Source organism: Vibrio sp. YT-17 (assembly GCF_033337375.1).
Taxonomy (GTDB): domain Bacteria; phylum Pseudomonadota; class Gammaproteobacteria; order Enterobacterales; family Vibrionaceae; genus Vibrio; species Vibrio alginolyticus.
Map to the genome: position 1 here is coordinate 1 of NZ_JAWOQP010000027.1, position 54857 is coordinate 54857.

A 54857-nucleotide genomic window follows, 5' to 3' on the forward strand; every position below is an offset into this window, starting at 1 on the left:
TGTTTTACCGTGGTCAACGTGGCCGATAGTACCAACGTTAACGTGCGGTTTCGTACGTTCAAATTTTTCTTTAGACACGATCGTGTTCCTTCCTAGTTATGATTCGTCGTGATCATTATTGATCGACGACGCGCCAGAAATTGTTATTTTATGCGCCAACGCCCGTTAGCGCAATATTTGGACGCCCTGATCTCGCAAAAAGTCGTAAACTTTTTGCAGTTCAATCGTCAATTAGTAACCACGCTCTGCAATAATTTTATCTGCGAAGTTTTTCGGCACTTCAGCGTACTCGTGAAACTCCATAGAGTAAGACGCACGGCCTTGAGTTGCAGAACGTAGATCAGTTGCGTAACCGAACATTTCGGATAGTGGTACTTGAGCACGGATGATCTTAAGACCAGCCACACCTTCGTCCATGCCTTCAATGATACCGCGACGACGGTTTAGGTCACCAACAACGTCACCCATCCAGTCTTCCGGAGTGGTTACTTCGACATTCATCATAGGTTCTAGAATCACAGGTTGTGCTTCTAGTGCACCTTTCTTGAATGCCATCGAGCCAGCGATCTTAAACGCCATCTCGCTTGAGTCTACATCGTGGTAAGAACCATCAAATAGTGTAGCTTTAATATCTAGTACAGGGTAACCCGCTAGAACACCACTATTCATTTGCTCTTCGATACCTTTCGATACCGAACTGATGTATTCCTTAGGAATCACACCGCCCACGATTTCGTCTACGAATACGAAACCTTCACCAGGCTCAGAAGGCTCAAGTTTGACCCAAACATGACCGTATTGACCACGACCACCTGATTGACGAACAAACTTGCCTTCAACTTCCGCTTTACCACGAATGGTTTCACGGTAAGCAACCTGAGGTTTACCAACGTTACAATCAACGCTGAATTCACGCTTCATACGATCAACGATAATGTCTAGGTGAAGTTCACCCATACCTGAGATCAGAGTCTGACCTGATTCGTCGTCCGTTTCCACGCGGAATGATGGATCTTCCGCTGCTAGTTTACCTAGCGCGATAGCCATTTTCTCTTGGTCTGCCTTAGAACGAGGCTCTACAGCAATCTGAATAACTGGTTCAGGGAACTCCATGCGCTCTAGAATCACTTTGTGGTTCTGATCACACAGTGTGTCACCTGTTGTTACGTCTTTCAGACCGATAGCAGCTGCAATATCACCAGCGCGAACTTCTTTCACTTCTTCACGCTTATTCGCATGCATCTGAACGATACGACCGAAACGCTCTTTCTTCTCTTTTACTGAGTTGTAAACAGCGTCACCCGAGTTTACAACACCGGAGTAAACACGCATGAAAGTTAGCGTGCCCACGAATGGGTCAGTCGCAATCTTAAACGCTAGCGCTGAGAAAGGTTCGTTGTCGTCAGCATGACGCTCAACTTCATTTTCTCTTTCGTCGACACCTTTAATTGCAGGTACGTCAACAGGCGATGGCAAGAACTCAACTACTGCATCCAGTACCGCTTGAACACCTTTGTTCTTAAACGCACTACCACAAGTAGCCAGTACGATTTCGTTATTTAGTGTGCGAGTACGTAGAGCTTGTTTGAGCTCAGCTTCAGTCAATTCACCTTCTTCAAGGTACTTGTCCATCAGCTCTTCGCTAGCTTCAGCAGCGGATTCAACCATGTGGTTGCGCCACTCTTCAGCAAGTTCAATCATGTCAGCTGGGATGTCTTCGTAAGTAAACGAAGTGCCTTGATCGGCATCATTCCAGTTGATCATTTTCATCTTGATAAGGTCGATGACACCTCTGAACTCATCTTCCGCACCAACGTTCAGCTGGATTGGAACAGGAGTCGCACCAAGACGATTCTTAATTTGGTTCACAACGCGTAGGAAGTCTGCGCCCGCACGGTCCATCTTGTTTACAAATACCAAACGTGGAACGTGGTATTTGTCTGCTTGACGCCATACAGTTTCAGACTGAGGTTCAACACCAGATGAGCCACAGAACACAACCACAGCACCATCAAGTACACGAAGAGAACGCTCTACTTCGATAGTAAAGTCAACGTGTCCAGGGGTATCAATGATGTTTACGCGATGCTCAGGGAACTGTGCTTCCATACCACGCCAGAATGTAGTAGTCGCAGCGGATGTGATAGTGATACCACGCTCCTGCTCCTGCTCCATCCAGTCCATGGTTGCTGCACCATCGTGAACTTCGCCGATTTTGTGAGAAAGGCCAGTGTAGAACAGAATACGCTCAGTTGTGGTTGTTTTTCCTGCATCTACGTGAGCACAGATACCGATATTACGGTATAGCTCAATAGGAGTTTTACGAGCCACGATTGTATCCTCTTACTAAGGTGTACCTTAGAGTATAGAAAAGTGCTGCGAGAGAACCTCGCAGCACAGAAGGTATTACCAACGGTAATGAGCGAACGCTTTGTTTGCGTCAGCCATGCGGTGAACGTCTTCACGTTTCTTAACCGCAGTACCTTTGTTCTCAGACGCGTCTAGCATTTCAGCAGCTAGGCGTTGAGCCATAGATTTTTCACCACGCTTGCGCGCAGCTTCAACCAACCAACGCATAGCAAGTGCGTTACGGCGAACCGGACGTACTTCTACAGGTACTTGGTAAGTTGAACCACCAACACGGCGAGATTTAACCTCTACCGCTGGGCGAACGTTTTCAAGAGCTTCTTCAAAAATAGCTAAGTGGTCTTTACCAGACTTTTCAGCCATAGCATCTAGTGCAGTGTAAACGATTTTCTCTGCAGTAGATTTTTTACCGTCAACCATTAGGATGTTAACGAATTTTGCCAGCAATTCAGATTTGAATTTTGGATCTGGAAGGATCTTACGCTGACCAATGACGCGACGACGTGGCATGGATTTATCTCCGTTGTCTTCTTCAGGTTTTATCCAAAACTTTTCAGTTTTTTCAAAAAATTAAAAATAATTTAGTGTTTGGCCTTACTTAACGGAATCCATTAAGACTTAGGACGCTTCACACCGTACTTAGAACGACCTTGTTTACGGTCATTTACGCCAGCACAGTCTAGTGCGCCGCGAACAGTGTGGTAACGCACACCTGGAAGGTCTTTAACACGACCACCACGGATTAGAACAACTGAGTGCTCTTGAAGGTTGTGACCTTCACCGCCGATGTACGATGTAACTTCGAAGCCGTTTGTCAGACGTACACGACAAACTTTACGAAGTGCTGAGTTAGGTTTTTTAGGTGTAGTAGTGTAAACACGAGTACATACACCACGTTTTTGTGGGCACGCTTCTAGTGCAGGCACGTTGCTTTTAACAACTTGCTTTGCACGTGGCTTACGTACCAACTGGTTAATAGTTGCCATTAACTAGCTCCTGATTTACTTGAAAGTAAGCTTTGTGAAAAATCTATCCCCAACTGCCAATGCAGTTAGGGACGCAAAATTCTATGCAGCAGTGAGAGGTGTGTCAAGAAATATACGGATCTTTTTTGTTCAATTAGAACAATTCATCCGTAAAGCTTTGTCGACAGCAAATCTTGTTCAATCCCAAGTTAGGGATTTATCCTGTTTTGCTGTTAGTTCAACGAAGCCTGAGTAATTCACAATCGTCAGCGATGGACTGATACGATTTGCAATACCGCGAGCTTGCGCATCGCTCTCTAACACAAATACGCTGAGGTTTTTTAGATGGGAAAATGCTTTATGTTGCGAGTTAGCAGCGTACACTGCATCTTCTATAAGTAAGATGTCATCCTGTTCACTGCATAAGGGCATGGCGTCTTCTAGAGCAGAGACTGTTTTTATGATGTGTAACATACCTTCCTCAAAAAGACAGTAGCTTGCCAGCGTGTTGTAACTTATCTTTGAGCTGTTCTGAGCTTAACGCTTGGGCTTCAATGACTAAATCCGCTTGCGCCAAACCTCGCTGGGTTAACGACTCTGAACACACAAAGACTTGTTCGATGTCGTATAAATCGAAAAGCTTTAACATCGGCGCGTAATCTTTACTCAAAATATTGTTGGGGTTTTGTCCGAGTAGAAGCTGGTATACCCCGTCACCCATGAAAATGACGCTGATATCTTCACAGTAAGCCGACGCGGCTAACAGTGCATCCACACCTTCACGACCAGCTGCACTGCCATGTGGCGCACTACGAAATAGATAAGTTAACTGACTCAAAACTGTACCACTCTGTCTTGGGTTAACATCGCTTCAGCTAGGCTACCTAAGCCTGCTTGTTCAAAACCATCGGCTAGATTGTTCTGAACCAAACCATGTTGATTCGCTTCTTCTTCACTTACAATCCCGCGACGCAAAGCGGCCGCGACACAAGTTTCTAGGCGAACACCATGCTCTTTAGCCAAAGACTGCCACGCCTTATTGAGATCAAATTCATCGTTAGCTGGCACACTCAAAGCAGTACCATTAGTCACACCATCTTGATAAAAGAAGACGCTCACTAGCTGATGGCCTTGCTCTATCACCGCTTTGGCGAACTGATAAGCACTGCGCGCTGACTGGCTGCCATAAACGGGACCATTCACCACTAACGTGTAAGTCAGTTTGCTCACCTTTCATCATCCTCGGTTTTACGTTGACGAATGTACAAGTAAACGGTGTGTTTTGAAATATTAAGGCGATCCGCGACACGGTTGATGGCATCTTTAATATCGAAGATACCTTTGTCGTACAACTCCATCACGATCTGGCGATTTTTGGTGTTGTTAGACACGGATTTATCCGCATTGATCTCTTCGATGGTGCGTTCAACAGTTTGGTCCACCAGCTCTTCTACGTCACTAGCAAAGTTGACCGAGGAAGCCGCTTCTTTCGCTTCTTGCGTCGGCATGAAAGACTGAAGGACTTGCGAGAAAGGCGCATCCAAGTTGACGTTGATACACAACAAACCAATCACGCGATTTTCGCCATTACGAATGGCGACAGTAATCGACTTCATCAACACGCCACCTTTTGCACGGGTAAAGTACGAACGTGAGAAGTTGCGCTCCGAGCCTTCGATGTCTTTTAGCATCTTAAGCGCTAAATCAGTGATTGGTGAGCCGACTTGGCGCCCCGTGTTTTCACCGTTAGCGATTTTAATTGCAGAGGTATTTAAGTCTTCTAGAGAGTGAAGAACGATTTCACAAAATGGACCTATCAGGCTAGCGATACCATCCACGACCGCCTCATAAGATCTTAAAATGATTTTGTCGTGCTCGGTAAACGGCATCACGTTAACGGATTCCATTTCGAGCAACATCTCCGCGTTTATTGTTTCTGTAGTTGTCATAAGCCTTCGAGCGAAAAATCAACAAATTGGTGTAAGTTTATCAGAAAATTTGAAAAGCAACCTAGCAAACTCACCAACTAGTGACCTAGAACAAAAAAGGCCCGTTAAACGGACCTTTTTCAATAACTTATCGCAGCTTATTGTTATTGCTCTGCGTTGTCGTTCTCAACTTTTAGCAGCTCAACTTCAAATACTAGCGTTGAGTTAGCAGGAATGCTTGGTGTGTCTTGGTCACCGTATGCTAGCTCTGGCGGGATAACGAATTTGAATTTAGAACCCACAGGCATTAGCTGAACACCCTCTGTCCAACCTGGGATTACACGGTTAAGTGGGAACGTTGCAGGTTCACCACGATCGTATGAGCTGTCGAACTGAGTACCGTCGATCAGAGTACCTTTGTAGTGTACTTGAACCGTATCAGTGTCTTTTGGCTTCTCACCTTCAGCTGGTGTCATTACTTGGTATAGAAGACCTGTATCTGTCTTCACTACGCCTTCTTGCTTCTCAAACTCAGCACGGAAGTCATCGCCAGCTTTTTTCGCTTCAGCTGCTTTCTCAGCCGCTTGTGCTTGCATCTTTTCTGCAACACGCTTGTCTAGAGATTCTAGTGCTGCACGTGTTTCTTCTTCATTCAATTCAGCATTGCCTTTGAAGACGTCTTCGATACCTTTTAGTACCAAATCTTTGTTAAGATTAATGCCGATTTCGCTTGGCTTGTCGATGCTTGTGCTTAGGTAGTTAGCAAATGAAACACCGATTGCGTATGCCGCTTTGTCGTCGTCGGTTTTAAAGTGAACCGCTTTGCCGGTTTCTGCTTGAACTTGTTCTGCTTGAGGTGCGGTTTCTGTTTTAGTTTCTTCTTTCTGACAACCTACCGCTAGCATAACTGTTGCAGCAAGTAGCGACACTTTTAAAACTGATTTCATTAAATTCTCCCAATAATGGCTCTGCCATTGGTTGTTGTGCACAAATCTTCTATGAGACTAGTGAAGACAATCGTTATACCAATATACTAGCTATATGTCTTAAGACACAAACCGGATTATTAGATGTGATGCAAAGAATTTTTCATTTATTCCTATATTTAATTGTCATCACCACGTTAAATGGTTGCTTTTTCGCCGAGCGTGAAGTGCAGCGTTGGCCGATAGAACCTCAAGGTGCGACGAGCTTCGCACTTAGCAGAGATGGACGGTTTGCTCTGCTCTATTCTCAACAACGTCATTTGATGTTGTGGGACCTAGAGCAAAATGAACAACTAGCCAATCTGGGTGAACTCGATGCCGATGCCAATGTGGTTTCCCATATCCGCATATCTGACAATGGTCGCTACGCAATTACAGCAAGCCAAATGAACTTCGCAGTTTGGGACCTAGGCTGGACGCAATCCGAAGGCCTTTGGTCTATCTCTGATGCGCTCATTCGCGACGTTGATATCACCAGTAATGGTGAACAAGTTCTGCTTGGGTTATCCAACGGTAAAGCAATTTATGTCAACTTAGTCACCGGGCGTCGCATGGAGTTCCTTGCGCATCGTGAAAAAGTCAATTCCGTGGCCATTTCTCCTAATGGGCGCTTCGCCCTAACCGGAGGTAATGACTATAAAGCGTATCTGTGGGATACCGAAACCGGACAAGTACTACGAACCTTCGAACATGAACAACGAATTGTTCGCGTGGCCCTGCAAAGAGATGGAAAATTAGCAATGACATCTGATGGCGGAAACCAAGCGATTGTTTGGAATTTAAAAACTGGACAAGAAGTCACACAGTTGAGCAGTTGGTCACGCCAATTAATTTTCTCTACCGCACGATTTTCTGACGACGGGACTCAACTAGTCACAGGAAGCCCTTCTGGCCGTGTGTCGATATGGGATACTCAAACCGGAAAACGAATGAGTGGATTTGAAGTGGAGCCCAAAAAAGACACTCGCCCTCCCCGTGCGGTCGTGTATGATGCAGCCTTTGATTCAAAACAACGCGTAATTACTGCTACTTCAGCAGGTATTGCCCAAGCTTGGCAGTTAGAGAACGGATCATGACAGAAAAAATCATTCAGCAATTGGAAGCACGCATTAATGACTTAGAATGTCAGCTTGCGTTCCAAGAACAGACTATTGAAGATCTGAACGGCGCTTTATCGCAGCAACAACTGCAAATTACCAAGATGCTCGATCAGATGAAATATGTGGTAGGTAAAGTAAAAAATATGGACTCGTCGAATTTAGCCGATCCGTCAGAAGAAACCCCACCACCGCATTATTAAAATGCAGGCTCAAATAGCATAAAGCCCAGAACATGTTCTGGGCTTTGTTGTATTAATTACTTAAGAAGGTACTCAAGAAGAAGCTATTCGTCGGCGTAGATTTTAACGCTCAGCTCGCCTTGCGTATTAATGCCTGCTCGGTACATGCCAGAACTGTTCATCGCAAAGTGCATCTCACCTTTAGCATCAATGGCAATCAAACCGCCCTCTCCGCCCATCTGTTTGAGAGCACCTTGGATAATGTGTTCACAAGCCGTATGAATATCTTCTTGTAAGTAACGCATACGTGCTGCAACGTCTTCCGCAACACGTTTACGAATAAAGAACTCACCGACACCCGTAGTGGAAACTGCCACAACGCCATTTTCGGCCACCGTACCACAACCAATCAGAGCCGAATCTCCGACTCGGTTGTATTTCTTATTCGTCACGCCACCCGTACTGGTGGCAGCGGCTAAGTTGCCTTGTTGATCTAACGCTACCGCACCAACCGTACCGTGCTTACGGTCATCTGGGTAACGAGATTCCGACAAAGCAAACAGTCCTTTCTCACGCATAGACAGCAACTGCTCATAACGGCGATCAGTAAAGAAGTAATCTTGCTCGGTATACTCATGGCCTTGCTCAAAAGCAAACTTCTCTGCGCCCTCACCCACCAACAACACATGATTGCTGTTTCGCATCACGTCACGAGCGAGCTCAATTGGGTTTCTAATATGACGAACACCTGCGACCGCACCTGCTGCAAGGTTTCGCCCATCCATCACAGAAGCGTCCATTTCAACCATTTCGTTGTTGGTCAGCACTGAGCCTTTACCCGCATTAAAGTTAGGAGAGTCTTCCAATACTTTCACTGCCGCTACGACGGCATCTAAGGCTTCACCGCCCGTTTCTAGAATTTGATGTCCCGCTTTTACCGCAGCTTCTAAATCCGCCAAGATGGATTGTTGCAGCTCATCGCTCATCTGTTCACGCAAGATGGTGCCCGCACCACCATGAATGGCAATCGAGAAAGGTTTCGTCATCACTTTGTCCAACTGTTATTCCTTGTATGGTTGGCACTACACCTTAGATAAACAAAAAGCGCAAGTTGAAAACTCAACTTGCGCTTTTCAAAGCTTTGCTAGATAAGATTATCTAGTGAAGGAGCTTATGATTAGTGAGAACCACAGCTACCGCCGCCACAGCAGCCGCCTTCTTCTTCGTGATCGTGGTCATGATCGTGACCACCACAACAGCCACCACCTTGGTGGATGTGACCGTGTTCGATCTCTTCTGCTGTTGCTTCACGTGTAGACATAACCTCTACTTCGAAAGTTAGTGTTTGACCAGCTAACATATGGTTACCGTCAACAACCACTTCGTTGCCGTCAACTTCTGTTACTTCAACAGGGATTGGACCTTGGTCAGTGTCAGCTAGGAAGCGCATGCCCACTTCGATTTGCTCAACGCCTTGGAATACGTCCGCAGGAACGCGCTGTACTAGCGCATCGTTGTGCTCACCGTAAGCTTCTTCAGGAGCTACCGTTACTGAGAACTTGTCGCCAGCCACTTTACCTTCAAGTTCTTTTTCAAGACCTGTGATTAGGTTGTTGTGACCGTGAAGGTAATCTAGGGGTGCTTCTGCTGTTGATTGATCAACAACGACACCGTCTTCCATCATTACTTTGTATGCAAGGCTTGCAACAACGTTCTTTTCAATTTTCATACTAACTCCAGGGAGATTAATTGACTTAACCTGAATGGGGTTAAGTACTGAGATATCTGGGTGTATTATGGGGATCAATTATCGAAGTTCAATTATTCCGGCTTAAAAATTCCGATCATTTCCTGATCTGAGTGTTTATTTTTCTCTACAGATTGTGGTTTGCGCTGCTCTGTAAACTCACACTCGACACACTCAACTAACTCGATGTTATTTTCAATCCACCAGCGCAGGGTATCTTGCTGGCTGCAATTTGGGCAGCTAGCGCCTGCAATAAAACGTTTCTTGATTTTCACGCTATTTCCTTAGCTTGAGTCTTGGCTCAAGTACTACTTCCAATGATTAGGTGACTGATGGTCGCTCTCCATTTCACGACCAAATATTTCTTCTAGCTCTTTGCGTGCCTCTTTCGCCCTTTGAGCTAATTTCTTATCTTCATTGTGTTGAGGCAATAAGTCCTTAAGCATAGCATTATCCAACTTGCGAAAATGTGCTTCTGCCCGCTTTGCTTGATAAGGATGCATACCCAGTTCTACGAGCGCTTGGCGACCGAGATCTAGCGCCCCTAAAAATGTTTCACGAGAGTAATTCTCTACACCATGACTCATTAACTGGTAAGCCTCGACACGGCTTCTTGCTCGGGCTAACAACTTAAGTTTCGGGAAGTGCACGCGACAAATGTCCACGATGGCCATCACCTCATCAGGTGAATCAGTACAAATAATCAATGCTTCCGCTTTATCAGCGCCAGCAGCCCTCAATAGGTCAATTTGTGTAGCATCGCCATAAAACACTTTGTAACCATACTTACGTAATAGGTGGATTTGGCTGGCATCACTTTCTAATACTGTCACTTTGATTTTATTGGCATACATTAAACGTCCGACGATCTGACCGAAACGTCCAAAGCCTGCAATGATAACGCGTGGTCGGCGATCCACGACTTTCGTGGTCATGCCCTCTTCTTCTTGATTCAGGGTATGAGCAAACCACTTCTTTTGTCCCATCAGCAAAAGAGGAGTCGTCACCATGGATAGACTGACCACCACCAACAGAAACGCCACTTGCTCTTTGGACAAAATGCCCTCTTGGCTCGCCGCGGTAAATATGACAAAGGCAAACTCACCGCCTTGGCTCAAAATTGCAGCCATACGGCTTCTCGCTTTGGCTCCGACACGGGCAGCTCTCGCCAATGCATACAAAACCAAACCCTTAACCACGACCAAAGCCACCACCGCACCGAGAATCTCTAAAGGATGTAATGCCAATAACCCCAAGTTTACCGCCATGCCCACCGCAATAAAGAATAACCCCAACAACAGACCTTTAAATGGCTCGATAGCGATTTCCAACTCATGGCGATACTCACTCTCTGCCAGCAAAACGCCTGCTAAAAAAGTCCCCAATGCCATCGAAAGGCCGAGCTTTTGCATCACGACCGAAATGCCAAGCACGACTAAAAGTGCAGCAACGGTAAAGAGTTCACGAACGCCGCTCATCACGACAAAACGAAATAGCGGACGTAGTAAAAAGTGACCACCAATCAACAGTGCTACCACACTGCCTAAAATAGTGAAGACATCCAACCAACTTCCACCACTATGCCCGCCTGCTAGCAAGGGCAACATCGCCAGCATCGGGATCACTGCAATATCTTGAAAGAGCAGCACCGCAAAACCAGATTGCCCCGTTTCGGTACCATTAAGCCCTTGCTCTTCAATGACTTTAAGCGCAATCGCCGTCGAGGATAGCGCCAACCCCATCCCGATCACTAAACTCACTTGCATGCTTACGCCAAACATACTGACGACACTACCAATCACGGCGGTCGTGACCACAACCTGCGCACCGCCTAAACCTAAAATCGGCCCTCGCATCTGCCACAATTTTTTAGGGTTTAATTCCAGCCCTATCAAAAACAGTAACAACACAACCCCAAGCTCGGCAAAATGCAAAATGGCATCAACGTCGCTAATTAAGCCAAGCCCCCATGGGCCAATCAACACACCAGCGAGTAAATAACCTAAAACCGAGCCAAGCCCAAGGCGCTGAGCAATCGGCACCGCAATAACCGCAGCCGAAAGAAAGACCACACTGCTTTGAAGAAACTCACTGGTGATCGCCATACTGACCTCCTCGCTCTGCCGCTTGCCAGTTTTCAAGTGGGTTACTCAGCCATCCACGGTATAACTCGGCATGTTCGTAGCGTTCAATATCTGAAACATTTCTTGACCAATACAACACCAGTGGTTCAATCCAGTGCATTTGACATAGGGCTGCCGTCAGTTCAAACGGTTGCAAGATTTGCTCAAGTGGGTATTTGTTGTACCCCTTCGCGCTGAAGGCTTCTTCTTTACCACCTGTTGTAATGACACTGCGCCAGTATTTTCCTTCTAGCGCCGCACCTCCGCCAAACGCAAAGCCTTTACCTAACACTCGGTCTAGCCACTCTTTTAATAGGGCTGGACATGAATACATATAAAGTGGGTGGTGAAATACAATCACATCGTGAGCGAGCAACAACTCATGTTCGTAATTCACATCAATAAAGAAATCGGGGTAAACACCGTAAAGATCGTGCACAGTGACGTGATCAAGCGACTGAGCTTTTTTTATCATCACTTGATTGGCAATCGAGTTATGTGGCTCTGGATGAGCATAAATGACCAGAACTTTTGGGAGAATAGACGGTGCAACAGCCAAATGGTCGTCCTTGTGGTTATTTTTATCCGTTATCAAATTGTTATACTTTTTTGTACAGCATAATGCAATTAAAGCGAATCAATCGACTTTTCCGGCCAATACCCCTACTATTCACCGCTAGATATATACCCAAGTGGCTTTAAAAACGATTGAAACCACTTCGCTATGTAACCAAGCAACGCGCACTGCGCAAAGTGAATGAAAACTTTATGATTACCTTCTCTGATATTCAGTTACTGCGTGGCGGTAAACCTCTTTTAGACCAAGCTTCTGCGACTATTCACCCTGGCGATAAAGTCGGTCTTGTGGGCAAAAACGGCTGCGGTAAATCAACGCTGTTTGCCCTACTGAAAGATGAACTGTCAATTGATGCTGGCTCATTTAGCCAACCTCAACACTGGGAGTTGGCCTGGGTCGCACAGGAAACGCCTGCGCTAGAGCGCACTGCACTGGAATACGTCATTGATGGTGATCGCGAGTACCGCTCTCTCGAAAAGCAGTTAGCTGAAGCAGAAACACAAGACAACGGAACCCTAGTTGCCGAGATACACGGTAAAATTGAAACCATTGGTGGTTACAGCATTCGCGCTCGCGCGGCAGAACTGCTCGATGGTTTAGGGTTCAGCCAAGAGCAAATGAGTTGGAGTTTGACCCAATTCTCGGGTGGTTGGCGTATGCGTCTTAACTTGGCTCAAGCGCTATTGTGTCGTTCTGATCTACTGCTACTCGACGAACCAACCAACCACTTGGATTTGGACGCGGTAATGTGGTTAGAGCGTTGGCTACAAAACTACCCTGGCACGCTGATTCTGATCTCGCACGACCGTGACTTCTTGGATCCGATCGTTGGTCGCATCATTCACATCGAGAATCAGCAGCTGAACGAATACACGGGTAACTACTCGTCATTCGAAAACCAACGCGCACAAAAGATGGTGTTACAACAAGCGATGTTTGAAAAGCAACAGAAGCAGATGTCTCACATGCAAAGCTACATCGACCGCTTCCGTTACAAAGCCTCTAAAGCACGCCAGGCTCAAAGCCGTATTAAAGCTTTGGAGCGCATGGAGAAAGTGTTACCAGCTCAATTCGATAACCCATTTAGCTTCCAATTCCGTGAGCCAGCTGCGCTGCCAAACCCAATCATGATGATGGATGAAGTATCTGCAGGTTACGGTGACAACCTCATCTTAGAGAAGATCCGCTTGAACTTGGTTCCTGGCAGTCGTATTGGTCTACTCGGCCGTAATGGTGCGGGTAAATCGACATTAATCAAGCTGCTCTCTGGTGAACTTAACGCGCAAGGTGGTGACCTAACTTACTCACAAGGCGTGAAAATTGGTTACTTCGCTCAGCACCAGTTAGAAACGCTTCACCCTGAAGAAACGCCGCTGCAACACATGATGCAAATCGCACCCGATCAAACCGAACAGCAGCTACGTGATTACCTAGGTAGCTTTGGCTTCCAAGGTGACAAAGCACTAGAAAAAGTTGCGCCGTTTTCTGGTGGCGAAAAAGCCCGTTTGGTATTGGCTTTAATTGTGTGGCAAAAGCCAAACCTGTTGCTACTTGATGAACCGACCAACCACTTAGACTTGGACATGCGCCAAGCACTTACGATGGCACTGCAAACATTCGAAGGTGCGATGGTGATTGTTTCGCACGACCGCTATTTACTGCGCGCTACGACCGATGACTTGTATTTAGTGCATGATCGACAAGTTGCTCCGTTCGACGGTGATTTAAATGACTATTATAAATGGTTAACCGAACAACAAAGAGCGGAACGCAAAGAAGCGCAGGCTGCGCAGCCAAGCAAAGATACGGCCAACAGCGCAGCTGCGAAGAAAGAGCAAAAACGTCGCGATGCAGAGTTTCGAAAACAGACAGCGCCAATTCGCAAAACGCTGACACAACTAGAAAATAAAATGGATAAGTTAGGTGCTGCACTGGCCGAAGCTGAAGAACAATTGGCGGACAACTCACTGTATGCGGCCGAAAATAAAGCTAAACTTAACCAAGTGCTGGCACTTCAAGCTTCCAGTAAAGCTGAGCTCGAAGAAATTGAAATGGAATGGATGTCTGCTCAAGAAACGTTGGAGCAGATGGAGCTAGAGTTTAATCAATGAGTAATCAACACGCTGAATACACACTCACCCTAGAACACCTTTGGCAGTTTAGTCTGCAATTTTATGGTGTGCGAGAAGTGAAAGAGGCGTGTTTATCATTACAGAACAACTACCACGGTAACGTGAACCTACTCCTGCTGCTCAGATGGCTCGATGAGCAGCAACTCATTTTCCAAGAAAAAGACTGGCCCTTGGTGCAAGACTGTCTAGGTAGGAGCGAAACTTTACTTCACTCCTTTCGCGACCTTCGTCGCCACCTTAAGTCTCAAGTCAATGACGCTTTGTATCGTGAGACCTTGCAGTTTGAGCTGCAACTAGAAAAGCAGCAACAAGCGGATTTGGTGGACTGCATTAACTCACTTGCACTACTCAAAAATGATGGTGACCCACTGACGTTGAGATACTGTCGTCAACTCGGTGGGGAGCATTTGCAGCAAGCCTTTGCTATGCCGGTGCCAAACATTCAACCACCAAAACGCCCATAAATCTGTAGAATACCTATAATCTTTATAAAGGATTATATTAATAAGTTCTTCAACGGACACCGAAGGACCGCATAAGAGCAGTTAGGTATGACACAATTTTTCGCAGCCGCCGGGATCAAAAACCCGCATCTCCAAACGCTTTTGCCGCGTTTTATTCGCAAAAAAGCGTTATTTACGCCGATTTGGCAAACCCTCGATACATCCGATGGCGACTTTCTCGATCTCGCGTGGAGCGAGGACCCAACCCAAGAGCCTGCACAAAAAAAGCCGATTTTTGTTTTATTTCATGGGTTAGAGGGGTGCTTCTATAGCCCTTATGCCAATGGGTTAATGAATGCATTTGCTCAATCTGGATGGCTGTCGGTGATGATGCATTTTCGTGGCTGCAGCGGTAAACCAAACAAAAAAGCACGAGCTTACCATTCGGGTGAAGTGACGGATGCTCGTTACTTCCTAGAGCACCTTGAACAACGTTTTCCTGATCACCCCAAAGTTGCGGTTGGTATTTCTCTTGGCGGTAACATGTTGGCGAATTATTTAGCCCAATATAAAGACCACCCTATTTTGAATGCAGCGACTATTATCTCAGCGCCTTTAGACCTAGCAGCGTGTGCAAACCGTATTGAACAAGGCTTTTCGAAAGTGTATCGCCGTTACCTACTCTCTTCACTCAAACGCAACGCGTTGCAAAAACATCACTTGTTGCATGGCGAGCTCGCTTTGTCTTACAACTCAATAAAACGTGTCACACGATTGTATGAATTCGATGATTTGATCACGGCACCACTGCACGGCTTTAAAGACGCACAAGATTATTACGACCAATGCTCTGGCTTAAGTAAACTACAACAAATCACGCTACCGACACTGATCATCCATGCCAAAGACGATCCGTTCATGACCGACGATGTGATCCCGAAGTTTGTTCTGCCAGATAACATTGATTACCGTCTCTTTGAGCACGGCGGCCATGTTGGCTTCCTGACAGGAACGGCGTTAAAACCTAAGTTTTGGTTGGAGGAAGCGCTGCCTGCGTATTACGAAAGTATCGCCGCAGATTACCTTTCTGCTGTATCCAAGCAACGAACGCAGTAAACTAGCCGCTCATCATAAAAGTTAGAGGTATTTATGATCATTCCATGGCAAGACATTGCGCCGGAAACATTGGAAAACTTAATTCGTGAATTCGTCTTACGCGAAGGAACGGATTACGGAACCGTCGAGGTTTCTTTGCAAGACAAAATTGATCAAGTTAAAGCTCAATTGGAAAAAGGTGAAGCGGTTATCGTGTTCTCTGAGCTACACGAAACCGTCGATATTCAGCATAAAACAAAATTTTAGACCCTTCACATTTTACCGTATCCCACTCGATGACAAGGTATTGTTACGTGCTATAGTGGGATATCGACCGTGCAGTAGTAACTCTACTGCACATTACAGGTAAGTAATTTTCGACAAGGTTTGTCATGTCAGCTAAACACCCAATTATTGCGGTTACTGGTTCGTCCGGTGCCGGCACGACCACTACATCTGAAGCCTTCCGTAAAATGTTCAATATGATGAACGTTAAACCCGCATGGGTTGAAGGCGATAGCTTCCATCGCTTTACTCGCCCAGAAATGGACATCGAAATTCGCAAAGCCCGCGAGCAAGGTCGACACATTAGCTACTTTGGCCCACAAGCTAATGACTTCCCGGGATTAGAAGAGTTTTTCCGTAAGTTCGGGCATGACGGCACTGGCAGCGTGCGCCGTTATCTGCACACGTTTGACGAAGCGGTTCCCTACAATCAAATGCCAGGCACGTTTACACCGTGGCAAGACTTACCCGAAAACAGCGACGTGCTGTTTTATGAAGGGTTACATGGTGGCGTGGTCGATGGCGATGTTAATGTTGCTCAACATGTGGATTTCTTAATTGGCATGGTGCCGATTGTGAACTTAGAGTGGATCCAAAAATTCGTACGTGACACTCGCGATCGCGGCCATTCGCGTGAAGCGGTAATGGACTCAATCGTGCGATCCATGGACGATTACCTCAACTATATCACTCCGCAGTTTTCTCGTACTCACATCAACTTCCAGCGCGTACCGACCGTTGATACTTCCAACCCACTTAATGCAAAAGGCATCCCTAGTTTGGATGAGAGTTTTGTGGTGATTCGCCTACGCGGTATCAAGAATGTCGACTTCCCATATCTGCTGGCCATGATTGATGGCTCATTCATGTCACGCCACAACACGATTGTCGTACCCGGCGGTAAGATGAGCTTTGCAATGGAGCTCATAGTTCGGCCTATCCTACAACAGCTCATCGAAACAGGGAAAATTGGCTAAAAACCTGCCTGCGAAGATGTTTACTTTTCATACCGTGATCATGTGCACAGTTTTGCTTACAAAATCTCAATCATGGCACGATTAAAATCAAGAAATCGTTTTCGAAAAAGGATACTATTTCTTACCGAAACACAAGAGAGCTTGCAGCATATAAAAAGTGCTCTTATTCTAGTAGGCCTAATTCAGGCTTAGCTAAAATATGGATAGCGCAAGCGTACCCTGCAGAGGAAGTGAGATATTATGGTTCTAGGTAAACCTCAAACCGACCCAACATTAGAGTGGTTTCTTTCACACTGTCATATTCATAAGTACCCTTCAAAGAGCACGCTAATTCACGCGGGCGAAAAGGCAGAAACTTTGTACTACATCGTTAAAGGTTCTGTTGCGGTTCTTATCAAAGACGAAGAAGGTAAGGAGATGATCCTTTCTTACCTAAACCAAGGAGACTTTATTGGTGAACTTGGTCTATTCGAGGAAGACCAAGAGCGCACAGCTTGGGTTCGTGCTAAATCTCCTTGTGAAGTTGCTGAAATTTCTTTCAAGAAGTTCCGTCAGCTTATCCAAGTAAACCCAGACATCCTAATGCGTCTTTCTGCGCAGATGGCTCGTCGTCTTCAAGTAACTAGCCAAAAAGTGGGTGACCTGGCGTTCCTAGACGTAACTGGTCGTATCGCTCAGACGCTTCTGAACCTTGCAAAACAACCAGACGCAATGACTCACCCAGACGGCATGCAAATCAAGATCACTCGTCAAGAAATCGGTCAAATTGTTGGCTGTTCTCGTGAGACAGTAGGTCGTATCTTGAAGATGCTAGAAGAGCAGAACCTAATCTCTGCTCACGGTAAAACCATCGTGGTTTACGGTACTCGTTAATCTCGAACTAGAGTGACACGAACAAAATTATAAAAGCCACCAATGGCAACATTGGTGGCTTTTTATTTACTCATGACCAAATGAGATAGGGTGCAGCGAACACTAATGAGTAAGCTTAACAGGTTAACCCTAAAACTTAGCCATTCGTACTTTCAAAGATTTTGTCCGCTGAAGCGGCCACGAAACCTGGGTACAAATCACCATTTTCCATCGGATAGCGCTTAGCAAATTCATAAAACCCGCCAGGGATAATTTCAGTGCCTTCGCTAAAACGAACCGCTACTTTATCTGCCATGGTCGATGACTGCTCTAGCAACACCTCAGGAGTGCCCTTCACTTCACCACCATTTTCATTAATGGTAAACCCAGCGGTACGCAGATGATCGTTTACCTGCTTCACTTCTTCATATTCATTGAGTTGGTTAACGCTCACCGTGAAGTGGTTTGCTCCGTAACCATGCGCCGCAAGCCAAGATGCGTACTCACTTTCTTTAGCCAACGTTTGGTAATCAGCAAAGCTTAAATCCCACAAGCGTCCACCATGTAAGAATGCGCTATCGTTCAGCTTGTCAGCATCGACTTGTGCCACCAAATTTTTCACAATCTCTTGTAGCTCAGGCGAGCACTCTTCAACTTTTAGCTCACTAATAAATACTTTAGGTTGCTTCGGATCTGGGTGCTCATAGTGCTTAGCAACCAGCTTTTTGCTTTCGAAAACGTAATCACCACACGCCTTGTAACCAATAGCTACAAATGGCTTAGCTAGAGTTTCAATACCAAGAGGCGCGATATTGAAGGTACGTAAAGCTATATGATCATTAATCAGAGGCTCATCTTCTTGAAGCAGCTGATGCACTTTAGCCGCCGAAGGGCAAAGACGTTGAATGTAATCTTGCCATAGCGATTCAAATAACACATCGGGCGTCATAACGACTCCTTGTTACGAGATGTAGAGTTTAAAGGTAAGCGGAAGTTGGCTGCTCGTTCACAACAAAAGTTGTCCAGAATAATGAACGAGCAACCATCAACCTGTGACGGTAAATGCCAGTCAGTCAACACGCTTTTCCGAGTCTTTGCTCACTTTTCGTGTTCTGCCAACGATCACTACAACCCATACCTAAATGATGCGCCGGCAAGGTGAGCCGCAATGCATAGTTGCGACTCTATTATTAAAACTTATAGCGCTACACCTGGACTCAATGTTGCAGGCAAGACAGTCTCTTGACCTTCCATTGATGCCATTGGGTACGCACAGTAATCTGCTGCGTAGTAAGCGCTTGGGCGCAAGTTACCCGACGCCCCCGGACCACCAAATGGCGCATCACCACTTGCACCAGTGAGCTGGCGGTTACGGTTCACGATACCTGCACGAATGTGGTCAACGAAGTATTCCCATTCTTGGTCGTCGGTTGAGACCAAACCAGCAGATAAGCCAAAGCGCGTATCGTTTGCTAGCGCCACGGCTTTGTCTAACCCTTCGTAACGCACCACTTGCAGAAGTGGGCCGAAGTATTCTTCATCTGGTAACTCAGCAATGTTCGTTACATCAATGATGCCAGGAGAAACAAACGCCGCCTCTCCTGCTTTCGCTTCAATCAAGCTTTCACCGCCAAGAGACTGTAGATTAGCTTGTGCATCAAGAATAAACTTGGCTGCCGCGACCGAAATTTGCGGTCCCATAAATGGCGCAGGTTCTGCAAATGGTTGGTCTACGCGAATATTGCGTGTCGCTTCAACGAGTTTGGTGATAAGCGCATCGCCTTTTTCACCCAATGGCACATACAAACGACGAGCACACGTACAACGCTGCCCAGCACTGATAAACGCTGACTGGATGATGGTATAAACCGTGGCATCCAAATCACCATATTTATCAGAGATCACCATCGGGTTATTACCACCCATTTCTAGTGCGAGCATCTTGCCCGGTTGACCCGCAAATTGACGGTGTAATACATGCCCCGTATTCGCGCTACCCGTAAACAGTACGCCATCAATGCCTTTTGCGTCAGCGAGGGCGATACCAGTTTCTTTCGCGCCTTGAACAAGGTTAATCACGCCTTTCGGCAGACCGGCATCTTCCCATAGCTTCATTGCCAATTCACCCGTCCATGGCGTTTGCTCAGACGGTTTGAAGACTACCGTGTTACCAGCCAGTAGCGCAGGCACAATGTGACCATTTGGTAGGTGGCCTGGGAAGTTGTAAGGACCAAACACCGCCATCACGCCCAATGGGCGGTGGCGCAATACGATTTGGTTGCCTGCTGCTTCACGGCTCGCCTCACCAGTGCGGTCATGATAAGCGCGAATCGAAATGGCAATTTTACCTGCCATGGCTGCTGCTTCAGTGCGCGTTTCCCAAATCGGCTTACCGGTTTCTTTGGCAATCACTTCGGCGATTTTTTCGCTGTTCTCTTTTACTTTCTCCGCAAAAGCCAACACGATTGCCTCACGCTCTGAAAATGAACGCTTTTTCCAGTCAATAAACGCTTCACGCGCTGCAGATACCGCTTGGTTCACCTGCTCTGCCGTTGCACCTTTGCCTTGCCAGATCACTTCTTGGTTGTACGGCGACAGAGACGTAAATGCTTCACCCTGACCTTGTACCCATTCACCTGCAATCCAATGTGTCATTGTTTCTATCCTTAAATTCTGTCGTCTGTTACTGCGGAAGAAGGCGGACGAAATCCCCTTCTTCAACCGAAAGTGCATCCGCAACGTCTGGTGCAATCATCACGCTTTGTGTTTCTGCGTCATACGCCGCTTTAGTGACTGTCGCACGGAAGTTCTCGAAAGATGAATTACACATCAAGAAGTCTTGTGTGCTGGAATGTTCAGAGATTTTGACTTGCGCGCGGAATGAATGACGTACCGACTCAATATTACGCAGATCACACTCAACCGTTGGGCCACCGTCGAAGATGTCGACGTAGCCTCGGTTGGTAAAACCTTCACGCTCAAGCAGCTTCAGCGCTGGACGCGTGTTGTCATGTACTTGACCAATCACGGCTTGCGCTTCTGGGCTGAGCAGATTGATGTAAATAGGCAGTTTCGGCATCAAGTCGGCGATAAAGCCTTTCTTGCCGATACCTGTCAGGTAATCTGCAAGAGTGAAATCGATAGAGAAGAAATGCTCTTGAAGCCATTGCCAGAATGGTGAATTACCCTCGTCGTCTGAAACGCCACGCATCTCCGCAAAGATCGTTTCAGAGAAGCGCTCTGGGTGCTCTGCCATCATTAGGAAACGACACTTCGACATTAGACGACCATTCAGACCTTGGCGGAATTTCTCACGCAAGAACAAGGTACAAATTTCGCTGTTACCCGTGTAGTTATTACCAAAAGTAAGCAGTTTAACGACGTTGTTAACGCCAAGCTTTGGCGACGAGTGCACAACTTTACTAATGTGATATGAGTAAAATGGGACATCCCAGCCGATAGATGCTTCGATTCCGGTGGTACCCGCAACCTCACCCGTTTCAGAGTCAAAGCCAACCATCAGGTAGCCTTCATCGCCTGGTTCTGCCACATCTGGCTTACCAAAGCTGTACTCTGAATGTTTGATTCGATTGGTTAACAGTTCTTCGTTAACCGGTAGAGATGTAAATCCGTGACCAGACTCCACCGCACAAGTGTGCAGTGCGTCGTAATCCGACATCGCGATAGGGCGAACTACTAGCATCAATACTCCCTCCAGATGCAAGAAGATCCTAACTATATTGTAGGAACAATTCCCCCATCAGAGATCCTTGACGGGGGTGTCTGCGTTGACGTTTAAACTGATATCGCGCTTAAACTAAAGTCGCGATCGCTTTATCCAGTTTCGCCAAGCCTTCTTCAATTTCTTGTTGTGTGATAACGAGTGATGGTGTGAAACGTACGACATTGGCACCCGCAACCAATACCATGAGACCTTGTTTACCTGCAGCAACCAGCACGTCACGCGCACGGCCTTGCCATTCTTCATTTAGTGCAGCGCCAAGTAATAGGCCTTGACCGCGCACTTCTGAGAAGATGTTGTACTTCGCGTTGATCTTCTCTAGACCTTCACGGAACATTGCTTCGCGTTCTAGTACACCAGCCAAAACCTCTGGCTTAGTGACTTCATTTACAACCGCTTCTGCAACCGCACACGCTAGTGGGTTACCGCCATATGTAGAACCGTGAGTGCCCACTTTCATGTGCTCTGCCAATTTTGCTGTCGTTAGCATTGCACCGATTGGGAAACCGCCACCAAGTGATTTCGCAGTACTTAGAATATCTGGCGTGATACCTAAACCTTGGTAAGCGTAGAAGTTACCTGTTCGGCCATTACCAGTTTGCACTTCATCGAAGATCAGTAAGGCGTTGTGTTTGTCACACAGCTCGCGAACCGCTTGAGCGAACTCAGGCGTTGGTGGCACGATGCCGCCTTCACCTTGTAATGGCTCCATCATGACCGCACAAGTACGATCAGACATGTGTGCTTGTAAAGCTTCGATATCGTTGTAAGGAAGGTGTGTCACGTCGCCTGGCTTAGGACCGAAGCCGTCAGAGTATGCCGCTTGGCCACCAACCGTTACGGTAAAGAATGTACGACCGTGGAAACCTTGTTTGAATGCAATGATTTCAGATTTCTCAGTGCCATGAACGTCTGCTGCATAACGACGTGCCAGCTTCAAAGCGGCTTCGTTTGCTTCTGCGCCAGAGTTAGCAAAGAACACTCGCTCAGCAAAACTCACTTCTGTTAGCTTTTTCGCCAGACGAAGGGCTGGTTCGTTCGTCATAACGTTACTTAAGTGCCAAAGCTTGTTAGCTTGCTCTGTTAGTGCGTTTACCATTACTGGATGACAATGGCCAAGACAGCTCACTGCAATACCACCAGCAAAGTCGATGTATTCATTACCTTCCTGATCCCAAACACGTGAACCTTCACCTTTAACAGGGATCATTTCCATCGGGTTATAGCAAGGTACCATTACCTCATCGAATAAACCGCGCTCTACTTTAATTTCCGTTGTCATTGCACATTCCTTCTTGATACCGCATGCGTAGCAGATAAGCGAATTTAACCGGCTCTCTTTGCCAGCAAATAATGTTTTGCATTTAAGCTATTGCGGCATTGTATTTACATTTAATTAACCATTTCAATAGTGATTTATTCTTTTCGTTCTCGAAAGTAACTTCCATTAATCACTGCTTATGACTATTTATGCATCAAGAAAGTAAAATAGAGAAGTGATTTTTTATAAATGTTATGTAATACAGGGGATAGAAGGTTTAAAAAGACATGAATAGACAAAGAGACTCGAGAGAATCGCATAGTTTTGCAATCCGCTCACCTCAGCAAAAAGATGAATGATTTGTTAAGAAAAGTGATCGCGATCAGATCGCTTTGCGTGCTAAAAAGTTCGCAAGCAACTCGTGACCTTGCTCAGTTTTGATTGATTCTGGGTGGAACTGCACCGCATCAATTGGCAAGGTTTTATGTTGGTAACCCATTATTTCATCCATGCTTCCGTCAGGCAGTTCTGTCCATGCGGTCAGTTCAAACACGTCGGGTAAAGTACCGTTTTTCACCACAAGAGAGTGATAACGGGTTACCGTGAGTGGGTTATTCAGATTTTTAAACACACTACGACCGTTATGACGAATCGGTGAGGTCTTACCGTGCATCACTTGTCGTGCACGTACCACTTCGCCCCCAAACACTTGCGCTATCGCTTGGTGACCAAGGCAAACACCCAATATTGGAAGCTTACCAGCGAAGTGTTCTATCGCTTTCAGTGAAATACCTGCTTCGTTCGGCGTACATGGCCCTGGCGAGATCACCAAATGAGTTGGGTTGAGCGCCTCAATGCCTTGGATATCGATTTCATCGTTACGCACCACCTTTACGTCTGCACCAAGCTCGCAGAAGTATTGGTAAAGGTTGTAGGTAAACGAATCATAATTATCGATAATTAACAGCATGGGACTACATCGTGGAAACCTGAAAGCGAGTATTGTGCCGCCTTTTTATCTAAACGCAAGTACGATCAGTTATTCCACCTCGGCTTGCAGGAACTTACTCAGCAGGCTTTCCAACGCATTTCTTTCTTCAGAGTCGAGACAAGTTAAGTGCTGTTCCATGCTCGCGACATGCGCTTCAAGCACCTGATCTAAAAAGGCAACACCGTCTTCCGTCAATGTCACTCGATTACTTCTGCGGTCGCTTTCGCTCGCTACGCGGTGCACCCAACCTTTTTGTACCAAGCCTTCTAAGCGTGTACTCACTGCACCAGACGAAATCATCAACGTTTTGTACAACGTTGTCGGCGTGACGGGGTCTATGCTACGTCTTAGCGTGGCCAGAATATCGAACTCAATTGCGCTGATCCCAGCATCACCGCACACTTGGCCATGGACCTGTTCCCAGAAGTTTGCCGCGCGACGAATGCGCCCAACCACGCCCATCGAAGAACAATCTAAGTCAGGTCGTGCTTGCTGCCACTGCTGAAGAATCTTATCTACACCGTCCATTACATCATCCCCATTATCATCACCAACTAAAAATCTTTTCAAAAAGATACTTGACCAAAAGAAAAAACGCCATTACTTTTAAAAAACAATCTTTCACAAAAGATACTTTTACAGGAGGTATCATGACCAACGCAGAAAGGATTCAAGCAATACTGCTCACCGCGATTGCTCCCATCGTTTGGGGCAGCACCTACATCGTCACTACTGAGTTGCTACCCGCAGATAGTCCCCTACTCGCGTCTGCGATACGCGCACTTCCGGCGGGATTATTACTCATCGCTTATACGCGGTGCTTTCCGAACCAGCAATGGTGGGGAAAACTCGCATGCCTTGGAGTGCTCAACATCGGACTGTTCTTTTACTGCCTGTTTTTTGCTGCAAGTTACCTACCTGGAGGAACCGCGGCACTGGTCATGTCGAGCCAACCGATCATCGTGATGCTGCTCAGTGGGCTGGTATTAAAAAGTAAGATCGCTTTGAGCCACTGCATCGCAGCAATATTCGGTGTGCTCGGTGTAGCGCTTATCGTCATCAACGAAACGGTGCAGATCAGCGCGCAAGGAATTGCTCTGGCGGTACTAGGCACATTAAGCATGGCAAGTGGCGTGGTGCTAACCAAATACTGGGGACGTCCGAAGGATATGTCGACATTGGCGTTCACTGGCTGGCAACTCCTCGTCGGAGGCATCCTTTTATTACCTGCAGCGCTATGGTTTGAAGGTCTACCGGAGACCATTTCGCTAAAAAACTTGGCCGGATACAGCTACCTAACCATAGTGGGTGCGGTACTCGCTTACGCACTGTGGTTTAAAGGAATCGAGCGTCTTCCTGCAACAAACGTCGCGTTTCTAGGATTTCTGAGTAGCGTCTCGGCGAGCGTGTTGGGCTACGTATTTTTAGATGAAATACTCACACCACTGCAATTGTTAGGTGCAGGAGCAATACTGGTTTCGATCTTTTTGGCCTCCCATAGTCCTAAAGCTGCAAATGCATAACTCCAATAAACAAGATATAAAATTCAAAAGGAAATGATTATGAAACTAACGATTGTCTCTGGCAGCCAAAGGGCAAATTCACAAAGTCTCAACGTAGCTCGTTTTATCAAACAGCACGGTTTGCAAGAATTCGATCAAGTGGAAATCCTCGATCTGCATGAACTGAACCTGCCATTTTGGAATGAAGGCGTTTGGCAAGGTAGCGAAGAGTGGGGTGTCTGGACGCCAATCGCGCAAAAACTGAAAGAGTCTGACGCGTTTGTCTTTATCACACCGGAATGGCACGGGATGGCGACCCCAGCGCTGAAAAACTTCCTATTGCTGACGACCGCAAACGAACTGGCACATAAACCAGCACTATTGGTGAGTGTTAGCGTCAGTATCAACGGTGTTTACCCGATCAGCGAATTACGCATGACTGGCAGCAAAAATAACCATGTGTGCTTTTTGCCTGACCATCTCATTGTACGTGACAGTGATAAACTCATTGATCAAGAGGCGCACAGCGATGACAGTGACTTTGTCGCTCGCACTCAATACACTTTGAAACTGCTCAGCTGCTACGCGAGCGCATTAGCACCAGTGCATCAGGACATGCTGCCGCTCGGTAAACCATTTACCTATGGGATGTAATCGTCATTCAAGCCGCTCAGTATTGGGCGGCTTTTAGTTTAACCTCTCTCCAAGCAACTATTAGCAACGCTAATAGTTTCAGTAGAAATCCGGTTTGTTTGAATTGTTTCAATAGTGTTAAATCACTCTCAATTAAAGGGGAGATGTATGAACATTATTGAAGTCTTAGAACCTTGGTTAGCCGACGCGATTAGTATCCGTCATGCCATTCATAAGCAACCAGAATTAGGTTTTGAAGAAAATAACACTCAAGCGTTAGTGGTTGCCGAGCTCGAAAAGTACGGCGTCGATGAAATCTGTACTGATTTCGCCAAAACGGGCGTGGTGGGTGTGATTCACGGCTCGATCGGGGACGGAAAGAGCATCGGTCTTCGCGCCGACATGGACGCGCTACCCATCCATGAAGCCAACACATTTGCCCACCGTTCGTGCCACGACGGTAAAATGCACGCCTGTGGCCATGACGGTCACACCACTATGTTGCTACTCGCTGCGCGCTACTTGGCCCGGTCGCGTAACTTTGCAGGCAAAGCGGTGCTGATATTCCAACCGGCAGAAGAAGGTCGCGGTGGCGCCGAGACCATGATCACCGACGGCGTGTTAGAGCGCTTCCCGATCGACGAATGCTACGCTCTGCACAATATGCCGGGCATTCCTGAAGGGCATTTCGCATTTAAGACGGGGCCAATAATGGCGAGCTCTGACCGTCTGTTTGTCACTGTCGACGGAAAAAGTGGTCATGCTGGCTTACCACACACAACCCAAGATCCATTGCTTGTCGCGACCCATATTTACCAAGGTATTCAAGGCATGGTCAGCCGCAACTACGACCCGTTTGATCCACTAGTGGTTTCGGTCACACAGCTGCATTGTGGAGAAACAACCAACGCCATCGCCGACCAAGCTCATATGAGCGGTACGTTCCGTACTTTGTCTCAACAAACACGAGATAGCTTGGTTGAACGACTCGAGCAACTAGTAGCTCACAGCGCCAAGGCGCACGGGATGCAAGCAGAATTTAAACTCGGACCAATTTCTCACCCACCGACGGTTAACACCGAAAACGAAACTCGGCGAGCGATCGACGCAGCGGCTCAAACCGTTGGAGCTGAGCGCGTTAACCCAAGCTGTGAAGCTATGCTAACCAGCGAAGACTTCGCCTTTTTCCTCAACAAAGTACCGGGTTGCTACGGCTTTATCGGCAACGGCACTGAGGAGCAAGGATGCAGCGTTGGCCTGCACAACAAAGCCTACGACTTTAACGACCGGCTGCTGCCGATTGGCGCCGCTTACTTTATCAATTTGATTGAACAGCAATAACAACAAATGAGGGGAAGTGACTCCCCTTTTTACACAAAGGAGTGTTCTAACAATGTCGACTGCAATTACGCAAAAATCGAGTTCAGGCGCGTCAATGATCGACCGCATTGAGCGACTGGGCGATAAAGTCCCTCATCCCTTCTATCTGTTTATCTTCCTGTGCCTCAGCGTCATGCTGCTCTCTTGCCTATTCTCGTTTATTGGCGGCGGCGTGACCCATCCATCTACGGGTGAAGTAGTGCACGTTAAGAGCCTAATCAGTGGTGAAGGTCTGGTTTACATCCTGCAATCGACGGTGAATAACTTCGTCTCGTTTAAACCACTCGGATTGGTCTTATGTATGATGCTAGCGGTGGGGCTATTGCAAGAAGTAGGCTTGGCCGACAGTGCAATCAAGCAATCATTGCTCAACGCGCCGCGTCAGTTTGTCACCGCGTCGATTTTCGTCACTGGTATCATCGGTAACCTCGTCTCAGACGCTGCGTTCATTTTGGTTCCCCCTCTCGCAGGTCTGATTTTTGCGGCAACCAACCGCAACCCAATTGTCGGCATCGCCGCAGGTTTTGTCGCGGTCGCGGCTGGGTTTACCGCCAACCTATTTATTGCTGGCACCGATGTATTACTTTCCGGTATTTCAACCGAAGCGTCTGCCATCGTTGAACACGTCGAAGTTAGCCCGGCAGCAAACTGGTACTTTATGTTGCTTTCCGTTCCGATTTTAGTCGTCACAGGGACGCTCATCACCGACAAATACATCGAGCCTAAATTCGCGCATAAAGTGACAACCAACCACGCCGATAGTGAACCGTCTTTTGAAATTACCACTAAGCAAAAGAGTGCGTTGAAATGGGCTGGAGCAGCGTCTTTGGTGTTTATCGCTTTGCTTTTGGCCGCCCTGCTGCCAGCCGATTCACCTCTACGTAATGCAGACGGCGGTTTGGTACCTTCACCTTTCCTAAAAGGGATTATCCCGATCATCATGGCATTCTTCTTTATGAATGCGGTGGTTTACGGCGTCAAAGCGGGTACGATCAAACAAGCCAGTGATATTCCTGACTTGATGTCCAAAGCGCTCAAAGGCGTTGGCGGCTACATTGTCTTGGTATTTGTGATTGCCCAGTTCATTGCTTGGTTTAAGTGGTCTAATTTAGCTATCTTTATTGCGGTGAATGGTGCGGAATGGATTTCGTCTGTCGAGATGCCAAAGCTGGCGATGATGGCGCTGTTTATGATGCTTGCTGGCGTGATGAACATGATTGTGTTTAGTGGTTCGGCGCAATGGGCGATCATGGCCCCGGTATTTATCCCACTCTTTATGTTACTTGGCGTAGACCCGCAAATTACGCAAATGGGCTATCGTATTGCCGACTCCACCACCAACATCATTTCACCGACCAATCCATATATTCCGATGGTACTGGCGCTGATCGCCAAATATAATCCGCAAGTGAAATTTGGTACTTTCCTCGCGATGATGGTGCCATACGCTCTGGTGCTATTTAGTGTTTGGGGCGGGCTATTCCTGATTTACATGCTGACAGGTTTACCCGTCGGGCCAATGTAACGTCGCTTAACGACTGGGGATAAACTCAGCAAAGCCCCAGTCGCTGACATGCTTTTTCAAAATCAAACTGAACTCATCGACTAACTCTCGATGAGTTTCTTTACGTGTAATGAGCCCTACTGAGCGGTACTGAACCGGTTGAACAATCGGAATAAAGCGAACTTCCACGTTGTTGCTCAACTCACCGATAGTGGAAGACAGAATCGTCGAACCTAGTCCGCTGGAAATCATCCCTAATAGCGTTGAGGTATGCGAAGCGCTCAACTCCGGATCATAGGTTAAACCAATGCGTTGAAACGCTTCGTCGGCAAGTGTGCGTAAACTGTTCCCGGGGCTGACACCAATCGACGCGTATTGATGCGCTTGTTCCCAACTGACTTGCTTATGCTCGGCGAGCGGATGGTCTTGCCGGCAAACAAAGCACAGGTAATCGCGAAACAGTAAATCAAAGTTCAATTCTGGGTGATTCGGATTGGTGTTGATGCCGATGTCTGCCTGCCCTTGTAGTACTGAATGGGTAATGTCATCAACCCGTTCTTCAATTAAGCGAAAAGTAAAATCTGGATAGCGCTTTTTCAGGTCATTGAGGGTTTTCGGCGCTAAGGATGCACACAACGTATATAGCGACGAAACCACCAGCGACTTGTTGTAGCCGTGCTGGCGGTCTTTGTTTTGCTGAACTAGTTTATCCAAGCGATTAACGATAAATCGCGCTTCCTGATACAACTGCTCGCCCGCTTCGGTGAGGATGATTTTCCTGCCTTGGCGCTGATAGAGTTCGCTGGCAAGTTGCTGGGTCAGCTTTTTCATCATCTGGCTCAACGCAGACTGGGTGATGTGCACCTTTTCAGCGGCATAAGTAAAATTTTGTTCCTCAGCCAAGGCGATAAAAGCTTTGAGCTGACGATAGCTAATGTCCATTTAGTAGTCTCACCCTTTGCTCTGCTGAAAAAGTATACCCAAACTTGGTAACTAATACGTCAATATGATTATCCATTTCTATATTTTTTCTGAACATAAAGGCCAGCATAGGCTGGCCTTTGGTCTTTACAGCTATTTAGGAACTGTTTGTCAGGAAGTAAATTCGCTTAGCGGCGACGACGGAATAAGCCAAGACCTAGCAGCGCAAATAGAGCACCAAAACCAAACGAACCACCATCTGAATCCTTCGACCCTTCTGTTCCAGCTTCAGTTTGCGTCATTGAAACATCACGAACAGAGCTAAACTTCACGATATTACCTGTCGAGTCAGTCACTTTCTCTTCTAACTGATAATTACCTTGCTCTGGCGTTTGTTCAAACTCAATATTCACGCTACGCGCATCAATATCAGCTTGAACTAAAGTTTGGCTAGCCGAGTAAGCTTTCGTATCGCTGCTTGCCGCAGCCGCTTGTGTGGATGGCGTTAAGTTCACCGTAACAATATCGCCCACAACCGCCGTTGGTGGTAAACGGACATCGACGGCTAAGTTGTCACCTGCTTTCGGTAAATCGATGTCATCATCTGGTAAATCAATCGCGATGATCACTGGATCGTGGTCAGAGGCAGAGAACGCATCTTTGTACTTCGGCATATCACCTGTGTACTTGCTGCTGTATTCGAACAAGTTACTCTCTAGTGAGTTGATGTGCCAATCTTCAATTGCTACCACTTTTTGCGCTAGGCTACTGCTTGCCAATGCGTGGTCCAAATTACCCAGCTCGCCCGAATAGGTGTAAGAAAACGTATCAGTGCCGTGCAGCAACGTGTTTAAGTTGTGCAGACCGTAACCTTTTTCAATTTTGGTCTTCTCTACTTGAAGTTCACCATCACCAATGGTTGTGTAAGCAGCAGTATAAATGTCACGGCCGTATTTCTCTTTCGAGTAATCAGTCAGTGTCAGAAGTGGGTCTTCCATGCCATAAGCATTGAGGTCGCCCATGAGCAATACATCGCCTTTCACCTCTTTCAACGCTTCACCCACTGCGTGCGCAGCAGAAACGCGGAAGTTGTTACAGTTGCCTTGCAGATCCGCTGGCTCAGAATCTTCTACACCGGCAATCCACTCTTCAATACACTCAGAGCCTTTCGACTTAAAGTGGTTTACGACAATAGACAAATCTTCACCCGTCTCTTTCACCGTAAAGGTCTGAAGTAGACTGTGGCGTTGATATTTGTCGTATGCAGGGTTACTTTCAGTGCCCTCTTTACGAGTAATGGTGTTCTCTGCAATGTGTTGCTCTGGCGTCACAATGACTTTTGCTGCTTCTTTTGGTGTTACTGCGTTAGCACGATATAAGATCGCCACCATGATCGCATCACTGCCAAAGTATTCGTCTTGGTATTTGTCTTGCTCTTCGATTTCGACATACGTGTAATGATCTTCCACGTCATCAATCTCAGCGTTTAAAGCATCAACCAAGTTTTGGATAGCACTACCATCACCAAAGCCGTTATTTTCCACTTCCATCAAGCCAATGATGTCCGCGTCCATCTTATTCATCGCTGAAACTATTTTCGCTTGCTGGATCAAGAACTCATCAAGGTTTGTCGCGCCACGATTTTGCCCGGTTGGGTTGTCGTGCCCGCTGTCAGCAACTGAAGTGAAGTAGTTAAGAACGTTGAAGCTCGCTACTCGTAAATCAGAATCGGCTATGGCTGGCGCCGCTTTACGCGCAACGTTAAAGTCATCACCTGACGTGACAAAGTTGCTGCTATCAACTTCATTGGTCGCAATTAGGCGGTACTCGTTGTAGCTGTAAGCCACAACACCTTGCAGGCCTTCGACACGAGAGCCTAGGCGAATGTGCTGCTCTGAAGAGCCATTTTGGTCTGCATCTTTAGCAAAATCTGGGTAGTATGGGATTTGTCCGTTTGGTGCTTTGCCATCTGATTCTAGGTATACGCGGTTCGCTGCGTTGTCTTTTGCTAGCTCAACGGCTGCATCGCTCTCTGCCGCGTGTAATTGAGTCGGCTTTAACAATGGCGCTTCATGAGAGAGCATCATATTGTTACGACGTGAATCGTAGTCGTAAGAGAAGTTTCGAGTTACAAACAAGTCACTTGCCGAGGTCAACTCAACTTGCATCCCTTCATGACGCTCAAGCGCATCACGTAGTGTCTCACCTTCTTTGATAACAAGATCGGTAACTCGAGGGGTTTCAGAGGTGCCTGTTTTCACATAGCTGTTAGCATCAGAAGCAAGCTGAGTATTGCTGTAATACTCTTGAACTTTACCTTTCACACAAACAACGTCACCAGCTTTCAGCGCCGTGTCTGCCGCGTCAGTATGAATGAACAAGCCTTCTGAGGTCTTGTCGTTGTTGTCGCTTTCTAATGCTTGTAGGTAGAAACCTTTGGTTAGGCCAGTGGTAACAGCAGTCACGACACCCGTTACGAAATGATCTTCGTCAGTAATGTATGGGTAACCATCAATGAATGGAGACGTATCGCCTTCACCTTGAATATCTTGGATGGTAGTGAAGTTAGGTTGCTGACCGTCGACTTCACAAGCGAATGGTGCTGGTGGCTCAGTCGCATTTAGCTCACCAAGGCCGTCAATGTTGTCTTTCTCAAATGCCGTCCACTGAGATGCATCATAAGTAGCAGAAGGGGTTAGTGCATCACTGTTACGAACTAATGTGGTGTCTTTACCAAAATCTACGTCACCCATCACACCGATGATGTCGTGCACTTCACCATCTTTAAGCAGTGCGAGCGGGTCGTCACCGTTAAAGTTCGCAACGCTTTTATCTATGATATCCGAGACAGCTTTGATGGTATCGCTCGCATCACCATGCGCCAGTACATACACTTGGTTAGCTTGTAGCGTCACTTGGCTAAGGTCGAATGTGCTACCCCAAGTACCACCACCGTTTGATGATTTCGCCAACTCGTAGCCAGTGAGTGTCACCGCAGTATCACCCGTATTAGCGATCTCTACCGCTTTATTATAAGCGCCGCCTTCTACGTATTGGGAAATAATAATCTCTGCGTTCGCGTTTGCACTAAGTGCACTGGCGATGGTTAATGCGAGTATTGAGGGTTTGATTAACGTGTCCATTGTCATACCTGATATTTATGTAAATGCAAACTTAGCTCTGGTTAGAGCCTGCCATTTGCGTCTACTATCAGGTTTATTTATGAAATAAATAAGAATGAGTAATTAAAGCCGTGAAATGAATCACATGTGAATATAAGAAAATATGCCAGAGCATCCCATTCAAACATTTTTTGTAATAAATACAGAGCGCTATTGATAAACAAGTCAGAATTTAGATTGATTACTCAGTTTACTTTTTCACTTCATGTTAAGGAGTAGAAAATACATCACTTGTTGAGTTGCTTATTAACCCAACCGTTCCGTTACAAATAAAAAATATAATTAGTCACTAATTTAGAATGCTTTAATTTTCACTTGCATCACTGTTCAAGCCCAAGAATCTATTACTCGCTTCGTTCTCTCTTATACAGGCCCCTCATACTTCAAAGTTTTCATGATTTATTCAATAACTTTTCATTACTCACTAGCCAAAAACATACACAAAAGATATAACACCTGCGCGAGACAATAAGATCTCATTAGCTGTAAACCCAGGAACGACAAATGAAAACAATTCAACGCAGTGTGCTAGCTATCTCCCTACTTGGCTTGATAGCGGGGTGTCAGTTGACCGCCAGTGAGCCACTTCAACCTACGGCGAATCAAGACATCATCGAATCAGCCAAAAATGAACTGGATGGTATTGAAGAGCTAGAAGTCAGTGACGAGGGTGTTATTACCTTTACTCAGCGTCTAAGAACGCCAGGAACCTACTGGATTCCAGCGAGAATTAAAGAACTCAGCTACGATATATCATGCGTACAGCTTAGTTACTTCATTGATAGAGGCATGGTTGTGAAGTCTGCCTTTCTAGGAGCTCGAGGACGTGTTGAATATTACGACATGGAACGCTGTATGAAAGACACGCCATTTCAGTAATACAGGCATAAAAAAAGCTCCACCAAAGTGGAGCTTTTCGTATTCGTTCTTAGCAACTATGGGCGAGCTACAAAACCTACTGCTTCGTATGCTTTCTTAAGCGTTTCAGCCGCTCGTGCCGAGGCTTTCTCAGCGCCTTGCTGCATTACCTCGTCCATGTAAGCACGATCAGCGCGAATACGGTGATATTCTGCTTGAATTGGCTCAAGCATTGCTACAACTGCCTCACCAACATCTTTCTTAAATGGGCCATACATTTCTACGCCTTGGTACTTCGCTTCAATCTCTTCGAAGCTCATGCCTGTCGCCGCAGAGTACAGACCCATTAGGTTAGCAATGCCCGCCTTGTTCTCGATATCATGACGGATACTTGGCGGCGTTTCGGTATCGGTTTGCGCTTTGTTGATCTTCTTAAGGATCGACTTAGGCTCTTCCAGCAGCGTGATAACGTTCTTACGGTTGTCATCAGATTTAGACATCTTCTTCGTTGCGTCTTGAAGGCTCATTACACGCGCATTTACTGTCGGAATGTAAGGCTCTGGAACTTGGAAGATTGGCTGCTCTGGCGAGTAAATATTGTTGAAACGCGTTGCGATATCGCGCGCTAATTCTAGATGTTGCTTCTGGTCACTGCCTACAGGTACTTGGTGTGCACCGTAAAGCAAAATGTCAGCCGCCATCAACACCGGGTAGTCAAATAGACCGACGTTTACGTCATTCGCGTAACGTGCCGATTTGTCTTTAAACTGAGTCATACGGCTCAGCTCACCCATTTGAGTGTAGCAGTTAAGAAGCCAACCTAATTGAGCATGCTCTGGTACATGTGACTGAACAAATAGCGTGCTCTTCTTCGGGTCAACACCAACTGCCAGACAAATTGCCAGTGCGTCTAGAGTTGCTTCATGCAGCGCTTTAGGGTCCTGACGAACCGTAATCGCGTGAAGGTCTACCACACAATATTGGCAATCATAATCGTCTTGCATCTGCTGCCATTGACGTAGAGCACCCAAGTAGTTACCGATACTTAGTTCACCTGAAGGTTGAACACCACTCAATACAATGGGTTTGCTCATTAGAATGATTCCTTTGACTTCTTAATCTAATTAAATGAAAAAAACCGTGCAGTAATAGGTGCACGGTTTACTCAGTGTACTCATTAACGAGTATTTTGGAAGCTCTTTTGTAGCCGTTATGCAGAAACCGCTACAACGTCCAATAATTCTGCCAAACTGTCAGCGACGAAATCTGGATTTGATGCTGAAATAGGTTCACCGTGGTTGTAACCATATGTCAGACCAAATGAGGCACAGCCTGCATTCTTTGCTGCGAGAATGTCGTTTTTCGAGTCGCCAACCATCAGCATTTCACTTGGTTGGATTTGGTGCTTTTCCATTAGCCAGTTCAATGCTACTGGGTTTGGTTTTTTCTCTGGGAATGCATCACCGCCAAGGACATCAACGAAGTATTTTGCGATGTCGTGCTTTTCCAAAACGTCAGGCACAAACTTTGAAGGTTTGTTAGTCACCAACGCCATAACAAAGCCCGCTTTGTGCAGCTCTGCTAGTGTCTCTTTTACCGTTGGGTAAAGATGACTTAGCTTGTGACCGCTTTGCTCGTAGTAGTCATCAAACAATACACGCGCTTTAGCACGAAGCTCTTCACTCAGCTCTGGGTTGATGGTCAGGCTTTGGCTTAATGAGCGACCAATAAGCACGTCTGCGCCGTTACCCACATAATCACGAACTTGTTCTTCTGAAACCGATGGAAAGCCAAGCGCCTGTACTGCTTGGTCTGCCGCGACAGCTAGATCTGGCACGCTATCAAGCAAAGTACCATCTAGATCGAAGGCGATGAATTTAATGTCTTGTTGAGTCATAACTTCCCTGAGGATTTTTATTTATAAATCGGTGAAAACGACAAAGGATGGCACCCCATCCTTTGTTTTTATCATTATGTCTGATTCTACAGTAACTGTTTGTTTCGTCGTTACTTTGCAGCAATACGCTGACGAACTGCCTCAAACAAACAGATGCCGGATGCCACAGATACGTTCAAGCTTGAAACGCTACCAGCCATTGGGATCTTAATCAAATCGTCGCAGGTTTCACGAGTCAGACGACGCATACCGTCACCTTCAGCCCCCATTACGATAGCAAGAGGTCCAGTCAGTTTGGCTTGGTAGATGTCGTGCGTTGCTTCACCCGCAGTACCAACAAACCAGATGCCTTTCTCTTGCAATGTACGCATAGTACGAGCCAAGTTAGTCACTCGGATCAATGGTACGACTTCAGCTGCACCACAAGCGACTTTACTTACCGTCGCATTCATTGGCGCAGAACGATCTTTCGGTACGATGATCGCCGCAGCACCTGCCGCATCTGCGTTACGTAAACACGCACCAAGATTGTGTGGATCGGTCACGCCGTCTAACACTAAGAGCAGTGGTGATTCGTGCTTTGCAAGGATGTCATCAATATCGTTCTCATTCAGCTGCTTCGCTGGTTTCACACGAGCGATGATGCCTTGGTGATTTGCACCGCGTGCTTTGTCATCCAAGGTTTTACGTGTCATCTGCTGAATAGAAACACCACAAACCTGAAGATCATTTAGGATTGGCATTAGGCGATCATCTTGACGACCTTTTAAAACGTACGCCTCGATAAAACGCTCTGGTTCGCGCTCCAATACCGCCTTCACTGCGTGAATGCCGTAGATAAATTCGTTACTCATTGTTTAACCTGTTGTTCTGGTCGTATTGCCTGCGCCAACCGAGTTTGAACTAAGTTGGCGCTTCAACCTACTGCGCTTCTTTTTTAGTGCGCTTGGTTTTCTTCGGCTTACTGTGCGGCTTCTTTTTACGTGCTTTTTTCACTTTAGGCTTCTCGTTGCCTTGGGCGTCACCACGTTTTGGGCCATTACGCTTACTCGTTGCGCCCGTTTCTTCTGGGCGTTTAGTTGGCTCTATCGCAGGAATTGCACGAGCCGCGCCACCTTCTTTCGATGAAGAGCGAGTCGCAGCGCGTTTTTTATCTTTCGCTTTGCGTTTTGCTTCCGCTGCGCGTTTCTTCGCAGTCTTACCTTCGCCGCGTAGCTTACGACTTGTTTCGACCAATTCAAAGTCAATTTGCTTGTCATCGAGGTTAACAGCCAGTACTTTTACTTTTACTGCATCACCTAAGCGGTAGATGTTACCGAAACTTTCACCAATAAGTCGTTGACCAATCGGGTCAAATTGATAGTAGTCGTTCGCAAGGGTAGAAATATGTACCAAACCATCGATGTGCAAATCCGTTAAACGTACAAAGAAGCCAAAGCTAGTGACATTAGCGATAACACCGTCTAGTTCGTCACCGACGTGGTCTTGCATATATTCACACTTCAGCCAATCCGCAACATCACGTGTTGCATCATCAGCACGGCGCTCTGTCATCGAACATTGTTCGCCGTAAAAATCCATGTCGTCAAACGAGTAATGATAGCCACCTGTTGGTGTCCAGCGATCTTGATTACGACCTTCTTCTTTAGCAATCAGATACTTGATTGCACGGTGAAGTAACAAGTCAGGGTAACGACGAATTGGCGACGTAAAGTGCGCATAGCGTTTCAATGCCAACCCAAAGTGCCCCGCGTTATCTGCGTTGTATACCGCTTGCTTCATTGAGCGTAGCAGCATGGTCTGAATCAACTCTTGATCTTGACGCCCGGAGATTTGACGTGCGAGATCAGCATAGTCCGTTGGTGAAGGCTCTAAACCACCTTTTAGCTCAAGACCAAGTTCACTTAAGAAGTCACGGAAACCTTGCAGGCGTAATTCACCTGGAGATTCGTGGATACGATAAAGCGCGGGCTCTTTCGCTTTTTCTACCAGCGATGCCGAAGCAATGTTGGCTAAAATCATACATTCTTCGATGATCTTATGCGCGTCATTACGAATTACTGGCTCAATGCTTTCGATTTTACGTTCCGCATTGAAAATAAATTTGGTTTCAACGGTTTCAAATTCGATTGCACCGCGTTGATCTCGTGCTTCTTTCAGCACTTTGTACATCTTGTGCAACTCTTCTAGATGAGAAACAAGCGGCTGGTAGCGCTCACGTAGTTCTTCATCCCCTTCTAGAATCGCGCTCACTTTGCTATATGTGAGACGAGCGTGCGAGTTCATCACCGCCTCGTAATGCTTGTAACCAGACAGCTTACCTGTATCGGAAATGGTCATTTCGCACACCATACACAAGCGATCTACTTGCGGGTTAAGCGAACATAGACCGTTCGACAGTACTTCTGGCAACATTGGCACAACTTGCGAAGGGAAATATACTGAGTTACCACGATTGATCGCTTCTTTGTCCAACGCAGAGTCAGGACGAACGTAGTAACTGACGTCAGCAATCGCTACCCATAAACGCCAACCACCTTCTTTGTTCTTTTCACAGTAAACGGCATCATCAAAGTCTCGTGCGTCTTCGCCGTCAATGGTCACTAGTGGCAAATCACGTAGATCCACACGACCAACTTTCGCTTCTTCTGGTACTTCTTCGCCTAAGTTTTCGATTTGTTTATCGACGGCTTCTGGCCATTCGTGAGGGATTTGGTGTGTACGAATCGCAATTTGTGTTTCCATACCTGGTGCCATGTTTTCACCAAGGACTTCAACCACTTTACCCATCATGCCGCGTGAGCGTGAGCCACGATCAGTAATTTCAATTACGACTACGTTACCCATGCGTGCACCCGCTTTGTGCTCATTTGGGATCAGGATATCTTGGCTGATACGCGAGTCATCTGGGACAACATAGGAGTATCCATATTCAAGGAAGAAACGACCAACGATTTGATCATTGCGCTCCTCTAGCACACGCACCAAACGTCCTTCACGGCGGCCGCGCTTGCTGTTGTCTGTCGGTTGCACTAAGACAAAATCACCGTGGATGATGTTCTTCATCTGATGGTGCGGTAACAGAATATCATCATCCTTGCCGACGCTGCCTTCTGGACGTACCCAACCATGGCCATCACGATGACCAATCACGTAACCTTTCACCATTTCAAGTTTTTCAGGCAATGCATAGCACTGACGACGGGTAAACACCAGTTGGCCATCTCGCTCCATCGCACGTAGCCGACGACGCAACCCTTCGTATTGCTCTTCGCCCTCAAGCTTTAGTGCCTCAAACAAGTCGTTACGATTCATTGGAATGCCCGCTTGCTCTAGAAACTCGATGATAAACTCTCGGCTTGGAATTGGATTTTCGTAATTTTTGGATTCACGATCTGCAAAAGGATCGTTTGGAATATTGTCTGACATAGGCACGCCTATCTAGCAAGGAAGGTATATGGCTAGTATATCTGAGTCTCTCGATAAGCTACAGAATTGCTTTGAAAAAAGAATGATCGAGATCGACTCTAGGCATGCAAATGAGTTAAGGACGAGCCAGCAAGATCAAAAGTTCAGAATTGTCACTGAGCAAGGATTCAATCGTGCAGTCATCCAACTCCGCCAGAAAGGCACTTTTTGCTTTCGCCAATTTATCTTTGAGGCGGCAAGCAGGGGTAATATGGCAAAAATCCACACCACAGTTGACTAAATCTAACGGCTCTAAATCGCGCACAACACCACCGACTGTGATTTCAGACGCTGGCTTCATCAGCCGGATACCACCGTTTTTTCCGCGCACGGTATGGACATAACCCAACTGCCCTAACCGATTGATAACTTTAACCATATGGTTGCGCGACACACCAAATAAATCCGTCACTTCGGTAATGCTGGTTAACTCATCTTCCGGCAACGAAGCCAAGAAAATTAAGGTTCTCAACGCATAATCAGTGAAACTAGTTAACTGCATATTCTCTCCCAAAGTGCGACTCAATAACCCGCTGGTGATGCTAAAACCCCAAACTTGAGCTATCGATAAAAGTGTAAATCTTTTCTTGATCGAAAGATACATTTGAGATACAACTTTAAACATGCATTATAAATACAACTTAAAGTAGGAAGCCCTTATGCTCAGCAATCAAACTATCGAGATCGTCAAAGCGACCGCACCACTCATCGCCGAAACAGGACCAAAACTGACCGCGCACTTTTACGAGCGTATGTTTACTCATAACCCTGAGTTGAAAGATATTTTTAACATGAGTAACCAGCGTAACGGCGATCAGCGTGAAGCATTATTCAACGCTATCTGTGCCTATGCTGCCAATATTGAAAATTTGCCAGCTCTGCTTGGCGCAGTAGAGAAAATTGCGCATAAGCACACGAGCTTTTTGATCACAGAAGATCAGTACCAAATCGTTGGTAAGCATTTACTTGCGACAATCGATGAGCTTTTTAATCCAGGTCAAGAAGTGTTGGATGCTTGGGCTGAGGCTTACGGCGTACTTGCGAATGTATTTATTCAGCGCGAAGAACAAATTTACCAACAAAATGAAGCTTTGGAAGGCGGCTGGCGCGGTCTACGCGAATTTGAATTAGTCGATAAAAAGATTGAGAGCGAGCACATTTGCAGCTTTGTGTTCAAGCCAACCGATGGCCAAAAAGTGGCGCCGTATAAACCGGGACAATACCTTGGCATCTACATCAACAGTGACCAGTTAGAAAACCAAGAAATTCGCCAATATAGCCTGTCTTCTGCGGTCCAAGAGAACACCTACCGTATCTCAGTAAAACGTGAAGAAGGCGGAAAAGTGTCGAACTACCTGCACGATAGCCTGAACATTGGCGAAAAAGTGCAGCTTGCGGCCCCTGCCGGTGATTTCTTTATGGATGCCGAACCACAAACACCCGTTGTTCTAATTTCTGCTGGTGTGGGACTTACTCCAACGCTGTCAATGCTAGAAAGTCTCTCAGCACATCAAGCACCTGTAACTTGGGTTCATGCAACAGAAAATGGCCAACAGCATGCTTTCAAGCAACACGTAAACCAACTCGTTGCAGAAAAAGAAAATATGAACGCGCTCGTTTGGTATAACCAACCAACGGCAGAAGACAAGCTAGGCGAAGACTTCCACTTCACGGGCTTTGTCAATCTGTATGAAATTGAAGCTGCATTAAAGCAAGATAACGTGCAGGTATACTTCTGTGGTCCTGTAGGATTTATGCAGCACGTAGCGAAACAGCTATTAGAGCTTGGCGTACCAGAAGAGCAATTCCATTACGAATGCTTCGGTCCACACAAAGTGGTTTAAGCGCTACCAACTATCGGGAAAACAACAAAGCCCACGTGACGTGGGCTTTGTTGTATGAAGTTGTTTGCAATATTGAAGCGTTACCAAAAGGTGTCTCGCCGTTTAGCTCGAGCAATAACGTTTTGTGGCATGCGCTGTTCAAGGCCGTTTCTCAATACAGTTATGCGCTTATGCTGCCGCTTATCTGCTGTGACAGAGTTATATAACCAACGATACGCATCTTCGTAATCGAGTGGACTGCCATAATCACGTAAAAGCAACTCGGCCAGATGAATACGCGCGTTTAGGTTTCCCATTGACGCAGCTTCTCGCAAATATGGAATTGCACGTTCTTTATCTTGCTGTACTAAAGTGCCACGCGAATAGTATCGGCCAATCTGCTCTAGTGCAGCTGGTAACCCCTGATGCGCTGCATTTTCGATGTAGTAAAGACCCAGTTCGACATCTTGCTCGACACACACCCCCCAAGCCAACATATCTCCGTACAGAAATTCATAAGCGGGTAAGTTAATTCGAGTCGCACGAGCTACGATATCCTCCACCAGCTGGCAGTTATCAGCGCGCACACGTTGTAAGTGCTTATTTTGCTCAATAAGCTTTATCAGCTCTGCTTCGGTATAGATCGGAACTGGTGCCCCCACATCAGCAACATTGGCTTTCACTGTGGTAGCAACCAAGGTCAACAACAGTGAAGCAGCCACTGTTCGTAACTTCATAAACGTACCCTTAAGGTATCTAAGAAACCAAAGATCGGTGAAGGATCTCCTCTGCTTGATAACCTTATCGGCAAAAAACAGCTAAGCTTTAGACAATTTTTGCCTCTGATTTAGGCTCAGCGGCAAAAGCTTGCCATATGAGAGTCACGCTGTTTTTGTTCAGATACAAAAAAGCCGACCAGAAGGTCGGCTTTTGCAATCTTTAACGGCTATCAATTAAGCTTCGAATGGGTGAACTTTGATGATAGTTTCGTTACGGTCAGGACCTGTAGAGATGATGTCTACTGGAACGCCAGTTAGCTCTTCAATACGCTTGATGTAGTCAAGAGCGGCTTGTGGTAGAGCATCTAGTGACTTAGCACCAAATGTGTTCTCAGACCAACCAGGCATTGTTTCGTAGATTGGCGTTGCTTTTTCGAATGCTTCAGCAGCCATCGGAGAAACTTCTAGCACAGAGCCATCTTCCATCTTGTAACCAGTACAGATTTTTAGCTCTTCTAGACCATCTAGTACGTCTAGTTTAGTTAGACAGAAACCAGATACAGAGTTGATTTGGATTGCACGACGCATAGCAACAGCATCGAACCAACCTGTACGACGTAGACGACCAGTTGTCGCACCGAACTCGTGGCCAACTTCACCTAAGTGCTTACCAATTGGATCTTGCTTATCTAAACCGTCGTATAGTTCAGTCGGGAATGGACCAGCACCAACGCGAGTACAGTACGCTTTTGCGATACCCAAGATGTAACCGATGTGACGAGGACCAAAACCAGAACCTGCAGCAACACCACCAGCTGTCGTGTTAGAAGACGTTACGTACGGGTAAGTACCGTGGTCGATATCAAGTAGTGTACCTTGTGCGCCTTCGAACATGATCTTGTCGCCGCGCTTACGTGCTGCGTCTAGTTCGTCAGTTACGTCGATAACCATTGAAGTTAGTAGCTCAGCGTAGCCTTTCGCTTGCTCAAGTACTTCTTCGTAGCTTACTGGCTCCGCTTTGTAGAAGTTAACTAGTTGGAAGTTATGGAACTCCATGACTTCTTTTAGCTTCTCTGCGAAAGTCGCCATATCGAATAGGTCGCCAACGCGTAGACCACGACGAGCAACTTTATCTTCGTATGCTGGACCGATACCACGACCAGTAGTACCGATAGCTTTTTTACCGCGAGCGATTTCGCGAGCTTGGTCCATTGCAACGTGGTAAGGAAGAATTAGCGGACATGCTTCAGAAATGAAAAGACGCTCGCGTACTGGAATACCGCGCTCTTCAAGAGGCTTCATTTCTTTAAGTAGAGCTTCAGGTGATAGTACAACACCGTTACCGATAACACATTTTACGTTATCGCGAAGGATACCTGATGGAATTAAGTGAAGAACGGTTTTTTCACCGTCAATTACGAGAGTGTGACCTGCGTTGTGACCGCCTTGGTAGCGTACCACGTATTTTGCATCTTCAGTTAAAAGGTCTACGATTTTACCTTTACCTTCGTCACCCCATTGGGTGCCTAGAACGACTACGTTATTTCCCATCTTTCCAAGTCTGATTGCTAGTTAAAAATGGATTCTAGCACCGAATCTCACTTCTTGCAGTCATTTTTTGTTCACAGAGTCGCTACCAGAATGTCATCTTGCCGCTTTGTTCATTTTGAAATCAGCATATCACTGATAGTATTTAGCTTTCTCTATTCGACTGGAAAGCGCTATGTCTGAATCCATATGGTTGGCGATTGGGCTCGTCTTGATCGTGGAAGGCATTGGGCCACTGATTGCTCCTAACGGTTGGCGGAATATGGTGGTTCAATTAAGTGAACAACCCAACAATCAGCTACGACGCATCGGTGGCTGCCTAGTAGTTGCTGGAGCCGTCATCGCCATCATGATGAGCTAGCACTTAGCATCAGATACAAAAAAGGCTCCCTAAGGAGCCTTTTATTTCAATAAGACGCGGAGATTATTTCTCCATGCTGCCCTTCGACTGGTTCATGTATTGGAAGAACTCACTCTTCGGATCAAGCACCAGAATATCGCTCTTAGAGCTGAAGGACTTCTCATACGCACGTAGCGAGCGTAGGAAGCTAAAGAACTCAGGGTCTTTGTTGTACGCTTCAGCATAAATCTTCGCAGCTTCAGCATCCGCCTCACCTCGTGTCACACGCGCAGTTTTATCAGCTTCAGCTAGAATAGTTGCTACTTCTAGTTCTGCTTGAGCACGAATAACTTCCGCTTTTTCACGACCTTGAGAACGGTGCTTACGAGCTACGGACTCACGCTCCGCACGCATACGACGGTAGATAGACTCACTGATTTCATCAGGCAGGTTGATTTTCTTCATTCGGAAATCAACGACACGAACACCCAAGTCTTTCATTGCGCTTTCACGCGTGTCTTTCAATACTTCAGACATGATTAGGTCGCGTTCACCATCAATCTCAAGCGCCTCACGAGCCGCTTCAGTTGCGACAACATCGGCACTTGCGTCTTCTGGTAGCACATCATCGTTACGTGGACCAGATACGATCTGTTTGATTTCACGAGCACCGATTTCAGAACGAAGCACGTCCGTCACTTTACGCTCAAGTAGTGCCTCTGCCGTTAGCGAGTTACCACCGCCAGTCGCGAGGTAGTAGCGACCAAAATCTTCAATACGCCACTTCACGTAGGTATCAATGATAACGTCTTTTTTCTCGGACGTTACGAAACGGTCGGCACGACCATCCATTGTTTGGATACGTGCATCAAGTTGTTTCACACGGTCAAACAAAGGCATCTTGAAATGCAGACCAGGCTCGTAAATTCGAGTGATGTCGTTATTGTCTTTCAAGACACGACCAAATCGAACCACGATACCGCGCTCACCTTCCGGAATCACAAACAAAGACATCAACATTAATGCCAGTGCGATTACCAGTACAGGGATCATTAACTTACGCATTCTTAGTATCTCCCTTGACGTGAACCTGTTGAACGAGACTGCGAGTTCGAAGTGTCTTCTTGTGTACGATCAGACTCAAGTTGAATTTGATCATAGGTTGAAGATGACTTCGATTTACGTTTGGTATCTGCTTTGCCCTCTTGTCCCGCCAACTTATCGATTGGAAGGTAAAGAAGATTGCCGCTTGATTCCGAGTCAATCAACACTTTCGAAGTACTTGAGTACACCTCTTCCATTGCGTCAATGTACAGACGATCACGCGTTACACCAGGCGCTGCTTGGTATTCTGGTAGTAGTTTTTCGAACTGTGCTACCTGACCAAGAGCCTCGTTAGTGACACGCTCATTGTAACCTTGTGCTTCTTTCTTCAAACGCTCTGCACGACCCGTTGCCTTAGGCAAGATTTCGTTCTTGTATGCTTCAGCTTCACGAATGAAACGCTCTTCGTCCTCACGTGCTGCGATTGCATCATCAAACGCATCTTTCACTTGCTCTGGTGGACGAGCAGACTGGAAGTTCACATCAACAAGTACCAGACCCATATCATAGCTATCAATGATTTGGTTCAGTGTTTCTTGCGTAGTTTGACGAATTTGCTGACGACCACTGGTTAGAATGCTATCCATCAATGAGTCACCAATTACTGCACGTAGTGCAGAATCCGTTGCTTGACGCAAGCTGTCGTCTGCATTGGTTACACGGTACAAGTATTTGTATGGGTCAGTCACTCGGTACTGAACATCCATCGCAACTGTTACAACGTTTTCATCTTTGGTCAGCATTAGACCAGATGCACGTAGTGAACGAATCGCTTGTACGTTTACCGCTTCGTACTCATCAATAAAGCGAGGACGCCAGTTAAGACCTGGGTCTACGATACGATCGTATTTACCTAAACGCAGTACAACACCACGCTCTGCTTCACCGATGGTGTAAAAACCAGCGAAGAACCAAACTGCAACAGCAATCAGAGCAATCACGCCAAAGCCAATTGCACTACCACCACCGCCGCCGATTGGAGAACCACCGCCGCCTTTTTTACCAAACTTGCCGCCCAGCTTTTGACTCAGTTTGTTGAACACTTCATCTAAATCTGGCGGACCTTGATCTCGGCCACCAGGACGCTGGCCACCACGATTATTATTACCCCAAGGGTCATTATCGCGGCCATTGTTGCCGTTGTTATTTCCAGGCTCATTCCACGCCATTAGAAAGCTCCATCATTTGATATGACGTTATACTGTAGCAGTCCTTTAAGTGACTATAAAGCCAGTCAAAACTGCCCCTTCTCTTTTTTCAAGTCTAGACCAATCTACTTGCTGCATTCGAATATCGATCAACAAGTTACCATCCTGGTCATATTCCTCACGTTGAATACACTTCATTTGGAAGAAGGTACTACGGAATCGTCCTTGATACTGTGGAGGAATTCGCAACTGATGCTCGACCATTTGTGACGCCAGACGTTCCGTCAGCGCCTCAAACAGGACATCAATGCCCAACCCATCCATTGCTGAAACCCAAACTGCGCGAGGTACGCCTTCCTCGTCTCGTTCTATACGTGGTTTCTGCGAATCTAGATTGTCGATTTTGTTCATGACAACCAGAGTCGGCACTTCATGCGCGTCGATCTCTTCTAGTACTTCATGAACAGCTTGAATATTCTCACGAAAACGCTCATCACTGGCATCAACAACATGTAACAAAATGTCAGCTTCTTGCGTTTCCTGCAAGGTTGCCTTGAAGGCCGCAACCAAGTCGTGTGGCAAATGTCGAATAAAACCAACCGTGTCTGCCAAGATGGCAGGACCAACATCTGCTAACTCTATCTTACGTAAAGTCGGGTCCAAAGTAGCAAATAATTGATCAGCCGCGTACACGCCAGCTTCTGTAATACGGTTGAAGAGTGTCGACTTACCCGCGTTGGTGTAACCCACAAGTGAAACCGTTGGGATTTCAGCTCGATTTCGGGCGCGGCGCCCTTGTTCACGCTGCTTCGCTACTTTGTCTAAGCGTCGCAGGATGGCTTTGATTCTGTCACGCAATAAGCGACGGTCGGTTTCCAGCTGGGTTTCACCCGGGCCACGTAAACCGATACCACCTTTCTGCCTTTCAAGGTGCGTCCAACCACGAATCAAACGAGTAGAGATATGACGAAGTTGAGCCAGCTCTACCTGTAGCTTACCTTCGTGTGTTCGAGCTCGTTGAGCAAAGATATCGAGAATAAGACCAGTGCGGTCGAGAACTCGACATTGGCACAGTGCTTCGAGGTTACGTTCTTGGGCAGGAGAGAGGGCGTGATTAAAAATCACAATTTCGGCACCCGTTGATTGTACCGCTGTAGCAATCTCTTGGGCCTTACCCTCTCCGACATAGTATTTCGGGTGTGGGGATTGACGACTACCAGTTACCACTTGTAGCGCCTTTACCCCAGCAGAAGAAACCAGCATTTCGAACTCAGCCAGATCTTCCCATTCACCTTCTTGCGTGAAGTTGATATGAACAAGTACGGCTCGCTCACCGGATTCATAACGGTCAAACAAGCAATCAACTCCTTATTTTAAAAATACTCGATGAAGAATTAATCTTCTGATTTCTCTTGTGGACGCTCACCTTGTGGACGTTCACCGCTGTGATGGCTCACTGGACGAGCCGGCACAACTGTTGAGATCGCGTGCTTGTACACCATTTGGTTAACAGTATTCTTCAGCAGGATCACAAATTGATCGAATGATTCGATCTGACCTTGTAGTTTAATACCATTCACAAGGTAGATAGATACCGGGATACGCTCACGACGTAGCGCGTTTAGAAATGGGTCTTGTAGAGATTGCCCCTTAGCCATTTTTATTTTCCTTATTTAATTTGTAGTTGTAATTATTTAGCTAGTGGTGCAATGCAAAAGATACGGCTTTTGCATCTGAGCTAAACGAATCAAAAATGCACTCTAAGTAATTAGCAGCATAGTATAAAAACCGCCAACAACAGATCCTTTGAGAGTGCGTTCACGCAAAAACGATCACATTATACACAGCTATGTCAATCAGATGCTATTGCTTCCGACATCGTTTCTAATGCCTGTTCAATGTTCTCGCTATCCAACCAAGTTAAATCATCCCAGCTGCGTAACCAGGTGATTTGACGCTTGGCCAATTGACGAGTCGCGCATACGCCACGAAATACCGCTTCGTCACGTGTACACTCCCCATCTAAATACTCCCACATCTGTCGGTAACCGACGCATCGTATGGAAGGAAGATCGGGGTGAAGATCTTTTCGCGAATGTAACGCTTTCATTTCTTCTTCAAAGCCCGCTTCCATCATCTTCTCGAAACGGAGTTCAATCCGACGGTGAAGCTCTGCCCTATCCTTGGGAGCTATTGCAAACTGCTTGACTCGGTATGGTAGGCTTTCACCTTTCGTTTGAGTCAATTCAGTCAAAGTTTTACCTGAAATGCGAAAAACTTCCAATGCCCGAGATAAACGTTGGGGATCATTGGGATGGATTCTCGCGGCTGACACAGGATCAACCTCTTTGAGTTCATCGTGCAACACTGACCAACCTTTAGTCAATGCCTCTTGTTCAATTTGCTGACGAATTTCAGGATTTGCAGCAGGAAGTGGTGATAAACCTTCAAGTAACGCCTTGTAATACAGCATTGTTCCACCCACAAGAAGTGGAATTTTTCCTTCTGCAACAATATCATCCATCGCTTTCAATGCATCTCGACGAAAGTCGGCGACAGAGTAAGATTCACTTGGATCCAAAATATCTATCAAGCGATGAGGCGCCAAACTTAACTCTTTTTCATCCGGTTTCGCCGTACCGATATCCATCCCTTTGTAGATCAAAGCAGAATCAACACTGATGATCTCAATCGGAAATTTTTGACGAAGACGAATCGCCAGCTCAGTTTTGCCTGATGCAGTTGGCCCCATTAAAAATAGCGCCAAAGGTAGTTTATCTGTCATGGTTTTAATTTGGCTATCGTGGCAGAGAAATCAACAGCGGATACGAATTTTGTATCTTCTAATGGCAATTGACCATGTCTTAGCTGTTCAAGTTCCGCAATAATTTGAATGGCTTCAGAAAAAGTATAGTGACTCTTCACTGTCGTGACCTGTAATGCGAGCCAATCTATCAACTCAGACAGCATCTGAGCCGCTGCTATACCTTCGTTCACACAAGATTGCGCGTAAGATAACAGATCTGGTACTAAATTTTGTAAGTTTTGTTGACGCAGCGGAGCTGGGACGCCCATCACCATTAAGGCGTGCTCGTTTCTCGCTTTCAATTGAATACCAAGCAATGCCAAATCTTGTTGATAATCTTGGGCCAGTCTCACTAATTCGGCCTCTAACTTAATAGATAGAGGAACAAGCAGAGGTTGTGCCTTGAGTGCACCATCGCTTGGAGAAAGCTGGCCTTTTACACGATAAAATTCTGCTCTAGGTAACGAGACTAACGCCGCCCCACTGTCACTGCTCATCAAAACAAATTGTTCATCGACCACCATCAGCGCTTTGCCTAATGCAGTAATCGATGGCATTGATGTGTGCGAAGTTATCGTTTGGGGCGCTATTGGAGTGACTGCCTGAGCCTCAAACTCTAGCGTTTTCAACAGCTCGTGATAAGCGCGTACTTCTTGTTTAGTTGGCGCTGGTTCTACGTGGCGCTCTTTACTGTGACTTGGCTTTGGTGCAGGTTTGGATTCCACCCAATCATTACGTTTGAATGACTCCACTACGCGCGCCTCTCGCACGGAGGTTTCACTAGGACCGCTATTACGAGGCTTCACTTCATAATCACTGCGTCCAGGATAAGCCGGTGTACTCTCTATCGCTTGATAAACCCGCTCTGGTACTGGTGAAGATGCTGGCTCTTGTACTTTTTCAGGCTCTGGCGAATGCTCAATCTCTTCGGATTCAGTCGGTTCCACGCGATGAAATGCCGATTCATTCACCTGTGGTTTATCAATCACAGCGCTTTGTGAAAGTGCATCCGTCAAAGCTTGATAGATGAAATCATGCACCAAACGAGCTTGGTGGAAACGCACTTCATGCTTAGCAGGGTGAACATTCACATCTACTTGGTGCGGATCTAGCTCAATAAAGAGCACATACGCAGCAAACTGATCTGGCTTTAAGCTCATTTCATAGCTTTGACGAATCGCGTGATTGATTAATTTGTCACGCATCATTCGGCCATTCACATAGCAATATTGTAAATCGCTTTGCTGCCTTGCTCCCTCTGGTGTGGTAATCCACCCATGTAACTTTAACCCTTGATGCTCAAGCTCGATTCTGAGCATATGCCGCACAAACGCATTACCGCAGACAGCAGCAATACGCTTTTCGGTTTGAAGCTGATTTTTCGCCGCGCGATATTGACGGATGATCTTGCCGTTATGACGCACATTGATGGTGACATCAAAGCGGCTTAACGCAATGCGTTTCAATAACTCATCAATATGAGCAAATTCGGTTTTCTCCGTACGAAGAAACTTGCGACGCGCTGGAGTATTAAAAAATAAGTCCAACACCTCAACGGTAGTGCCAATCGGGTGAGCTGCTGGCTTAAGCTTCACCTGCATATCACGCCCTTCGGAGTAGGCACTCCAGGCTTCTTCTTGTGCCGCAGGACGCGACGTGAGCGTCAAACGCGAGACTGAGCTAATACTGGCTAACGCTTCACCGCGAAAACCTAGACTCATAATGGCTTCGAGATCATCTAAGGTATGTATCTTAGATGTCGCATGACGACTGAGCGCTAAGCCGAGTTCATCTTTCGCGATACCTTTTCCGTTATCACGAACACGAATCAGCTTTGCGCCTCCTTTCTCGATATCGATATCGATTCGAGTTGCGCCAGAATCAAGACTATTTTCAACCAGCTCTTTAATCACAGAAGCAGGTCTTTCGACCACTTCCCCTGCGGCGATTTGGTTTGCAAGTCTGGCTGGCAAAATTTTAATCGTCATAATGAGTTAGAAGCTCACCTACTTGTTTGGAATGATCAGGACTTGCCCAACCGCTAGCTGATCAGAGCGTAAGTTATTCGCTTTACGAATGCTCGATACGCTAACGCCGTATTTGGACGCTATTTTGCCAAGGAACTCACCCCGAGAAACCTTGTGCTTACGAATCGGTTTATCTTTTACCGCGACCGTTATCTTCAACTTTTGCCCTACCCACAAGGTATCTGACTTCAAGTTATTCTCTCGGCGGATATCTGAAACCTTCACTTTATAGTGATTCGCAATCTTACCTAAGAACTCACCAGACTTAACCTTGTGCGTAATGGTTTCTGTCTCAACAGTAATCGGTTTACTTGGCACTTTAATCGTACCAGCAGAAGGAATGTTGAGCTTCTGACCAATTGCCAAGCCTGTCGACTTCAAGTTGTTTGCCGACATCAGCGCTTTAGAGCTAAGCCCATATTTGTTCGCGATCACCGATAATGACTCGCCACGCTTTACAATATGTACCATTGGCTTCGCTGAAGGCGAGAACACCGTACCCTCTGGTGGGTTATCTTTTAAGTACTTGACGACCGCCTTAGTGATAGCCTGAGCTAACTTATCTTGGTGCGCTCGTTGAAACAGTAAACGCTCTTCTGTTGGGTTAGAAATAAAGCCCGTTTCCACTAGCACAGACGGAATCTGTGGAGAGCGTAAAACCGCAAGGCTGGTGTTGATCGGTTTGGTGTTATGCAGGTGCGCAACACGTCCCATCTCACCTAGGATTTCTGTTGCCAGCTTATAGCCTTCTTTTTGTGAATGACTAAACTGCAAGTCCAACAAAGTTTGGTTCACGTTACGATCTTTTGTCTTCGTGAAGAACGCATTACCCGAGCCGCCCAATAACTCAGACTGTTTCTCATGGTTCTCGACCCAACGAGCAATTTCGGTATTTGCACGACGAGTATTTAGTACGAAGACCGATCCACCGCGAGGCTTCGGTGAAGTAAACGCATCTGCGTGAATGGAAATCAGCAAGTGCGCATCATTTTCACGAGCAATCGCGACACGACGGTTTAAGTTTACAAAATAATCTCCCGTACGAGTCATGCGCGTTTTAATACCAGGAGTCGCATCGAGCTGAGCAGCAATTTTTCTTGAGATACTCAATACCGCATCTTTCTCGTACTTACGACGTGAAGGGCCAATAGAGCCAGGGTCTTCCCCACCGTGACCAGGGTCGATAACAATTAACACTTCTTGAGCTCGTTGAACTGAACTCATGTCTTTGCTGGCCGCCGCTGGCTTACTCGGTTTAGAGGTCGATGCCTTCTTACCGTGCGGTAAATCAATCACCAAGCGGTGACCATACTGCCCACCTGGTGTTGGGCTTAATTTAAATAATTCCGCTTGAACGCTCTTTTTTAGTTCAAACACCAAACGATAAGTGCCCTTCTCTGGAGGCGAGCTTTTTCGTACCAGTTTTAAAACAGGGCTATCCGTAACAGTAACAGGTAGTTTGGCCTGCATCGTCGTGCTTTTTAAATCCACGACAAGGCGATCCGGCCCTGATAAAGAGAAATAGGAATAGTCAGCTTCCGAGCCTAAATCGATGACAACACGCGTTTCATCAGGTGAAGGCCAAACTCGAAAACTCTTAACGACGTTAGCAAATGCTAAATTGGGGATGAGAAGGAGAAAAGTGGCGACAAACGTCGCCACCACTCTAAAATTTGAAAAACTCAACATAGCTCCAATCGACTGAGTAACTGCACACCATAATCATTATTAGCTGTTAGTTCGGCTACACGTTGCTCACCTTGGTAGCGAATGTTTACATCAAGATCCGGTTGTGGCAGTAAGCCATGCCCTTTTTCAGGCCATTCAACCAAGCAAATCGCATCGTCTGTGAAATAGTCTCGAATCCCCATAAACTCAAGCTCTTCAGGATCCGCAAGACGATAAAGGTCGAAGTGATATACTTGCCACTGATCCAACTGGTACGGTTCGACTAGAGTATAAGTTGGACTTTTCACGTTACCTTGATGACCAAGAGCACGGACAAAACCACGACTAAAGGTTGTTTTACCTGCACCCAAATCACCATGCAGATAAATTGTGGTTTGCTGGGAACAAAGCTGAGCCAGAGCGGTGCCTAGTGCAACCGTTTCATGCTCATCTTTTAAATTGAATTGTTTCGTGCTCATTGATGCTTCTCTAACTAATGATCGTTGACTATATAAAAATCAAAAGAACAGGAATAGTAAACCGTGTTGGTTTTGAGAGACAAGCTTTCAAATGTCATATGTGCGAAAAAAGTATCCAATAAACGGTATCTTAATCATCTTAGTATCGACCTAGATTTAGAATATATGCAAATGACTTCAATAAGCAGTATTCACAACATCAAAAACGTACCTAACTGGGTAGCACCAAAGCCAGAGATCCGTTAAGATCCGCCCCCCTTTATTCCGGTGGTTAACATGAACTACGAACAACTCGCACAACAAATCAAAGTTTGGGGAAAAGAACTCGGCTTCCAAAAAGTTGGGATCTGCGACGTTGATCTGAGTGAACATGAAGCAGCACTACAAAAATGGCTTGATGCAGGCTATCACGGCTCAATGGATTGGATGGCTCGTCACGGTATGATGCGTGCTAGACCCCATGAGCTACTCCCGGGAACCGTTCGTGTTATCAGCGTCCGGATGGACTATCTGCCACCAGAGGCTCAATTCGCTTCGAACCTCGCGAATAAAAGTCATGCCTATATTAGCCGCTACGCACTAGGGCGCGATTATCACAAGCTCGTCAGAAAGCAGCTAAATAAGCTCGGCAAACTTATTGAACAAGAGGTTGGTCAATATGGTTACCGACCTTTCGTTGATTCCGCACCAATATTAGAGCGACCTCTCGCCCAAAAAGCGGGCTTAGGTTGGACCGGGAAACATTCCCTGATTTTAGATCAAGACTGTGGATCGTGGTTCTTTTTAGGTGAACTACTTATCGACTTACCACTACCCGTAGATGAGCCAAGCGTTGATCAGTGCGGTAAATGCAAAGCATGCATTACATCATGCCCAACACAAGCCATCGTTGAAGACAAAGTTGTCGATGCCAGGCGTTGTATCTCTTATCTCACCATCGAGTTCGATGGCGTGATTCCTGAAGAGTTTCGAAAGCCAATGGGTAACCGCATTTATGGTTGTGACGACTGTCAATTGGTTTGCCCATGGAACCGCTACGCCGACATAACGGAGCAAGATGATTTCCACCGTCGTGACAGTTTCAAAAACCCTGACCTCGTCGACATGTTTAACTGGGATGAAGCGACTTTTCTAAAAAATATGGAAGGCTCCGCTATCCGTCGTATTGGTCATATACAGTGGCTACGTAACATCGCTGTCGCACTTGGTAATGCAGAATATAGTCAGCGAATCATAGATGCGCTGGAAAGTCGGCAAGGTGAAAATAAATTACTTGATGAGCACATAAAATGGGCTTTGACAGAGCAACTGAATCAACTCCCCACTGAGAGTAATTCATCTATAGAGACGAAAAAGCAACGCTTAATAAGGATAGTCGAGAAGGGACTGCCGAGAGACGCATAGAGCGTAGTCTATATGCAAGAGATTGAAAGTACTTTTGCATGTTCAATTCATGACCTTGTTCTCAATTTTGTAATGTGGAAAAAAATTTGAGATTCAAGAAAAACAAGCTAGCAGAAAAAAGTTAAACACAGCTCGGAGAAATGACTAGGATCAAAAAAATACCAGTTAATGATCGTATTTTAACGTACTCGATCCGACAAAAAACTTATTTTTTCTTTATATAACAAAGATTTAATTGGTATTTCTTTGTTGTTTCAACTTCATTTTAGAGAAAAGATCTTTCTTCCCCATCATAAAAAGTCAAGCTAAAAACACTTTATCAACCAACTTATCCACAGAACGACGTATGTGGATAACTCTGTTAATTAAAGTAGATAAAACACGCGAAGCCTCATCATACTTGTACGTCAGCCGATTCATATCGTGTTTTAAACACAAACGAAATCGTCCGACATCATATGATGCGGATAAAAGTTTAGCTTTTGGGGATTCATGCTTCGCAGCATTATGAAAAGAGCGATGTGATTGGTTGCGAGAAGCAGGCGTTGAATCAAGCGGCGCATCCGTAGACGACTTAACAATTGTATACTAAATAAGTACTCAATCTATCGTCTTGTATTTGGTTGCGGGGGCCGGATTTGAACCGACGACCTTCGGGTTATGAGCCCGACGAGCTACCAAGCTGCTCCACCCCGC

At 46.3% G+C, this 54857-nt stretch carries 52 protein-coding genes; 16 read left to right on the forward strand and 36 right to left on the reverse strand.

From position 1 onward, the window contains the following. Positions 1-231: 231 nt before the first annotated feature. The 8 genes from fusA to fkpA form a co-directional block, all read right to left on the reverse strand. Positions 232-2331, reverse strand: a complete 2100-nt coding sequence (fusA, locus tag R7F67_RS20450) for an elongation factor G (protein WP_005382794.1) — start codon at positions 2329-2331, stop codon at positions 232-234. Positions 2332-2406: 75 nt separating this feature from the next. Beyond that, positions 2407-2877 (reverse strand): 30S ribosomal protein S7, encoded by a 471-nt coding sequence (rpsG, locus tag R7F67_RS20455; RefSeq protein WP_005382796.1) that lies wholly within the window; start codon positions 2875-2877, stop codon positions 2407-2409. Positions 2878-2978: 101 nt separating this feature from the next. Beyond that, entirely contained in the window at positions 2979-3353 is a 375-nt protein-coding gene (gene rpsL / locus R7F67_RS20460) for a 30S ribosomal protein S12 (RefSeq protein WP_004399892.1), read from the reverse strand. Between the two features lie 177 nt (positions 3354-3530). Beyond that, entirely contained in the window at positions 3531-3806 is a 276-nt protein-coding gene (tusB, locus tag R7F67_RS20465; protein WP_065274918.1) for a sulfurtransferase complex subunit TusB, read from the reverse strand. Positions 3807-3813: 7 nt separating this feature from the next. Further along, on the reverse strand, positions 3814-4170 hold the full coding sequence (tusC, locus tag R7F67_RS20470; RefSeq protein ID WP_065274919.1) for a sulfurtransferase complex subunit TusC: 357 nt from the start codon (positions 4168-4170) through the stop codon (positions 3814-3816). Continuing rightward, positions 4167-4562: a sulfurtransferase complex subunit TusD gene (gene tusD / locus R7F67_RS20475; protein ID WP_017821752.1), complete on the reverse strand. Its 396-nt coding sequence runs from the start codon at positions 4560-4562 to the stop codon at positions 4167-4169. Before tusD ends, tusC begins: the two co-directional genes overlap by 4 nt. After that, positions 4559-5281: a transcriptional regulator gene (locus tag R7F67_RS20480; RefSeq protein ID WP_005382804.1), complete on the reverse strand. Its 723-nt coding sequence runs from the start codon at positions 5279-5281 to the stop codon at positions 4559-4561. The genes tusD and R7F67_RS20480 overlap by 4 nt, the downstream gene beginning before the upstream one ends. Before the next feature lie 143 nt (positions 5282-5424). Then, positions 5425-6207 carry an FKBP-type peptidyl-prolyl cis-trans isomerase gene (fkpA, locus tag R7F67_RS20485; RefSeq protein WP_017821751.1) on the reverse strand — a complete coding sequence of 261 codons (783 nt, stop codon included), beginning with the start codon at positions 6205-6207 and terminating at the stop codon, positions 5425-5427. Between the two features lie 128 nt (positions 6208-6335). Between fkpA and R7F67_RS20490 the strand changes: the two genes are divergently transcribed. Beyond that, positions 6336-7322 (forward strand): WD40 repeat domain-containing protein, encoded by a 987-nt coding sequence (locus R7F67_RS20490; protein ID WP_017633742.1) that lies wholly within the window; start codon positions 6336-6338, stop codon positions 7320-7322. Next, a complete protein-coding gene (locus R7F67_RS20495) occupies positions 7319-7546 on the forward strand; it encodes a SlyX family protein (RefSeq protein WP_005381455.1) in 228 nt (75 codons plus the stop codon). The genes R7F67_RS20490 and R7F67_RS20495 overlap by 4 nt, the downstream gene beginning before the upstream one ends. Before the next feature lie 83 nt (positions 7547-7629). On the opposite strand, the gene R7F67_RS20500 is transcribed toward R7F67_RS20495, so the two are convergent. From R7F67_RS20500 to kefG, 5 genes are all read right to left on the reverse strand, one after another. After that, positions 7630-8571, reverse strand: coding sequence for an isoaspartyl peptidase/L-asparaginase family protein (locus R7F67_RS20500; RefSeq protein ID WP_031777285.1), 942 nt, complete (start codon positions 8569-8571; stop codon positions 7630-7632). A gap of 131 nt (positions 8572-8702) precedes the next feature. Then, complete coding sequence (slyD, locus tag R7F67_RS20505; RefSeq protein WP_005381451.1) at positions 8703-9254, reverse strand: peptidylprolyl isomerase; 552 nt, start codon at positions 9252-9254, stop codon at positions 8703-8705. 92 nt (positions 9255-9346) lie between these two features. Further along, positions 9347-9547 carry a YheV family putative zinc ribbon protein gene (locus R7F67_RS20510; RefSeq protein ID WP_005381449.1) on the reverse strand — a complete coding sequence of 67 codons (201 nt, stop codon included), beginning with the start codon at positions 9545-9547 and terminating at the stop codon, positions 9347-9349. 33 nt (positions 9548-9580) lie between these two features. Next, complete coding sequence (gene kefB, locus R7F67_RS20515) at positions 9581-11377, reverse strand: glutathione-regulated potassium-efflux system protein KefB (RefSeq protein WP_017633740.1); 1797 nt, start codon at positions 11375-11377, stop codon at positions 9581-9583. Next, complete coding sequence (gene kefG / locus R7F67_RS20520) at positions 11361-11954, reverse strand: glutathione-regulated potassium-efflux system ancillary protein KefG (RefSeq protein ID WP_017821749.1); 594 nt, start codon at positions 11952-11954, stop codon at positions 11361-11363. The genes kefB and kefG overlap by 17 nt, the downstream gene beginning before the upstream one ends. Positions 11955-12163: 209 nt before the next feature. Here kefG and R7F67_RS20525 point away from each other — a divergent pair, with 209 nt between their 5' ends. The 6 genes from R7F67_RS20525 to crp all read left to right on the forward strand — a co-directional run bounded on the left by R7F67_RS20525 (position 12164) and on the right by crp (position 17777). Further along, entirely contained in the window at positions 12164-14083 is a 1920-nt protein-coding gene (locus tag R7F67_RS20525; RefSeq protein ID WP_017821748.1) for an ABC transporter ATP-binding protein, read from the forward strand. Continuing rightward, on the forward strand, positions 14080-14568 hold the full coding sequence (locus R7F67_RS20530) for a TIGR02444 family protein (RefSeq protein WP_005382813.1): 489 nt from the start codon (positions 14080-14082) through the stop codon (positions 14566-14568). Before R7F67_RS20525 ends, R7F67_RS20530 begins: the two co-directional genes overlap by 4 nt. 87 nt (positions 14569-14655) lie before the next feature. Further along, positions 14656-15663: a hydrolase gene (locus R7F67_RS20535; protein ID WP_017821747.1), complete on the forward strand. Its 1008-nt coding sequence runs from the start codon at positions 14656-14658 to the stop codon at positions 15661-15663. A 33-nt stretch (positions 15664-15696) separates the two neighbouring features. Beyond that, complete coding sequence (locus tag R7F67_RS20540; RefSeq protein ID WP_005382815.1) at positions 15697-15909, forward strand: YheU family protein; 213 nt, start codon at positions 15697-15699, stop codon at positions 15907-15909. Between the two features lie 125 nt (positions 15910-16034). Next, positions 16035-16904, forward strand: coding sequence for a phosphoribulokinase (locus R7F67_RS20545; RefSeq protein ID WP_005381434.1), 870 nt, complete (start codon positions 16035-16037; stop codon positions 16902-16904). Positions 16905-17144: 240 nt separating this feature from the next. Next, positions 17145-17777, forward strand: a complete 633-nt coding sequence (gene crp, locus R7F67_RS20550) for a cAMP-activated global transcriptional regulator CRP (RefSeq protein WP_005381432.1) — start codon at positions 17145-17147, stop codon at positions 17775-17777. 136 nt (positions 17778-17913) lie between these two features. On the opposite strand, the gene R7F67_RS20555 is transcribed toward crp, so the two are convergent. From R7F67_RS20555 to R7F67_RS20580, 6 genes are all read right to left on the reverse strand, one after another. Continuing rightward, positions 17914-18705 carry a DUF1338 domain-containing protein gene (locus R7F67_RS20555; RefSeq protein WP_042523639.1) on the reverse strand — a complete coding sequence of 264 codons (792 nt, stop codon included), beginning with the start codon at positions 18703-18705 and terminating at the stop codon, positions 17914-17916. Positions 18706-18953: 248 nt separating this feature from the next. Beyond that, positions 18954-20411: a succinylglutamate-semialdehyde dehydrogenase gene (astD, locus tag R7F67_RS20560; RefSeq protein WP_053303044.1), complete on the reverse strand. Its 1458-nt coding sequence runs from the start codon at positions 20409-20411 to the stop codon at positions 18954-18956. Between the two features lie 28 nt (positions 20412-20439). Further along, on the reverse strand, positions 20440-21459 hold the full coding sequence (gene astA / locus R7F67_RS20565; protein ID WP_005381422.1) for an arginine N-succinyltransferase: 1020 nt from the start codon (positions 21457-21459) through the stop codon (positions 20440-20442). Positions 21460-21568: 109 nt separating this feature from the next. Next, complete coding sequence (locus R7F67_RS20570) at positions 21569-22780, reverse strand: aspartate aminotransferase family protein (RefSeq protein WP_005381420.1); 1212 nt, start codon at positions 22778-22780, stop codon at positions 21569-21571. Positions 22781-23141: 361 nt separating this feature from the next. Continuing rightward, entirely contained in the window at positions 23142-23729 is a 588-nt protein-coding gene (locus tag R7F67_RS20575) for an aminodeoxychorismate/anthranilate synthase component II (RefSeq protein ID WP_053303043.1), read from the reverse strand. Positions 23730-23798: 69 nt separating this feature from the next. Continuing rightward, positions 23799-24278 carry a MarR family winged helix-turn-helix transcriptional regulator gene (locus R7F67_RS20580; RefSeq protein WP_033907165.1) on the reverse strand — a complete coding sequence of 160 codons (480 nt, stop codon included), beginning with the start codon at positions 24276-24278 and terminating at the stop codon, positions 23799-23801. 122 nt (positions 24279-24400) lie between these two features. On the opposite strand from R7F67_RS20580, the gene R7F67_RS20585 reads away from it, so the two are divergent. The 4 genes from R7F67_RS20585 (at position 24401) to R7F67_RS20600 (ending at position 28790) form a co-directional block, all read left to right on the forward strand. After that, a complete protein-coding gene (locus tag R7F67_RS20585) occupies positions 24401-25273 on the forward strand; it encodes an EamA family transporter (protein WP_053303042.1) in 873 nt (290 codons plus the stop codon). Positions 25274-25312: 39 nt separating this feature from the next. Continuing rightward, positions 25313-25906, forward strand: a complete 594-nt coding sequence (locus R7F67_RS20590; RefSeq protein WP_053303041.1) for an NADPH-dependent FMN reductase — start codon at positions 25313-25315, stop codon at positions 25904-25906. Positions 25907-26053: 147 nt separating this feature from the next. Then, complete coding sequence (locus R7F67_RS20595; RefSeq protein ID WP_053303040.1) at positions 26054-27226, forward strand: M20 aminoacylase family protein; 1173 nt, start codon at positions 26054-26056, stop codon at positions 27224-27226. Positions 27227-27278: 52 nt separating this feature from the next. After that, positions 27279-28790: an AbgT family transporter gene (locus R7F67_RS20600; protein WP_258475579.1), complete on the forward strand. Its 1512-nt coding sequence runs from the start codon at positions 27279-27281 to the stop codon at positions 28788-28790. Positions 28791-28796: 6 nt separating this feature from the next. On the opposite strand, the gene R7F67_RS20605 is transcribed toward R7F67_RS20600, so the two are convergent. Continuing rightward, entirely contained in the window at positions 28797-29711 is a 915-nt protein-coding gene (locus tag R7F67_RS20605; RefSeq protein WP_033907171.1) for a LysR family transcriptional regulator, read from the reverse strand. 167 nt (positions 29712-29878) lie between these two features. Then, a complete protein-coding gene (locus R7F67_RS20610; protein ID WP_258475580.1) occupies positions 29879-32833 on the reverse strand; it encodes an ExeM/NucH family extracellular endonuclease in 2955 nt (984 codons plus the stop codon). Between the two features lie 543 nt (positions 32834-33376). Between R7F67_RS20610 and R7F67_RS20615 the strand changes: the two genes are divergently transcribed. Continuing rightward, positions 33377-33751, forward strand: coding sequence for a hypothetical protein (locus tag R7F67_RS20615; RefSeq protein WP_053303037.1), 375 nt, complete (start codon positions 33377-33379; stop codon positions 33749-33751). A 56-nt stretch (positions 33752-33807) separates the two neighbouring features. Here the strand turns inward: R7F67_RS20615 and trpS are convergent, their stop codons facing one another. From trpS to nsrR, 5 genes are all read right to left on the reverse strand, one after another. Continuing rightward, positions 33808-34824, reverse strand: coding sequence for a tryptophan--tRNA ligase (gene trpS, locus R7F67_RS20620; protein ID WP_005381398.1), 1017 nt, complete (start codon positions 34822-34824; stop codon positions 33808-33810). 116 nt (positions 34825-34940) lie between these two features. Further along, positions 34941-35627 (reverse strand): phosphoglycolate phosphatase, encoded by a 687-nt coding sequence (locus R7F67_RS20625; protein WP_005382834.1) that lies wholly within the window; start codon positions 35625-35627, stop codon positions 34941-34943. A gap of 110 nt (positions 35628-35737) precedes the next feature. Then, positions 35738-36481, reverse strand: coding sequence for a 23S rRNA (guanosine(2251)-2'-O)-methyltransferase RlmB (gene rlmB / locus R7F67_RS20630; RefSeq protein WP_047103967.1), 744 nt, complete (start codon positions 36479-36481; stop codon positions 35738-35740). A gap of 67 nt (positions 36482-36548) precedes the next feature. Then, positions 36549-39056 carry a ribonuclease R gene (gene rnr, locus R7F67_RS20635; protein ID WP_318057326.1) on the reverse strand — a complete coding sequence of 836 codons (2508 nt, stop codon included), beginning with the start codon at positions 39054-39056 and terminating at the stop codon, positions 36549-36551. A 115-nt stretch (positions 39057-39171) separates the two neighbouring features. Then, positions 39172-39597, reverse strand: a complete 426-nt coding sequence (nsrR, locus tag R7F67_RS20640) for a nitric oxide-sensing transcriptional repressor NsrR (RefSeq protein WP_005381392.1) — start codon at positions 39595-39597, stop codon at positions 39172-39174. Positions 39598-39754: 157 nt separating this feature from the next. Between nsrR and hmpA the strand changes: the two genes are divergently transcribed. Further along, positions 39755-40939: an NO-inducible flavohemoprotein gene (gene hmpA / locus R7F67_RS20645; RefSeq protein WP_005381390.1), complete on the forward strand. Its 1185-nt coding sequence runs from the start codon at positions 39755-39757 to the stop codon at positions 40937-40939. A gap of 80 nt (positions 40940-41019) precedes the next feature. Here hmpA and motX read toward each other — a convergent pair whose 3' ends face one another. Both motX and R7F67_RS20655 read right to left on the reverse strand, forming a co-directional pair. Further along, the gene (gene motX / locus R7F67_RS20650) at positions 41020-41655 is read right to left on the reverse strand and encodes a flagellar protein MotX (protein ID WP_005381388.1); all 636 of its coding nucleotides are present in this window, start codon (positions 41653-41655) and stop codon (positions 41020-41022) included. Between the two features lie 216 nt (positions 41656-41871). Beyond that, on the reverse strand, positions 41872-43188 hold the full coding sequence (locus R7F67_RS20655; RefSeq protein WP_005381385.1) for an adenylosuccinate synthase: 1317 nt from the start codon (positions 43186-43188) through the stop codon (positions 41872-41874). A gap of 172 nt (positions 43189-43360) precedes the next feature. On the opposite strand from R7F67_RS20655, the gene R7F67_RS20660 reads away from it, so the two are divergent. Then, entirely contained in the window at positions 43361-43546 is a 186-nt protein-coding gene (locus R7F67_RS20660) for a DUF2065 domain-containing protein (RefSeq protein ID WP_017633729.1), read from the forward strand. A 63-nt stretch (positions 43547-43609) separates the two neighbouring features. Here R7F67_RS20660 and hflC read toward each other — a convergent pair whose 3' ends face one another. From hflC to tsaE, 8 genes are all read right to left on the reverse strand, one after another. Continuing rightward, on the reverse strand, positions 43610-44590 hold the full coding sequence (gene hflC, locus R7F67_RS20665; RefSeq protein WP_005381382.1) for a protease modulator HflC: 981 nt from the start codon (positions 44588-44590) through the stop codon (positions 43610-43612). A 2-nt stretch (positions 44591-44592) separates the two neighbouring features. Continuing rightward, entirely contained in the window at positions 44593-45798 is a 1206-nt protein-coding gene (gene hflK, locus R7F67_RS20670; RefSeq protein WP_005381381.1) for an FtsH protease activity modulator HflK, read from the reverse strand. 45 nt (positions 45799-45843) lie between these two features. Next, entirely contained in the window at positions 45844-47133 is a 1290-nt protein-coding gene (gene hflX / locus R7F67_RS20675; RefSeq protein WP_213874977.1) for a ribosome rescue GTPase HflX, read from the reverse strand. A gap of 38 nt (positions 47134-47171) precedes the next feature. Further along, positions 47172-47435, reverse strand: a complete 264-nt coding sequence (hfq, locus tag R7F67_RS20680) for an RNA chaperone Hfq (protein ID WP_005381379.1) — start codon at positions 47433-47435, stop codon at positions 47172-47174. Between the two features lie 194 nt (positions 47436-47629). After that, on the reverse strand, positions 47630-48562 hold the full coding sequence (gene miaA / locus R7F67_RS20685) for a tRNA (adenosine(37)-N6)-dimethylallyltransferase MiaA (protein WP_005381378.1): 933 nt from the start codon (positions 48560-48562) through the stop codon (positions 47630-47632). Then, positions 48559-50571: a DNA mismatch repair endonuclease MutL gene (gene mutL, locus R7F67_RS20690; protein WP_005381376.1), complete on the reverse strand. Its 2013-nt coding sequence runs from the start codon at positions 50569-50571 to the stop codon at positions 48559-48561. Before mutL ends, miaA begins: the two co-directional genes overlap by 4 nt. Before the next feature lie 18 nt (positions 50572-50589). Then, complete coding sequence (locus R7F67_RS20695) at positions 50590-52299, reverse strand: N-acetylmuramoyl-L-alanine amidase (RefSeq protein WP_005381374.1); 1710 nt, start codon at positions 52297-52299, stop codon at positions 50590-50592. Continuing rightward, positions 52293-52757, reverse strand: coding sequence for a tRNA (adenosine(37)-N6)-threonylcarbamoyltransferase complex ATPase subunit type 1 TsaE (tsaE, locus tag R7F67_RS20700; protein WP_005381372.1), 465 nt, complete (start codon positions 52755-52757; stop codon positions 52293-52295). Before tsaE ends, R7F67_RS20695 begins: the two co-directional genes overlap by 7 nt. Before the next feature lie 276 nt (positions 52758-53033). Here tsaE and queG point away from each other — a divergent pair, with 276 nt between their 5' ends. After that, positions 53034-54161: a tRNA epoxyqueuosine(34) reductase QueG gene (gene queG, locus R7F67_RS20705; RefSeq protein WP_005381370.1), complete on the forward strand. Its 1128-nt coding sequence runs from the start codon at positions 53034-53036 to the stop codon at positions 54159-54161. The last annotated feature ends 696 nt before the right edge of the window (positions 54162-54857 follow it).

Coding starts and splice junctions, on each gene's coding strand:
- rpsG (WP_005382796.1), bottom strand. CDS start 2,877: ATGCCACGTCGTCGCGTCATTGGTCAGCGTAAGATCCTTCCAGATCCA.
- rpsL (WP_004399892.1), bottom strand. CDS start 3,353: ATGGCAACTATTAACCAGTTGGTACGTAAGCCACGTGCAAAGCAAGTT.
- tusB (WP_065274918.1), bottom strand. CDS start 3,806: ATGTTACACATCATAAAAACAGTCTCTGCTCTAGAAGACGCCATGCCC.
- R7F67_RS20480 (WP_005382804.1), bottom strand. CDS start 5,281: ATGACAACTACAGAAACAATAAACGCGGAGATGTTGCTCGAAATGGAA.
- fkpA (WP_017821751.1), bottom strand. CDS start 6,207: ATGAAATCAGTTTTAAAAGTGTCGCTACTTGCTGCAACAGTTATGCTA.
- R7F67_RS20490 (WP_017633742.1), top strand. CDS start 6,336: ATGCAAAGAATTTTTCATTTATTCCTATATTTAATTGTCATCACCACG.
- R7F67_RS20495 (WP_005381455.1), top strand. CDS start 7,319: ATGACAGAAAAAATCATTCAGCAATTGGAAGCACGCATTAATGACTTA.
- R7F67_RS20500 (WP_031777285.1), bottom strand. CDS start 8,571: ATGACGAAACCTTTCTCGATTGCCATTCATGGTGGTGCGGGCACCATC.
- slyD (WP_005381451.1), bottom strand. CDS start 9,254: ATGAAAATTGAAAAGAACGTTGTTGCAAGCCTTGCATACAAAGTAATG.
- kefB (WP_017633740.1), bottom strand. CDS start 11,377: ATGGCGATCACCAGTGAGTTTCTTCAAAGCAGTGTGGTCTTTCTTTCG.
- R7F67_RS20525 (WP_017821748.1), top strand. CDS start 12,164: ATGATTACCTTCTCTGATATTCAGTTACTGCGTGGCGGTAAACCTCTT.
- R7F67_RS20530 (WP_005382813.1), top strand. CDS start 14,080: ATGAGTAATCAACACGCTGAATACACACTCACCCTAGAACACCTTTGG.
- R7F67_RS20535 (WP_017821747.1), top strand. CDS start 14,656: ATGACACAATTTTTCGCAGCCGCCGGGATCAAAAACCCGCATCTCCAA.
- R7F67_RS20540 (WP_005382815.1), top strand. CDS start 15,697: ATGATCATTCCATGGCAAGACATTGCGCCGGAAACATTGGAAAACTTA.
- R7F67_RS20545 (WP_005381434.1), top strand. CDS start 16,035: ATGTCAGCTAAACACCCAATTATTGCGGTTACTGGTTCGTCCGGTGCC.
- crp (WP_005381432.1), top strand. CDS start 17,145: ATGGTTCTAGGTAAACCTCAAACCGACCCAACATTAGAGTGGTTTCTT.
- R7F67_RS20555 (WP_042523639.1), bottom strand. CDS start 18,705: ATGACGCCCGATGTGTTATTTGAATCGCTATGGCAAGATTACATTCAA.
- astD (WP_053303044.1), bottom strand. CDS start 20,411: ATGACACATTGGATTGCAGGTGAATGGGTACAAGGTCAGGGTGAAGCA.
- astA (WP_005381422.1), bottom strand. CDS start 21,459: ATGCTAGTAGTTCGCCCTATCGCGATGTCGGATTACGACGCACTGCAC.
- R7F67_RS20570 (WP_005381420.1), bottom strand. CDS start 22,780: ATGACAACGGAAATTAAAGTAGAGCGCGGTTTATTCGATGAGGTAATG.
- R7F67_RS20575 (WP_053303043.1), bottom strand. CDS start 23,729: ATGCTGTTAATTATCGATAATTATGATTCGTTTACCTACAACCTTTAC.
- R7F67_RS20580 (WP_033907165.1), bottom strand. CDS start 24,278: ATGGACGGTGTAGATAAGATTCTTCAGCAGTGGCAGCAAGCACGACCT.
- R7F67_RS20585 (WP_053303042.1), top strand. CDS start 24,401: ATGACCAACGCAGAAAGGATTCAAGCAATACTGCTCACCGCGATTGCT.
- R7F67_RS20590 (WP_053303041.1), top strand. CDS start 25,313: ATGAAACTAACGATTGTCTCTGGCAGCCAAAGGGCAAATTCACAAAGT.
- R7F67_RS20595 (WP_053303040.1), top strand. CDS start 26,054: ATGAACATTATTGAAGTCTTAGAACCTTGGTTAGCCGACGCGATTAGT.
- R7F67_RS20600 (WP_258475579.1), top strand. CDS start 27,279: ATGTCGACTGCAATTACGCAAAAATCGAGTTCAGGCGCGTCAATGATC.
- R7F67_RS20605 (WP_033907171.1), bottom strand. CDS start 29,711: ATGGACATTAGCTATCGTCAGCTCAAAGCTTTTATCGCCTTGGCTGAG.
- R7F67_RS20610 (WP_258475580.1), bottom strand. CDS start 32,833: ATGGACACGTTAATCAAACCCTCAATACTCGCATTAACCATCGCCAGT.
- R7F67_RS20615 (WP_053303037.1), top strand. CDS start 33,377: ATGAAAACAATTCAACGCAGTGTGCTAGCTATCTCCCTACTTGGCTTG.
- trpS (WP_005381398.1), bottom strand. CDS start 34,824: ATGAGCAAACCCATTGTATTGAGTGGTGTTCAACCTTCAGGTGAACTA.
- R7F67_RS20625 (WP_005382834.1), bottom strand. CDS start 35,627: ATGACTCAACAAGACATTAAATTCATCGCCTTCGATCTAGATGGTACT.
- rlmB (WP_047103967.1), bottom strand. CDS start 36,481: ATGAGTAACGAATTTATCTACGGCATTCACGCAGTGAAGGCGGTATTG.
- rnr (WP_318057326.1), bottom strand. CDS start 39,056: ATGTCAGACAATATTCCAAACGATCCTTTTGCAGATCGTGAATCCAAA.
- nsrR (WP_005381392.1), bottom strand. CDS start 39,597: ATGCAGTTAACTAGTTTCACTGATTATGCGTTGAGAACCTTAATTTTC.
- hmpA (WP_005381390.1), top strand. CDS start 39,755: ATGCTCAGCAATCAAACTATCGAGATCGTCAAAGCGACCGCACCACTC.
- motX (WP_005381388.1), bottom strand. CDS start 41,655: ATGAAGTTACGAACAGTGGCTGCTTCACTGTTGTTGACCTTGGTTGCT.
- R7F67_RS20655 (WP_005381385.1), bottom strand. CDS start 43,188: ATGGGAAATAACGTAGTCGTTCTAGGCACCCAATGGGGTGACGAAGGT.
- R7F67_RS20660 (WP_017633729.1), top strand. CDS start 43,361: ATGTCTGAATCCATATGGTTGGCGATTGGGCTCGTCTTGATCGTGGAA.
- hflC (WP_005381382.1), bottom strand. CDS start 44,590: ATGCGTAAGTTAATGATCCCTGTACTGGTAATCGCACTGGCATTAATG.
- hflK (WP_005381381.1), bottom strand. CDS start 45,798: ATGGCGTGGAATGAGCCTGGAAATAACAACGGCAACAATGGCCGCGAT.
- hfq (WP_005381379.1), bottom strand. CDS start 47,435: ATGGCTAAGGGGCAATCTCTACAAGACCCATTTCTAAACGCGCTACGT.
- miaA (WP_005381378.1), bottom strand. CDS start 48,562: ATGACAGATAAACTACCTTTGGCGCTATTTTTAATGGGGCCAACTGCA.
- mutL (WP_005381376.1), bottom strand. CDS start 50,571: ATGACGATTAAAATTTTGCCAGCCAGACTTGCAAACCAAATCGCCGCA.
- R7F67_RS20695 (WP_005381374.1), bottom strand. CDS start 52,299: ATGTTGAGTTTTTCAAATTTTAGAGTGGTGGCGACGTTTGTCGCCACT.
- tsaE (WP_005381372.1), bottom strand. CDS start 52,757: ATGAGCACGAAACAATTCAATTTAAAAGATGAGCATGAAACGGTTGCA.
- queG (WP_005381370.1), top strand. CDS start 53,034: ATGAACTACGAACAACTCGCACAACAAATCAAAGTTTGGGGAAAAGAA.